Below are 57,671 nucleotides of genomic sequence, written 5' to 3'. Positions count from 1 at the left end.
ACGTCTGGCATACTTGATAACTATAGAAGCCATATGACTAGCAAAGTACAGCATTCTCGTTCCAGTACGATTCAGAAGGTTCAAGAATATGTTTCAAGCCATTTAGAAGACGCTTCACTGCAATCGATTGCTTCCCATGTATTCCTGAATCCGTCCTACTTGTCAAAAATATATAAGCTGGAAACCGGCGAAGGCATAAGCGACTACTTATCCAGATTGAAAATGGAGACGGCAGCGCATATGCTTCGCACGACAACAGACAAAATTTACGAGATAGCAGCTAAAGTCGGTTATTTGAAAACGAGTTATTTCATAAAGGTGTTCAAAGATCGATACGGCATTACCCCGCAGGAATTCCGTGATCGTTAAGCGGTGATCGCAAAATAATTATAAATGCCATCTTTTTCAGTAGAAGAGATTCGAGCTTGACGCTCCAAATATACCAAATGCGCAAGTGTCTCCGACATTGCAAATCTCAGCTGATGCGCATTCCCGTTCAGACGATTGCCGAATAGAGCCTCGCACATGCCATAGGCAGTGCGGGGCTCTTCTTCGAGCATCCGAACCATTTTGTCGAGCCTCCGTATATGATGCTGCTGCAGCTCCAATATCCTGCCATGGAAATCGGTAAAAGGATCCCGATGTCCTGGAAAAGCCAATTGAACCTCATAATGAGCAAGCTCCTGCAAGCTGCCCAGAAATGCTTCCAATGGATCGCCATCCTCACCGGGCACTATGCTCACATTCGGGGTAATATGAGGCATCACCTGATCTCCGCATACCATCCATTTGCGTTCTTTCTGATAGAAACATAGCTGACCATTTGCATGACCAGGCGCGTCAATTAGAAGCCAGCTCATTCCGCCAATTATGATTTGATCTCCCGCTTCGATATAGGTTACCTCTGGCTGAGGGGATACCATCTCCACAAAGGTTTCAAGATTTTGCGCAATAGCCTCTCTATGCTGAATCGGCATACCATGCTTCGCATATAGAGCCTGCAGCTGCTCGCCGAACTCACTTTTTTCTCCCCACAGCCTAATCGCATAGTCATGTGCCCTGCGTGAAATAAATACAGGCGCCCCGCTTCTCTCTTGCACATAACCAGCGAGGCCATAATGATCGGGATGCTGATGCGTCAAAATGATTCTTGTAACATTGCTCCACTCCAGGTTATGATGCTGCAAGACTTTATCCCATACCTGAATGGCTTCGTCCGTTCGCAGTCCCGGATCAATGAGCGTATATCCCTGTTCTTCGGGTATAAGATAGCTATTAACCCACTTGAGGGAAAAGGGAACCGGGACCTTTACCTGCAGCCATCCTTCCTGCCACGAAACCGTATGTAAAGACTCCTGTTCATTTGAAGACGGCATGCTGCTTGAATCCTTGTTTTCAAATATCATCTTTTAGCTCTCCCTGTCATAATCATTCGCGGAGAAGCCTCTGGATCGTATTTCGAACCATCGTAATTGCCGTACAGCTTGTCTATCCTAAGACTGCAAGCATCTAGATTGTTTTCGAACCAGTCTAGGTTGTACAGCCTTACCTGTTCTAAATACTGTCTTGGCTTCTCTTCCTTTTCCGGATTGAAGATTGAAATGCCCTTCTGCACCCAACCATTTGCAATGGATCTTGCCTCTTGTATAAGCAGACCTGTCTCCTCATCGATACGTTCCGATCGGGGCACCAAGGTTTGAGCCACATAAATAGGATTAAGGAAATCGATTAAAAAACAACCGTCTGTACGCAGCACTCTCCGAATATGCCGAAGCACGCTCACATTATCTTCCTCTGCTGTGAAATAGCCAAATGAGGTAAATAAATTGACAGTCGCGTCAAAACGCTCCGCCTCAAACGGCAGCTCCCGCATATCCCCTTTAACCCATTCAACAAGTCCATCTTCATCATGACGATGAGCTTCATCAAGCAATGCAGTCGATAAATCCATACCTGTAACGGTGTAGCCAAGATTTGCTAAAGCGAGTGAATGCCTTCCCATTCCACAGCCTATATCAAGTACATGAGAACCTTCCGCCAGCTCTAGCCAAGCGATCATTTTGGAAGCTTCTTTATTTGCATTTTCCCAATCGCGATGTTTGTAGACAAGCATATAATCGGAGCCGAAGCTCTGTTCGTACCATGGTTTCATATTAATGCTCTCCTTCATCATGGTCATGCGAATTGCTTGCGAATGATGATCACTTTATTGTACTTGAATTCCAACTTACTGGCAAAATCGAATCAAATAAGGATAGTTTTCAAATTATACGTGCAAACTATGGAAGCTTATCCAGATCTTTTTGCAACTCAGCATCATTTGAAGGGAGGAACCGGCATGAATGAACGTATTCGTTTATTATTTGCAGAAGCCATCGATATCAAATTGGAAAATTTGAAAAATAGCGAAATGAGTATCGAAGTCGCCTATATCGAACCGTTATGCGAAGAGAAAAAAATAAGCGATTTCATTATCGTCCCTTTTATAAAAGAGGAATATTCGTTTCAAGCTCAGCTGGATACAAATCCCGATTATGAAATACTGGAAGATGTCGCTATGTGGCAAAGTCTTCTTCTGCGCGGGCATGTCCTGATTCAAGCAAATGAAGTCGTCTATTCATTCAAAGCTGAACGTGTCATCTGTATTGAGAATTCACAAACACAAGTGGAAAGTGCTATTCAGGGCCCTCAGATCGCATTAAGCGAAAATATAAATATATCACTCAATCTGATCCGCGGCATGTACCCTTCCCCCGATCTTTCGGTAGAAGAGCATACAATTGGAACATTGTCCCAAACACCCGTGTTCGCCTTATTTGATCAGAGACGTGTAGATCCTACCGTACTTGATAATGTACGTACAAAGTTAACAACGATTAACGTGGAAATGCTTCAATCCGCTGGTGAGCTTGAGAAGCTGTTAGTCGGCAATCGCAAGCATTTGTTTCCAACTATTCTTATTACAGAACGTCCTGACCGCATTACCAGTGCGATTTCCAAAGGGAAAATAATCATTCTCGTAAAGGGAAACATGTTCGCTCTTATTTTGCCGTCCACTTTTTTTGATTTCATGCACGCCGTAGAGGATGATTACGACTCCTATTGGATGACTCGTTTTCTTATCTTCCTTCGTTACACTTCAACTTTGCTCACAATCACTTTGCCTGCTCTCTATATTTCCGTTGTCTCCTATAATCCAGAGCTGTTTCGCGTGCAGCTTGCTTTCTCCATTGCAGGCAGCCGTTCTGCTGTTCCTTATCCATCGTTCATAGAAGTATTTATTATGCTCTTTATGATCGAAACACTAATCGAGGCAAGCATTCGCTTGCCCAGGTACATCGGCTCCACGGCTACTACCGTTGGAGGACTTATTCTTGGACAAGCCGCTCAGCAAGCCGGTCTCGTAAGCAGCATTATGATTATTGTAACGTCAGTCGTAGCTATTTCGAATTTCGTTATTCCTGTCAATTCGCTGTCATTTGCTGTCCGTTTTTTAAAGTATCCGCTAATCGGAATCTCTATTTTCTTTGGCATCACTGGAGTTGCCGTTGGTTTGTTTATCTATATCACTTATTTATGCAGCCTAAGAAGCTTTGGCAAGCCATATATGCGTATTTTCGGAAAACTAAGGCCGTTAGAAGGCGATGTGGGGCAGGTGAAGATTAAATGAACCGTTATTTCTATTACAACTTTATTCTCGTGAGTTTCATTAATCTATTGCTGTATGTCCCACATATCCTTATTCAATATCGCTATACCGGTGCCGTATCTTCTATTGTGGTCGGGATTGTTATTGGTACGATACTCGTCTATATGTATACAAGTGCAATGGCTCGTTATCCGGGAAAAGGATTGCCTGAGATATTAAAACTGCATTCTCCGCAGTGGCTGGTTACGATTTCTATGTTATTTTTTTCAATTATGTGGTGGTTTGCAACGACTATCGTCGTTGTTGCCTACGCCATTCTTATTAATCGTTTTTTCAATCCAGACGCGGATGCGAATATTATTCTAGCCATGCTCGTCATTGCCTGCGGTTATGCTGCCACACGTTCAACCCTCTCAGTAATGTTCATCGTTGAAATCGGCATGATCGTAAATGCTCCAATCATCATCTTTATATTGTTTAAAGCCGTACGAAGCAATCAGCTTAATTGGGATGCGATTCATGTCGTAGCCAACTACATAACGGAAATGCCTACATTGACCTGCATTGCAGCCTCTACGTTCATTTTTACCGGTTATATTAATCTTTCATTGTTCAATCGGCTATTTCCACCAAATTTCCGTTTTAAATTCCGCTTTATCTATCCGATAGCCGGCGCTGTTATTTTATTGATTACATTTTTTGTGCCCATTGGTTTTCATGGAACGGAAGGCGTAAACCAATACATTTACATATGGAGCCAGACCGCTGATTCCCTACTTATGCAATACGGCTTTATTGAACGTGTGTTGTTTCTTTTTCTAATCGTTTTTTTGAACCTAACTCTCGTTTATACGATGTCCGGCTGGCATCAGGCGATGGAGTTTGTGAAATCTTGTTTTCCAAGCTATAGGCCGGAGTTTGATAGTCTCAAAACACCGATGTCCAACTATGTCATCGTCGGCATTTTTGCATTGCTCTCCATCCTATATCTCATGCTGACGAACGAAAAGATGAACATGATCATTACTACCTATTGGCTCATTGTCCGATTTTTCGTGGAAATATTAATCGTCGTTTGGGTGTTCGTGCTTAGCAAAAGGAGGTCCAAAGCCGTATGAGCATCACCTTTCGAGTCTTTTTGTTAATCCTCTCTCTTGGTTTGCTTGGCGGCTGCGGGTTCAAGGATATCGACAAACGATTCTTCGTGGTCGCTCTTGGCATAGATGCATCAGATAATGAGAAAAAACCGTTTCGTCTTTCCCTGCTGCTTGCTGTTCCGTCTCCAAAGATCGAGCCTGGCGCATCGAAAACACAGATCGAGACCATTGATACAGAAACCGTCGCAGAAGGCATTCGAATGTTGAAATCCTACGTCGACAAGGAGCTGGATTTCGGGCATTGCAAAGTGTTTCTCATTGGTGAGAAGATTGCCCGCCAAAACTATACGGAAATATTGCAATGGATGTCGCGGAGAAGAGATATCCAAAGTGTCGCCGATATTGCTATCGGGAAACCGGACGCGGAATCACTGCTGAAAATAAAGCCTGTGTCCGAGCGTTATCCGGGCAACACGCTTTTTTTAAGCTTTGGAGCTGACGGAACCGAGTCATCCTATACTTACGTAGAAACGTTATCAGACTTCGCAAGGCGTGCTTCCGAGGAAGGACTCGATCCGCTGATGCCTGTTATTACAAAGGATGGTAAAAAGAGCTTCGTCATCAACCGAACAGCGCTGCTGGACAAAACAAAGGTTAAGCTTATGTTGTCTCCAGCTGAATCGCAGCTTTACAATCAACTCGCGGAAGATTTCACCAAATCTTCGATGCATGGCATGTTTGAAGGCTTGGATTTAGTCGTTGCGATTACGGATATGCACTCAAACTTCCGACTTGGGAAGCAAAACGGTCAAGACACGATCACGCTTGATGTGAAGATCAGGGTCGTATTTGAGGAAGCGCCAAAAGGCATATATGAAGATCAGTGGCAGCCGATTGAGCAAAATTTAAATAAGGAATATGCTGAATCTTGCCTCGCGCTTCTCAAAAAAATCCAAAAAGCAAATGTAGACCCTATAGGTTTCGGACTGCGCTATCGGGCTACCCACCCTGGTAAGGAGGCTTGGCAGAAGTGGCAGTCCATCTACCCTAACGTTAAATTTATCGTAAATGCCAATATAAAAATTGAAGGTACAGGCATTATCAAATAGGGTTAGCACCAAAAACAAAAGAGGTGAGCCAGAAGCTTGTTGCTTCTGGCTCACCTCGAATGATATTTAACTATTATTTTAGGATCAATCGGTTTGTTTGACGCAGCTCACTAACCGTACCAACGCCAATGCCAAACATCGCCGTACGCATTTCAAACTCAATCCGTTCGAATTGCTGCAGCAATTGCTCCTGCGAAATTTCCTTGCTGCTGCTAGCCGCTTGCGGCAGCAATACGCGTCCAAAGCCAGCAAGATTTGCGCCTAGCGCAATTGCTTTCGCAGCATCAACACCCGTACGCAAACCTCCACTTGCAATAATATTAGCCTCGGGAAGCGCAGCGCGAATTTCCGTCACACTCTCAGCAGTCGGTATGCCCCAATCCGCGAATGCTTCAGCAGCTTGCTTTCTTAAATCATCGGTGGAGCGAAACTTCTCGACCTGGCTCCATGAAGTTCCACCCGCACCAGCAGCATCAATAAAGGAAACGCCTGCACCCACAAGCGCTGCTGCCGTTTCCGCATCAATGCCCCAGCCCACTTCTTTTACCCCAACGGGCACATTAAGCGACCTGCAAACCTGCTCAATCGAAACCAATAAATTGCGGAAATCGGTATCTCCTTCGGGTTGAAACACCTCTTGCATGCTGTTGAGATGCAGGACTAACGCATCCGCTTCAGCAATGTCTACAGCCCTGCGGCATGATTCTACACCAAAACCATAATTCAACTGAACCGCACCAATGTTAGCAATAACCGGTACGGTAGGTGCATCTTTCCGTATGGAGAACGAAGCTGCGAGCTGTTCGTTTTCTATTGCGGCGCGCATGGAGCCTAGCCCAATCGCCCAGCCCCTCGTTTCTGCCACAACCGCCAATCGACGATTAATAGCCCCTGCTTCATCCGTTCCTCCAGTCATGGAGCTAACGAGCAGTGGGGCTCCAAGCTTTTTGCCGAACCAATCTGTATTTAGGCTTACTTCAGCGAAGGAAAGCTCAGGCAGTGCATTATGCTTAAAGCGGTACCGCCCCAAGCCCGTTTCAATGCCAACGCTGTTTACTTGCTCCTGCAAGCAAATACGTATATGTTCTCCTTTACGCTTTGCAGTTGCTGCTTGCTGATCTACTGACATGCTTGTTCCTCCCAAGCTTAAACGGCCAACGCCTTTTATAGCAGCGCCGCTCACGTTTCGCTTCTCTATCTTCTATTCCTGCGTATACAACTTGTGAATTTCCTCATCAATAAGCTGAACATATATGTATCCATTAGGCCTGCTTGCACTTTACACTTCATAACCTTTTCAGCGTAGTAACTATGTACTAGTTTAGCACATTTTTTTGATTCACGCTCTCAACTCCACGACATTGACACATAAGCTGATCCGTCCATTCTGATGCATGCGCTCTGGCGTCTAGAATAGTTCTTCTAATAAATGTGGCATTATAAAGAGACTAACCCCAATCCTAAAAATATGAGCCTGACCGATGAGTTAGAAGCGACGGCTAGCTCAGTAGATAAATGATTTTTACAATCATTTATCTGAATTTTACAATCATTTTATCTTGTTAAACCGTCGAAATTCATATAAAATATAACTAACAAAAGCCTTATAGGGGGACTAAACATGGAAATGATTATATTTGATACACAACAGGAATTAGATGCTTATGCTGCGGAATTATTTGTAGGTATCGTTAAAGAGAAACCAGATGCAGTACTAGGCCTTGCAACAGGATCGACACCCATCGGAATTTATGACAAAATAGTAGAACTGCATAAACAAAACAACGTTAGCTTTAAAGATGTGACAACGTTCAATTTGGATGAATATGTCGGAATCAAGCCTGATAACGACCAAAGCTACGCCTACTACATGAAGCAGCATCTGTTCTCGCACATCGATATTCCCGAGAACCAAATCCATTTGCCAAATGGCATGGCTTCGGATGTTGAGCTGGAATCGAATGCTTACGATGCAATGCTAGAAGCAAGACCAGTAGATATTCAATTGCTTGGTCTAGGCCACAACGGTCATATTGGATTCAATGAGCCTGATGTTAATCTTTCTGGCGGCACTCACGTTGTTAAATTAAAAGAGGAAACGCGTGAAGCAAATGCTCGTTTCTTCGATTCTATGGATGAAGTACCTGAGTATGCAATTACGATGGGTGTTGGCTCTATTTTAAAAGCTAATACGATCGTGCTGGCTGTTCGTGGTGCTGACAAAGCAGAAATTGTAAAAGAAGCATTGACTGGTCCAATTACGACTAACGTACCGGCTTCATTGCTGCAAACTCATGCGCGCGTCATTGTTCTACTAGACCGCGAGGCGGGAAGGATGTTAAGTTAAATGACCCTAAACTCTGCAAACTGGTTCATCCACAACGTAAATATCGTGCTTGAAGATGGGATAGTTAACGGCAGTGTTTTTGTACAAGATGGGAAAATTGCAAAAATTATTGCCCAAGATGACAACGAGGCAGCAAATGAGGCTTCAGATGCACAGTTGTCTATAGACGGAAAGGGAGGCTGGCTGCTTCCTGGTTTTATTGATGTGCATGTTCACGGTGGATTTGGTGCGGATTTTATGGATGCCAGCCGTGAAAGCTTTGACACCATTACTAAATTCCATGCCTCACAAGGTACGACAGGCATGCTTGCTACAACGATGACTGCTCCTAAGGAAGCAATTGAAGACGTATTGCATGCCGTTGCAGATTACCGCAGCAGTGAAATGCCTTACGCAGCCTTGTATGGCGTACATTTGGAGGGTCCGTTCATAAGCGAGGCATGGCCAGGCGCTCAAAACCCAGCTTATATTAAAACACCTCAGCTGGAATGGATGCAGCAATGGCATGCCAAGTGGCCCGATCTTCTCCGTCAGCTTACACTGGCTCCTGAGAAAAGCGGTGCGATTGAGACCATCGCTTGGCTTGCTGAGCAAGGGATCGTCACAGCCTGCGGGCATACGGATGCTGTCTATGATGAAGTGATCGCTGCTGCTGATGCTGGCCTTACGCAGGCTGTTCATACCTATAATGCAATGCGTGGTCTGCATCACCGTGAACCCGGAACGCTAGGAGCTGTATTGACCGATGACCGTATTGTGGCCGAGCTCATAGCCGATGGAATTCACGTGCATCCAGCTGCAATTCGTTTGGTGCTCGCTGCTAAACCTTCAGATAAGGTTATACTGATCACAGATGCGATGGCAGCAGCAGGCATGCCGGAAGGCGAATATAGTCTCGGAGGCTTAGCCGTCATCGTAAAAAACGGCGAAGCAAGATTAAAAGATGGCAACGCCCTAGCAGGCAGCTGTTTAACGATGATTGGTGCCGTACGCTTTATCCATGAGCATACCAACCTATCGCTTTCTGAAATTAGTCGGTTGGCTAGCGGCAATGCAGCAAAACAGCTTGGCATCAGCGACCGTACAGGTACAATTACGAGCGGCAAACAAGCTGATCTTGTATGGATTGACTCGCAAATGCAGGTTCAACAGACTTGGGCGCAAGGCCGTTCCATATACGAGGCTAAACAAGCGTAAAAAAAGCAAGAGGTTCCGTGCTCAAAGGTTAGAAAACCTTTGAACACGGAACCTCTTTTTATTATTTGTTAATCCGTCACGTATACGGAAATACCGTGCTGCTTCATTTCAGCTGCAAGCTCTTCAGTGAGCGGAACATCCGTAATGACGCCTTTCAGCTCGGATAAGGATGCAATGGAAAATAACGAGGTGCGATCTGTCTTCGTATGATCGAATACGGCATAAGCCGCTTGTGAACGCTTAATGAGTGCTTTAGCAATTTGCGCTTCTTGCTCGGAGTAGGTCGTGATGCCTCCAGCAGCAGATATACCATCAACACCGATAAACATCTTTCCGATATGCAAATGAGCGACCATTCCCTCACCTAGAGGCCCGCAAAGCTCAAAGCTGTTATGGCGCATAATGCCGCCGGTAACGACAACCTGAATATCGCTGCCTGCCAGCTCCATCGCGATATTAACCGCATTGGTTACTACCGTGATGCCCCGCCTCGATTTGATCATCTTAGCAATAAGGAAATTTGTTGTACCGCCAGAGAGACCAATCACATCGCCTTCCAAAATTAAAGAAGCAGCTAATTCCGCGATATGCTCTTTCTCTAGAATCGACAAACCTTCCTTCTCCGCAAAAGGCAAATCCCTAACTGAATTCATTCCATCGTACATCGCACCGCCAATTGTCCGAATAACCGGATAATCAGCTTCCATTTGCTCAAGATCTCTTCGAGCCGTCGCCTCAGAGCAGCCGAAGCGCTCAACCATTTCCAAAATCGTCACCCTGCCCTGCTGCTTCAAAAGCTGCAGAATAGCTTCACGGCGACGCTGGCCCTTGTTACCGATCAATTCAGCCATTGTCAGCGCTCCACCCAAGCCTTGGCGGACATCCGCTGTTGGACGACACTCCATTCCGGCAAAGCTTCCCAGTCGCCACGCATTTGAACGACTAATGATCCATTAATACTTGCAAGGCGTACTGCTTCTACAGGGGATAAGCCCTTCATAATTCCTGCCAAGAAACCAGCGCAAAAGCCGTCACCCGCGCCTACAGTATCAACAACCTGCTCAGCCGGATAAAAAGGCAAGCTTTCTTCCTGCCCTTTGTTTAGAACAATCGTCGTGTCGCCTCTGCCTTTAATGATCGACACCGCTTTTAATTGATTTAGCTGTCCTTTAATATGCTCATAATCGTCTGTTTCGTACAATAGCTTAAGCTCGTCCCATCCTGGCAAAAAGTAATCCGCATCTGCTGCAAGCGGCAGCAGTGCTGCACGAGCTTCTTCGATTGACCACAGCTTAAGCCGCAGGTTCGGGTCAAAGCTGACAAGCACCCCAGCTTCCTTCGCAATATCGATAGCGCGGCGAACCGTCTTGCGGCAAGCCTCGCTAAGCGCAGCTGTGATACCGGTTACATGAAGCAGTTTAGCACCGCGAATATAATTCTCGTCAAGATGCTCAGGCAGCATCCGACTAGCTGCCGAATGCTTTCTGAAATAATGAACGGCTGTTCTACCCGCTACATGCTCACGAAACATCATGCCCGTAGGAGCTTCCGAGCTAAGCTGCGCACGAGATACGTCTACACCTTCGCCCCGCAGCGTCTTCAAAATAATTTTGCCAAACGGATCGTCGCCGAGAGCGCCAAACCATCCAACAGAGGAGCCTAGACGTGCAAGTCCTATTGCGACATTGCTTTCCGCTCCGCCAAAGCTTTGTTCCAGCGTAGCGGCGCGTTCGATTGACTTATGCTCCTCTGGCATAAACAAAGCCATTGATTCGCCAAACGTAACAATTTGCGGCGATGATTCTAACACGTAAAAATCCCCCTATAGCGTTATATAATCGGCGTTATCCATATTAGCTTTAGATCATCGGAAACTTCATGAAGTAGATAATAGCGATATATAGCACCAATACGATGATGCTCATCACGCGTGCTTTGTTAATGTGTGCAGTTGCGCTTTTGCCTTCTTGAATGGAAGCTACTACAAGCTTAAGCGGCTTGGAAATAATTCCGCCTAGTGCCGCAATTGCCAGGAACAGCAAAATAATAATGACCATCCATGCCACCTTGTAATCCGCTTGCGACATCAAATATCCACCTGTTAGCAGCTGCAAAACTAGAAAATATTGCGCAATTCGGTTTGCCGAACGCAGGCCGTCAGCTAATCCGCCTTGTCCAACTCCGGCAAGCTTAGTAGCTCTACCCAGCATGATTGGAAGAACGATATAGAAGCCCATACCTACTGCACCAATCACGTGCAAAAATAACATTACTTTAAACATTTTAACTCCTCCTGTTTTGGTAAAACGTAATCATCCATTCATTGATTCGCAATTGCCAAAATTAATTCTATAAATAGTTTATCAGAAACGAGATTTTTTTCAAATGACTATGCTCCTGAACCGAGGTTTTATACCCTTTTTTGTTGAATTAGCTCCGAAATCGTTCCCTAAATTTTCACACTTTAATTAGAAAGCTCATTTTAATCGATTTTCGGTTGGCTTTAAGCTTTAAAGCCGTATTTACTCATAACCCCATGAATTGCAAAATAAGTAACTTCCTCAGGCAAAGCATCCTTTATGGGACGCAGCTTATCGATTCCTTGCTCGCCAACCGCATGGACGATCAATTGCTCATATTCTGCTGGAATGATTCTGCTCCAATCGATTTCTTCACCTTCATCTGCACACCGTATGATATGTCCTTCAACGGTTACTTTCGTTAATCCGCGTTCCTTCGCTATTTCATCAGGTTCCAGCCCACTTTGAAATAGCTCGAGCGTAGCATAGTGACTTGGCTGCTCATCATTCGTTGCTGCCTTCTTGACGACTGACGGCTCTCTAGCCGCAGTTATTATCATTCCTTCGGCTTGACCTTCGCCTCCGAATGAATGAATAATCGAGAGCAGATCTTCTCCATATTTCTCCGCCTTCGCAGCACCAATCCCCTTCACGCTAAGCAATTGATTCTCGTTTTGCGGACGAGCCATTGCGATTTCTCGCAGCGTTGCATCAAAGAACAACATAAATGGAGGCACACCCTCTGTAGCTGCCTTTTCTTTGCGCCATTGCTTGAGCGCATCGAATAGAGGTGAAGCAGCTGCTGAATCGGAAGAGGCTGCTTGCCGAACCATTGCTCTAACTCTTTGCATAATTGGTTCGCGGCCTTCCAGTACCGGCAGTGCGCTCGCAGTTAGCGAGACGACTGGATATTGCCCTTCACTAAGCTTTAAGTATCCTTCAGCCACGAGCCAATAAAGCCAATCCGCTATCTCTTTCTCGGGCAAATGCCGCATTAAACCGTAAGTAGTCAAACGATCGAGCCCAAATTCAAGCAGCCGTTTATCACGCGATCCCTTTAGTACCTTGGCTGCCATCGTTACACCGAAACGCCCTCTCATTCGACCAACGCAGGAGAGCGCCATCTTCGCTTCCTCCGTCCGGTTAACCGGCTCGCTCTTATCGAGACAGCTGCTGCATTTCCCGCATGCCACAACATCCGTCTCTCCGAAATAATCAACGATAAACTGCTGCAAACAACGCTGTGTCCGGCTATAGTTCATCATGGTATGGAGCTTAGATAGCTGAATCGATTTACGATCTGAATCCCCAGTGCCCTGTTCGATCAGAAAGCGTTGCACCTGCATATCAGCCGGTTCAAACAAGAGAATGCATTCGCTCTCCTCTCCATCACGGCCGGCACGGCCAGCTTCTTGGTAATAGGATTCAATATCGCTAGTCATTTGCCAATGCAGCACATAACGTACGTTTGGTTTATCAATGCCCATTCCAAAAGCGTTCGTTGCAACCATTACACGAATCTCATCGAATCGAAACTTCTCCTGTGTGTCAGCGCGCTCAGCATCCGACAACCCACCGTGGTATTTGCCTGCTTGAATGCCTCTGCGTGTTAATTGCTCATATACATTCTCGACTTCTTTTCTAGTTGCTGCATAGATAATGCCTGATTGATCCTTACGCCCTGATATGAAGCTCTCAAGAAACTTTTTCTTATCCACGCCTGTAACGACGGATAGAGACAAATTCGGTCTCGCAAATCCCGTTACAAAAATGCTAGGTTCACGCAGCTTGAGCATTTCTGAAATATCAAGCGCTACCTCGTTTGTAGCTGTAGCTGTAAACGCCGCAACGAGCGGCCGATCTTTCATTCGAGCAATCCAGCCTGCCAGCTGACGATAGCTGGGACGGAAGTCATGCCCCCACTGCGATACGCAGTGAGCCTCGTCTATCGCAATGAGCGGTATAGTGAGCGTCTCAGATAACGATTGGAACATCGGCGCATCAAGTCGTTCAGGCGCAACATACAGCAGCTTATATTCTCCCATCATCGCGTTTCGCATCACATCTCGATATTCAGCTGCTCCTAGCGAGCTGTTAAGAAACGCTGCAGATACCCCGACTCGCCTCAGCGCATCAACCTGATCCTTCATGAGCGAGATGAGCGGCGAAATAACAAGAGACGTTCCCGGCAAAAGCATGGATGGAATTTGATAACAAATCGATTTTCCGCCGCCGGTCGGCAAAATAGCTAGTGTATCGCGTCCATTCATAATCCCCGATATTATGTCTTCCTGTCCTTTACGGAAAGAATCATAGCCATATACCTGTTTCAAGGCTTGTCTTGCTTGTTCGATCAACCTGTTCCCCTCCCATAGTAAACCTTTTCTTTTGTACCTTGAAAATAAACAAGAGGACCCTGGCAGCATTCTGTCAGGGTCCTCCCAAACGCATTCATTTATAAAAGCAGCAATTGAGCTTGCTTGCTAGCCTGTTACTACTTGGATAACGTTGCGTACGGATTGAGCAGATTTATCAAGTGCAGCCTTCTCTTCAGCAGTCAAATCAAGCTCAAGCACCTTTTCAATGCCGTCACCGCCAATGATTGTTGGCACACCCATGAACAAGTTATTATAACCGTATTCGCCTTCAAGCAAAGCGATAACTGGAATAATACGTTTTTTGTCTTTAAGGATGGCTTCTGTCATTTGAACCAGCGAAGCTGCAGGCGCATAATACGCGCTGCCGTTGCCGAGCAGGTTTACGATTTCGCCGCCGCCAACGCGAGCGCGTTGTACGATTGCTTCAATTCGTTCTGCTGATATAAGCTTCTCGATTGGGATGCCGCCAACATTTGAGTAGCGAACGAGTGGGACCATATCGTCGCCATGCCCGCCAAGCACAAAGCCGCGAACATCTTCAACGGATACGTTAAGCTCTTGCGCAATAAATGTGCAATAACGAGCTGTATCAAGGACGCCTGATTGACCGATTACACGGTTTTTAGGGAATCCAAGCGTTTGGAAGGCTGCATAAGTCATCGCATCCACCGGGTTGCTTAAAATAATAACATAAGCGTTAGGGCTAGTTTCTTTAATGTTTTCGCAAACGGATCTTACGATTCCAGCGTTCGTGCTAACAAGGTCGTCACGGCTCATACCTGGTTTACGAGCGATGCCTGCAGTGATGATCACAACATCAGAATCTTTTGTATCTTCGTAGTTGGCAGTACCGATAATGTTTGCATCTACTCCAAGCACCGGTGTCGCTTCAAGCATATCAAGTGCTTTACCTTTAGTTGGGTTTTCAAGCGGTGCGATATCAACAAGAACAACATCGCCTAGTTCTTTTTGAGCTAGCATAAGTGCAGTAGTAGCGCCAGTGAAGCCCGCTCCTACTACAGTAATTTTTTTACGCTTAATCGCCATCTGGTGTAAACCTCCTGTAACTTTAGTTAAAGGGGAGACCCCTTTGACCCCCTGTTTTCACTTGCAACCTCCCAAGAGATGTCGAACCCACCTAAATCCTCCCTTCCAAGGGAGGACCTAAGGGGCGCTGCGCCCTCTGGACACCTGCCAATTGGACTAACGCAGGAGGGATATCGGCGCTCTTGAGCGACTGTTGAGCATGGATCGCTTTCGTCCCTTTGGGACACGCTTTACGCTTATTCGCGAAGGGAATGTGTCCCTTGCGGGACGCCATTCCCCGTGCGAACTGCTAGGAATGTGTCCCTGCGGGACGCCATTCCCCTGTACGAAAAGCAATAGAATAAAAGATGAGGGGGGCATCTGCCCCCCTACTTTTTATAAAACTACATGTTTTTGATGATTTCGTCTGCGAATGCGGAACATTTTACTTCTGTTGCGCCTTCCATCAAGCGAGCAAAGTCATAAGTTACTGTTTTGTTGTTGATCGAAGCTTCCATACCTTTATAGATAAGGTCAGCCGCTTCTTGCCAGCCTAGGTGCTCAAGAAGCATTACGCCGGAAAGGATTACGGAACCTGGGTTAACTACGTCAAGGTCAGCATATTTCGGAGCTGTACCGTGAGTAGCTTCAAAGATTGCGTGTCCAGTCAAGTAGTTGATGTTCGCGCCCGGAGCAATACCGATACCGCCAACTTGTGCTGCAAGAGCATCGGACAAGTAGTCGCCGTTCAAGTTCAATGTAGCGATAACATCAAAGTCAGTCGGACGAGTAAGTACTTGTTGCAATGCGATATCCGCAATTGCGTCTTTAACGATTAGCTTGCCAGCTGCTTCTGCATCTTTTTGTGCTTTGTTAGCTGCGTCAGTGCCTTCTGCTTCTTTAATGCGATCGTATTGACCCCATGTGAAAGTCTCGTTAGCGAATTCTTCTTCAGCCACTTCGTAGCCCCAGTTTTTGAACGCGCCTTCTGTGTATTTCATGATGTTGCCTTTGTGTACAAGTGTAACTGATTTTTTGCTGTGTTTAATTGCGTACTCGATCGCTGCGCGAACAAGACGTTTGGAACCTTCTTTCGATACTGGCTTGATGCCGATACCGGAAGTTTCTGGGAAGCGGATTTTGTTAGCTCCCATTTCGTTTTGCAAGAACTCGATTACTTTCTTCACTTCTGCAGAACCTTCTTGGTACTCGATGCCCGCATAGATATCTTCTGTATTTTCACGGAAAATAACCATGTCAACAAGCTCAGGACGTTTTACTGGGGAAGGTACACCCGTGAAGTAACGAACAGGACGCAAGCAAGTGTAAAGATCAAGTTCTTGACGAAGTGCAACGTTCAATGAACGAATGCCGCCGCCGATAGGCGTAGTCAATGGTCCTTTAATAGCAACGATATATTCACGAATTGCTGTCAATGTATCAGCAGGCAGCCACTCGCCGTATGCGTTGAAAGCTTTTTCGCCGGCAAATACTTCGTACCAAGCGATTTTTTTCTCGCCGTTATAAGCTTTTTCTACCGCTGCATCAAGCGCGCGTTTCGAAGCTTTCCAAATGTCGCGGCCAGTGCCGTCGCCTTCGATAAAAGGAATAATTGGGTTGTTAGGTACTTGAAGAACACCGTTGTCAATTGTAATTTGTTCGCCTTCAGTTGGAAGCGCGAATTTTTCGAACTTAGCCATGAATAAAATCCTCCTTAGAATTGTACCTGCTTTATAGCAAGTATAAATGAAATATGATGTCTTTTTTTAAAAAACAGAGAGCGTAGAGCTTATCCGCTCTCTCTATTGTAACTTAAATCACGAATTAACGCTTTTCAATCGGAATGTACTTCGCATTAACCGGACCAACATAGTCGGCACGCGGACGGATCAAGCGGTTATCTTGATATTGCTCAAGAATATGCGCGCTCCAACCAGATACCCGGCTGATTGCAAAAATAGGCGTGAACAAGTCGCGTGGAATGTCAAGCGTTGTATAGACAGACGCTGAGTAGAAGTCCACGTTAGGCTTCAAGCCTTTTTGTCCAGTTACCAGCTCTTCAATTTTAACAGACATTTCGTAAAGCTCCATGTTGCCTGTCAGCTTGCCAAGCTCGCGGGACATTTTTTGCAGATGCTTCGCGCGAGGATCGCCGTTTTTGTATACGCGGTGACCAAAGCCCATAATTTTCACTTTGTTTGCAAGCGCGTTGTTAATAAAGCTTTCAACGTTAGCAGTAGAACCGATTTCTTCAAGCATCACCATTACAGCTTCGTTTGCACCGCCATGAAGAGGGCCCTTCAAAGCGCCAATCGCGGACGTTACGCCCGAATAAATGTCCGACAACGTTGCTACGGTTACACGAGCAGCAAATGTCGACGCGTTCAACTCGTGGTCAGCATGAAGAACGAGCGCTTGATCAAGTGCTTTAACAGCAACTTCAGCCGGCTCGCTGCCAGTAAGCATATACAAGAAATTATAGGCGATGGATACGCCTTTCTTTGGAGCTACAGGCTCTTGTCCTAGGCGGATGCGTGAAAAAGCAGCAATAATTGTTGGCAGCTGCGCCTGCAATTTAATTGCTTTCAATTGATTCGCTTCAGGAGACATATCGTTTGCAGATTCATCGTACAATGCTAAGCTGGATACTGCCGTGCGAAGCGCAGCCATAGAATTTGTATTTTTTGGATAAAGCTTGATTTGATCAATTACGCCTTCTGGAAGCGCTGCAAATTGATCCAATTGCTTTTGCAGTCCATCAAGCTCAGAACGATTCGGTAGTTTGCCGTACCATAGCAGGTAGGCAACCTCTTCAAAAGTAGCGTTTTCCGCAAGATCATCAATATCAATACCGCGGTATGTCAATACGCCATCAATAATGGAGCTGATGGAGGACGTCGCTGCGACAATTCCTTCCAGACCTTTAGTTGCTGTCATCGTTCTCTCTCCTTTAACATGGTTATCGTAAACAATAAAAAGGGGTCGTTTTTGTACCATCGCCTTTAATCATAAATGATTTCGGCAATTATGTGAACAAATACAGACATAAAAATGCTTTATCAGCGTCATCAATATTTTTTTCGCTTATTATTTCTCCGCTTCACTTCGTATGCTCAAACTGCATTTTTCCCTATTCGCTCCAATTTTAGCCGCAGCATAAACTATTTTTACAGAAACGGATAAAGTGGTAAAATGTCAAAAAGAGAACTTACAGAGCAAATTTTGCCGTATTGGAGGCGCAACATGACAGGACAACGCATCGGAATTATTGACATAGGCTCCAACTCCGTCCGTCTCGTCGTTTACGAGAAGACAGCAAATGGTGCTCATCGTGTGGCGGATAGCAGTAAACGGCCTGCCAGACTAAGCGAACGTATTGATGAAAACGGATGTCTGCCAAGTGCAGCGATCGATGATCTGATCGACACACTGAATCATTTTACCATGATTTGCACATATAATCATACAAGCCATATTCGAGCAGTCGCTACGGCTGCTATTCGAAATGCAAATAATCGTTCAGAAATCCTTGCTCGTATTCATTCGGCCACAGGCTTATCCATCGAATTGCTTACCGGTGAGGATGAAGCCTCGTACGGCTTTCTCGGGATGATTAACTCACTCAATATTCGTGACGGTCTTCTCATTGATATCGGCGGTGGAAGCACCGAGCTTTCATTATTTCGCAACCGCGTTCTCGTTCATTCTGTATCCTTTCCGTTTGGTTGCGTAAGCTTCAACAAACGTTTCGGCACAAAAGGCACGCTCCAAGATGAAGACCTGAAGGCGCTTGAAGCCATCGTTGCAGAAGCGGCTCGAAACGAGACCTGGATTGGAGAAACATCAGGACTGCCTCTCGTCGGTGTCGGAGGAACGGTGCGTGCATTAGGAAAAATGCATCAAGCCGCATACAAATACCCTTTTCCGCAAACACATAATTATCCGATTACGAGCGAGCACGTTGATGAACTCTTCCATCAAATGCGCAAGCTTCCGCTTGATAAAAGACGTAAACTTCCGGGCTTGTCCAAGGATCGTGCTGATGTAGTTGTACCCGGTGTCGCTATTTTACGCGTATTATTCCGTGCAACCAAAGCAACTTATTACCGAATTTGCGGTGCTGGACTGCGCGATGGCTTGTTCCATGCAACCAGATTTCCAAATCGTCCAAAACTAGATGATGTGCTCAAATATAGCCTAACAAATTTAAGTGCCCTGCATCCGGAAGCACCAAAGCAGCATGTGCTGCAGGTTAACCGAATCTCTCTAGAGATTTATGATGTCCTGAATTATGTTCATCCACTGACACCTCAATCGAGAGTGCTGCTGGACACAGCGTCACAGTTGTTCCGAATCGGTGCATCCATTGATTATTACGAATATGCAAGGCATTCCTTCTATCTTATTGTTAATTCCCAGTTGAATGGGCTAACGCATCGCGAAATGATTATGACAGCAGCTATCGCATCTTACAAAAGCAAAGGCCGGGCTCGTCAGCACATTTCCGAATATAAGGAACTGCTCAACGAATCCGACCTTGAAGTCATTTATAAGCTTGGCTCACTGCTTCAGCTGTCTACAGCGCTTGATCGCGGGGAAACACAAGCCATTGCGCAACTAAATGTCCAATTATCTGGTTATCAGCTGCTGCTTCGCCCAGTTCAGCCGCGAGGAACGCTTGCAGTTGAGCGCCGAGAAGTGGATGAGCTCGCCAGCGAATTCAAGAAAGTTTGGGGATTCACGCCGTGCCTCGACTTTTCGGCTACGCACGTCCCTTCCAAGACGCTATAACCTTTGCCTCGAATTGACTGCGGAACGGCTCTTTATCAGCACTAGTAAGATGCTCATAAGTACCGTTCGGCTGCAATTCACGGGCTTTTACATTATCATCGATATTAAGCTGAAGCATCTTAATTAATATTTGTCTCAAAATTGGATCAAATACGGGACACATAAGCTCGATCCTTCTTGTAAGATTACGAGTCATCCAATCCGCGCTCGACAAATATACCTCTTCTTCCCCGCCATTATGGAAGTACATAATCCGTGCATGCTCCAGAAAACGGTCGACGATACTTATTACCTGAATATTTTCACTGCGCCCAGGAACACCCGGCCGCAAGCAGCAAACGCCGCGAACGATTAATACGATTTTCACTCCCGCTTGAGAAGCTTCATAAAGCTTATCGATCATCTCTTGATTCGATAAAGAATTCATCTTGGCAATAATGCGAGCTGGCTTGCCGGCTGCTGCATTCAATCTTTCCCTATCGATTAACCGATATAGCTTTTCCTTCAAATCAGAAGGCGCAACGCCAAAAGCTTTCCACTCATAAGGTGATGAATAACCCGTAACCTCGTTGAACAAAGCCGAAGCATCGCCGCCGATTATTGGATGTGACGTAAAAAGTCCAATATCCGTATATAATGTTGCCGTACTGTCATTATAATTCCCTGTCCCTACATGAACGTAGCGGTGCAGCGTGCCTTGCTCTCGTCTTACAACTAACAGGATTTTCGCATGTGTCTTCAGACCAACTAGGCCGTAAACGACATGGCAACCAGCCTTCTCCAGCTGGCGCGCCCAAGCGATGTTCCTTTCCTCGTCAAACCTCGCCTTTAGCTCTACAACGACCGTTACTTGCTTACCAGCTTCGCCTGCCTTAGCAAGCGCTTGAACGAGCGCAGACTGGCCGCTCACGCGGTATAACGTCATTTTTATCGCTAGCACGTCGGGATCATATGCAGCCTGCATGACAAAGTCATTAACTGCATCAAATGATTCATAAGGATGATACATCAAAACATCGCGCTGGCGGATGACCTCAAACATATCGTCAGTGTGGTCAAATTCTCTTGGATAAATCGGCTCAAGCTTCTCATACCGCAAATTATCATTGCCCGGTACCGCTCCTGCAAACTTCATCAAAAAGCTTAAATCAAGCGGTCCATCTATTTCAAATAAATTATCTTCGATTTCGAGCTCTTCGGTAAGCATTTCGAGCGCATAAGGGTGCATCCCCTTGGAAACCTCGAGCCTTACAGGAATTCCCCAGCGGCGGCGACGCAGCTCTTTCTCGATCTCCTCAAGCAGATCCTCGGCATCCTCTTCATTCAATGTAATATCCGCATCCCTTGTTAAGCGGAACGGGTTCACTGAGAATGGAATATAGCCGTTGAATAACGTATCGATGAACTTTTCAATTAAATCCTCAAGAAGCACAAACTCCGTTTTCTTGCTGTTAATTCGTCCAGGAACAGGTACAAATCTCGGTAAAATAGAAGGAACCTGGACAATCGCAAACAACGGCTCCTCTTCAGACGGATCACTCTCTTGTCTTAGAAGTACTGCTAAATACAGCTCTTTCGTATGAACAAGCGGGAACGGTCTGCTCTGATCGACAGCCATCGGTGTAAGTACTGGAAATACGATTTCATGAAAATAATCCGAGACTGCTTTCGTTTGCGTTATATTAAGCTCATCCAGCGAACGAATAAAAATGCCCTCACGACTGAGGCTCCGGAACACTTCTCTGTATGTACGATATTGATCATGGACCATTTGGGTTGCTCGCTTAATCAGCCGCTTCCAAAGTCCAGAGGGCGTATAGCCCGTAAAATCAGTTTTGGATAAGCCGGCTCTCATCTGCATCTGGATGCCAGCAACTCGCACGCTCATAAATTCATCCAAATTGCTTGAGACAATTGCCAAAAACTTTGCTCTCTCAAGCAACGGATTGCTGAGATCCTGCGCCTCTTGAAGAACTCTTCGGTTGAATTCGATCCAACTTAAGTCACGATTTACATAGTTGGACAAAAGCTTGGTCATTTCTCACGCCTCCTGAGTAATTTTGCGAAATAAACCTGCTTTTCTAACATACGCTTCTTGCCTCATATCAAGAATGCTAATATAACGACAAGAAACGACTTGTATCTATCTCATTATGAAGCATGACTATTATTGCCATGTTAACCTTTTGTAAATGTCACGTAAATATTAGAATCTTCCGATCTTAAAATTGCCGTTTCGTATTCTTTTCTCTAATTCACGCAGCATGATTAGTCTATAAAAGGTTCTTGTAAAAGGAATAAGCAGCGTAATGCCTATGATGTCAGACAGAAACCCTGGCAGCAGCAGCAAAATACCCCCTGCTAGCACACATAATCCATCTAATAGCGACTGGCCAGGAATTTGTCCAGCTTGCATTTGACGCTGAGCCTCGCCCCATACTTTTCGCCCTTCCATTCGAGCCAAATAAGCGCCTGCCAAACCCATGAGGATCAGTATAAAAAAAGTGTTCCAGCCCCCGATCCAGCCGCTAACTTGAAAAATTCCCCAAAGCTCAACCAATGGAACAACAATTAAAACTGCCAACAGCCATTTATACATGATTGGACCTCCTCCAAAGTTTACGCAGTAAACTTACTTCGTAAGCATAAGCTTGGTTTGCGCAGCAAACTTACTTCGTACGCAGCAGTTCATACAATTCAGGCATGACTTTGTTTAAGCGCGCTGGTTGCCATGACTCGTTGACCCACACATGCTTGGTTCCACCCTCCACGAGCAGTTCTCCAGGCAGTGATTCGCTTTCTGATACTACTGACGCATGGAAATCATCCAGTGATACCTTTCTAACCTGTGATTCAAAGGATACGCGCAGAGGGCTGCAATCCGCAATTCGAGTACAAACGACTACAGTATCGTCATAGCGAGCGGGTTGCACATAGCGGCATTGCAAATCTATAACCGGCAGCAGCAATCCATGCTCTTCAATCGTTTTATAGTCATAACCAGCATTTCTTATCCATTCAGTACGTCCAATTTCGAACCAAGTTACATAATTCCCGTGAAAAACGACACCCATTTGATCGGTTTCCTGATAACGAACGCGCAGCGGGTGCAGAACCCAAGTGGAAGCTGACAGCATAAATGTCCCCCCATTTTTTATCAAATCGAACATGCTTTGACGAATTGATTAGCAAAAAGCGACGGTGAGATCACCATCGCTTTTTGTTTTTGTACTATATTGTTGTTAACAAAGGCACTGTTTTATTACAGTACTTTTGATTGGCCGTGATAGATAACGCCTGTTTCGCCATAGATGGTAACTTCCATGCCATCTTGCAGCAATTCAGTTGCATTTTGAATACCAAGAATAACTGGGATTCCAAGATTCAGGCCAACTACAGCGGCATGGCTAGTAATTCCGCCTTGCTCTGTAATAACTGCGCCAGCTTTTTCAAATGCAGGCATATATTCTTTATCTGTGGAGATCGTTACCAAGATTGAACCTTGAGTTGTTTTTGCAATAGCTTCCTCAGGTGTACGAGCTACTACAATTTTACCGATAGCTGTTTGGCTGCCGATACCTTGTCCTTGTGCCAAAAGCTCACCAATGTGGTGGATTTTGATAAGGTTTGTAGTGCCAGCACGGCCAACTGGAACGCCAGCTGTAATAACAACTGTATCTCCCAAGCTTAGGAATCCAGTGCTCATTCCGCCTTTTACAGCATTTTCGAACATTTCATCCGTTGTATCCGCATCTGGACCAAGCACTGCAAATACGCCCCAAATGAGAGATAGACGACGCAATACCTTCTCATCAGTCGTTACAGCAATGATTGGAGCTTTAGGCTTGTACTTCGATACCATGCGAGCTGTAAAGCCGCTTTGTGTCGATGTGATGATCGCTTTTGCACCAAGGTCAAGAGCCGAGTTAGCAACAGCTTGGCTGATTGCTTCTGTAACGGATACTTGTTGTGCATTGGCTTGTTTTGTGAAAATTTCACGGTATTCCAAAGCGGCTTCCGCACGCTCAGCAATACGAGCCATTGTTTGTACGGATTCAGTTGGATATCTTCCCGCAGCTGTTTCGCCGGAAAGCATGATCGCATCTGTACCGTCAAAAATCGCATTTGCAACGTCACTCGCTTCTGCGCGAGTTGGACGCGGGTTGCGCTGCATGGAATCAAGCATTTGTGTTGCTGTAATGACAGGTTTACCTACACGGTTACCTTTTTTGATCATATTTTTTTGAACGAGCGGCACTTCTTCAGCTGGAATTTCAACGCCGAGGTCGCCACGCGCTACCATAAGTCCGTCAGAAACCTCAAGAATTTCATCAAGGTTGTCTACGCCTTCTTGGTTCTCAATTTTGGAGATGATTTGAATGTGACCTGCATTATGACGCTCAAGCAATTCACGAATTTCAAGCACGTCGCTCGCTTTACGAACAAAAGATGCTGCGATGAAGTCTACGCCTTGCTCGATACCAAATACGATATCGTTAGCATCCTTTTCAGTAATACCAGGCAATGAAATTTTCACGCCAGGAACGTTAACGCCCTTTTTGCTTTTAATTGGACCGCTGTTTACAATACGGCAAACGATCTCAGTGCCTTTAACCTCTTCAACTGTCAATCCGATCAAGCCATCATCAATGAGGATAGTTGAACCAATTGTTACATCGTTTGGAAGGTTGTTGTAAGTAATAGGAACGCGGTTGCGGTCACCCAAAATTTCTTCTGTAGTAAGCGTAACGATTTCACCTTGATTAAGCTCAATAGGCTCTTCTTTAAGCTTGCCAAGACGAATTTCAGGACCTTTCGTATCAAGCAAAACCGCTACCGAAGTACCAAGTTCTGCATTTGCAATGCGGATGTTTTTAATACGGTTGCCGTGCTCTTCAAAATCTCCGTGTGAGAAGTTAAGACGGGCAACGTTCATGCCTGCATTGATTAGCTTTTTAGTGTTTTCCAGTGATTCGCTGGATGGACCGATAGTACAAACAATTTTCGTTTTACGCATGTTAAGTTTCCTCCGTATACTGCCTGATATTCTTTACTATACTGACATGACAACCCACTGCTTGTACAGTGAAATAATCATTTTTACATATTATTCACTATTGAACGGTCGGAGTTGCTTCCGGCGCTTGTTCCTGAGATACATTCACCGCGTCCGCTTTTATACCGATATTTGTATCGGCAACTGCTCCGTCCGCCACATCTCCGGGCTCTTCAACGATCTTGAATTGACCGACTTTACGGAATTTATTATACCTATCTTCGATAAGCTGCTCAGCACTCATTTTCATAAGTTCTTGTAAATGCTGCCACAGCTTTTCCTTAATTTGCTCCGCTTGAAATGCCAAGTCCTTATGTGCGCCGCCCTGCGGCTCTGGAACAATATCCTCAATTACACCAAATTCTAACAAATCTTTGGCTGTAATCTTCATGGCTTCAGCTGCTTGATCTGCCCTGGAAGCATCTTTCCATAAGATGGATGCCGCTCCATTTGGCGAGATTGCACTATAAATCGCATTTTCCAACATTAATACACGGTTTCCGACGCCTAAAGCGAGTGCTCCCCCGCTGCCGCCTTCACCAATAACGATACAAATAATAGGCACGCCGAAGCCGGCCATTTCCCGCAGGTTGCGCGCAATCGCTTCCGATTGACCTCGCTCCTCGGCGGTTTTGCCCGGATAAGCACCCTTCGTATCAATAAACGTGATGATTGGCCGCTTGAATTTGTTCGCTTGCTCCATTAGACGAAGCGCCTTGCGGAAGCCCTCAGGATGAGGACTGCCGAAGAAACGAGCAATATTCTCACGAGTGTCCTTGCCGCGCTGGTGTCCAATAACAGTAACTGGAACACCGTTTATCTTAGCAAGGCCACCAACGATGGCAAGATCATCTGCAAACAGACGATCTCCATGAAGCTCCATATAGTCGGTAAATACCGTTTGAATGAAGTCTAACGATGTCGGACGCTGATGATGACGCGCCATATGCATCTTTTGAGCCGGAGTCAGCTCACTATACAATTCTTCTTCCAGCTGCTTGCACTTAAGCTCAAGACCGCGAATTTCTTCCGTGAAGTCGATACCCTTCTCCACGCTTAAGGTCTTAAGCTCAGTTACCTTCTGCCGCAAGTCGTTCAACGGTTTTTCAAAAGGCAGCTCACCCGCCATAGGATGTTTCCTCCCTTACGCAATGCATATCAAGCAGCTTTGCTAACGTAGGTTTCATATCTTTGCGGTGTACGACTTTATCCAATTGGCCATGCTGCAAGTTAAACTCAGCCGTCTGGAAGTCGTCAGGCAGCTTCTGGCGAATCGTTTGTTCGATAACAATTCGTCCGGCAAAACCGATCAACGCGCCAGGCTCGGCCAAATTGTAATCGCCCAAGCTCGCAAAGCTTGCCGAAACCCCGCCCGTAGTAGGATCGGTAAAAATCGAAATAAACAAACCCCCGGCACCTTGAAACTTTGAAAGTGCCGCGCTCGTTTTGGCCATTTGCATTAAGCTAAGAATACTTTCCTGCATCCGGGCGCCGCCCGATGTTGAGAAAATAAGAAGCGGCAGTTTCTTCTCATGAGCCGCTTCGATCGCTCTTGTAATTTTCTCTCCAACTACGGATCCCATACTGCCAGTGAAAAAATCAAAGCTCATGACTGCTACGACGACAGGAAAACCACCAATCGTACCTTCTCCTGTTACGACAGCTTCGCGAAGACTTGACTTGCTCTTCTGCTGCTCTAGCTTGCTCGCGTAACCTGGGAAATTTAGAGGATCGATGGATTCCATATTGGCATCGTATTCTACTAGATGCCCATCATCAAGCGTTAATGCAATACGCTCCAACGCGCTTAGACGGTAATGATAACCGCAGGATGAGCATACCTTCAAATTCTTTTCCAACTCTTTGCTATACTGAATCGTGCCGCATTTGGAGCACTTATTCATCAAGCCCTCAGGAACTTCACGCTTGCGTGGTTCCGAAGGTATTGTTGCATATTTTTTCTTAGTAAATAAATCTTTTATTTGCACGTGTGACACCTCTCAAGGCGCAATAGTATAGAGCAGTCCATCATAATGGCCGCATAATGGAGTTGAATACTTCTTGAACTTCCTCCAACTCGCCTGACGGAACTAGTATCTCGTATTGCTGTTTGGACAGATTGACGGAGCGGATTTTCACCAGAAACCCTTCATCCGTTAGCCGCTTCTTGATGTTATCTGCAATTTTTGCTGTTGGTGCGATATAAATGACCGTCCACATCATGGTACCTCCTGAAAACTTTGCTTCCACAAAGCTCACTTACTAAGCACAGCTATCCCGGTAACAGGCCATATGATCTCACAATGATACCATAGTTAAGGCGAATCCGGCAAATCATATTGGATCGCTTTCGGGTCCTGATGTGCAATTCGAGCAGACGCGGCAGCGGCTAATCCAGCAACCAGGTCATCTAAAAAAACATGAATTCGTTCACCTTTTATATTTAGTTGACGAATAATACCGGGTTTTACTTTATCTAAATATCCGAAGCTCGTCAATCCAATCATGCCGTAAACATTCGTAATGCCGAGCGCAAGCGTCTCATCCACACCGTAAAGCGACTCATCATTTTCCATAATCGATTGCAAAGGCTCTGGCAATAACTTCCGCTCAGCTAACTCATCAAGGGCCATACCCGTATACATGACATATTGAACCTCTCGTTTGCCAAGTACCGCCCTTACGCTTTCCTCACACTCTTCCATCGTCAAATCACCATTATAGGGACGCTGCAGCGTATAAACGATTTCTGTTACATCATCGATGGATACCCCTCGTTTTAAGAGCCATTTCTCGATTCCTGTCATAGGACTCATCCCTCCCGTAACTGCTTGTACGTTTATCTTGGAAACATAGGCGTGAGCAGATGACATTGTCCTCAGGCGGCGCTCGCACTCTCCGAGCCCCATAGCCATCTTCACATGTATCTCTAAACATATGCACAGATAGGCTCTGATGTGCATACGAAATGCCGTTGCTTGCAAGATAAAACAGGAGGGTAGAAATCCTATTGCATCAATACCAAATATTCATGGCAAAAGAATAATTTTTCTTCTTATTTTTTTGCATAATCTCACTATCGAAATAATTTCAAACCACGGTTTGCTCAGCTCAAACCTATTCTCGCCATTGCATATTTTCAAGCATAAGATCAGCATTTAATTTCTGATTTACCCGAAGCGAGAAATAGATTGCAGATGGTTTCGCATCAGCTCGTTTATGTCGTTGTCATTTTACGATGATCGAGCCTTCACCCAAGAGCTGCTCAACGGCTGAGATAAGCTCAGCAGATGGTTTAACGCGATAACTATCGCTGAGAGCAATCGATTTTTGTCCTTGTACATAAAATAACACGGTAGCGAGCTGTCCGGCATGACCAGCCAAAACACTTTTTAGCTGTTCAAGGACAGCAGGCTGTTCATTTTCAGCCAAAATTTTTATATATACGCGCTGCGGCTTGCGCTCATCGGATGCAGGTGTCGTGCGGTTATTTCCGGACTGAGGGCCGGGTTTAACGCTACTATTATCAGCAGCCTTAGTCTGGAAAGCTGGCCGATTGCTAGGTGACGTCGTTCGGTTAGCTTGGCCTTGCGTTTTCTGAGTACTGCCCTGAGAAGTATAGCTGCTCCCGCCCGTTCTTGCCGCGCGAGCCTTCGCCTGCTTCTGCAGCCGTCCTACGTGATCCGCAAGCTCCATCTCCGCATGTTCAATCGGTACACAATCTTCAACGATGAGCTTATAGTCATCATCCTGCTGCTGAACCGTTGCTTGTATAATGGCTAAGCCGCCCTTTTTGAGCTTGCTTTCGATTCGCTTCCAGATCGTTGGAAATACGACAGCTTCCACACGCATTATGCGATCTTCAAGCTCGAGGAAACCCATGGACAGACCTTTCTTATTCGTGAAAGGTTTGATGGATACGACCATAATGCCTACAATAGCAATCGCCCCGTCCTTTGCATCAGACAGCTCAACCAACCGATCAAGACCTAGCGCTGACAGCTGCTGCTCGGCAGCATCCAGCGGATGGCCGGATAAATAAAGCCCCAGCAGGTCCCTTTCAAAATCAAGCTGTTGCCCTGTCGTGTACGGACGGATTTCGGGCAGCTCGACATCCCAGTTCTGCACCTCATCTAAACCAAACATTTCAATTTGCAGCTCTTCACGGTCTTTGCGCCATTTGATTGCTGTCTCTACCGTCTCCTCCAATGCAGCTAGTAGCTGAGCACGATGTCCTGGCAACGAATCAAAAGCTCCCGCCTGAATGAGCGACTCCAGCACCCGCTTGTTCACAACCCGCAGGTCTACACGTTGGCAAAGATCCAGAAGACTATCGAAGAGCCGATCCTCTCGCTCTTTTAAAATCGCTTCAATGGCTTGTGTGCCGACATTTTTAATCGCTGCCAGCCCGAATCGAACCGCTTTCTCAACAGGTGTAAACGATACGCTGCTTTCATTAACGTCAGGCGGCAGCACAGCAATGCCCATTCGCCGGCATTCATCCACATATTCAGCGGTCTTCCGCTGATTTCCTGTAACTGAAGCGAGCATCGATGCCATAAACGGCACAGGATAGTTAGCTTTAAGCCATGCTGTCTGAAAGGCGAGTACTCCATATGCTGCTGCATGCGCCCGAGGGAACCCATAATCGGCAAATCGAACAATCATGTCGTAGACATGATTGGCATCCGTTTCTGAATACCCTTGTGCAAGACTTCCTTTCACAAAGTGAGCCCGCTCTTCGTCGAGCACCTCACGCTTCTTCTTGGATACTGCTCGGCGCAGCAAATCCGCTTCGCCAAGAGAAAAGCCAGCCATCAAGGAGGCAATTTGCATGATCTGCTCTTGATAAACAATAATGCCGTAAGTGTCAGAGAGAATAGGCTCTAGCGACGGATGCGGATATTCAACCGTTACGAGCCCGTGTTTGCCTTGAATGTATTTAGGAATAAACTCCATCGGGCCGGGACGGTAGAGTGCAAGGACAGAGACGATATCCTCGAATTCCGTTGGCTTCATTTCCTTCAGCACTCGCCGCACACCGGCAGACTCGAGCTGAAAAATTCCGGTCGTGTCGCCGCGGCTCAGCATGGCATACGTTGCCGGATCACTATCGCTAATGGTGTGGAAATCGATCACTCTGCCGTGCTGCTCCTTAACGGCGTGCAGTGCACGCTCTAGAATGGAGAGAGTACGCAAGCCGAGAAAATCCATTTTTAGAAGTCCAATAGCTTCTAAATGCTCCATTGAATATTGCGTGAGCGGAATTCTCTCGCTTCCTGTCTGTATAGGCGTATAGTGTGTAAGCGGCTCTTGTGAAATCACAACACCCGCAGCATGAGTGGAGGCATGCCTTGGCATGCCCTCAACCTTCAAGGCCATCTTCAGCATAGCCGCCGTCTTCGGCTGACGCTCGCTTGCTTCACGCAGCTCGTTGCTCATGCGAAGCGCTTCCTCAATCGTAATGCCCAGTTGGTTTGGAATAAGCTTAGCTGCTCGATCCACCTCTTGAAACGGAACGTTCATAGCTCTGCCTACATCCCGAACTGCTGCCTTGGCCGCCATCGTTCCGAATGTAATGATTTGAGCAACATGCTCTTCGCCGTATTTGGCTGCCACGTAAGCAATGACCTCGTCACGCCGTTCATCATTGAAGTCAATATCAATATCGGGCATGGAAATTCGCTCAGGATTAAGAAATCGCTCGAACAAAAGCTTATATTTCAGCGGATCAACATCCGTTATTCGAAGCGTATACGCAACAAGGCTGCCCGCAGACGAGCCCCGTCCAGGTCCCGTTCTAATGCCTGAATCATGAGCGAAGCGAATAAAATCCCAAACGATCAGAAAATAGTCGCTGAATCCCATCTTCTCGATGACAGACAGCTCATATTCGAGCCGCTGCTCCGCCTTTTGTCTATAATCAGTATCTTGAACCCACTCTGGATTTCCGCCATATCTAGCAACTAATCCGTCGCGGCATAAAGTAATTAAGTAATCGGCTGAGCTCATACCCGATGGTACCGGCCTAAAAATAGGAAGCGCAGCGCGTCCAAGCGTCAGTTCAAGCTCACATTTATCCGCGATCTCAACTGTATTCGCAATCGCTTCAGGCACATGTCTGTACAGCAGCGCCATTTCGTCCGCACTCTTCAGATACATCTGATCCGTCAGCATGCGCAATCGATCAGTATCCTCTGTCGTTTTGCCCGTACCGATGCAAATAAGCACATCCTGCATAGCAGCGTCCTCAGCCTGCAAGTAATGCACATCATTTGTAGCGACCAGCTTAATACCTGTTTCCTCTGCAAGCTTTATCATATCAACAGCTACTTTTTTCTGATCCAGAAGACCATGATCCTGCAGCTCTAAATAAAAGTCATCTCCGAAAATATCTTTATAACGCAAAGCGCTGCTTCGCGCTTGCTCCAAGCGGTCATGCAGCAGATGCTGAGAGATCTCGCTCCCCAAACAAGAGCTTAAACAAATCAGCCCTTCAGAGTACTCACGCAGCATCTCCAAATCAACGCGGGGTTTATAGTGAAAACCTTCTAAATGTGCTATGGAGGAGAGCTTCATTAAGTTTCGATAGCCCGCTTCGTTTTTGGCAAGCACAATCAAATGATAGATTGGATTTTCCTTGCGCGACCCTTTCTCAAAGCGAGAACCAGTCGTCATATATAGCTCGCACCCAATAATCGGTTTTATTCCTTGTGCACGGCATGCCCGGTAAAAAGGAATAGCTCCGTACATGACTCCATGATCGGTGAGCGCAAGTGCCTTCATGCCGAGGTCCGCAGCTTTAGCTGTCAAATCTTTAATTCTGGCGGCGCCGTCGAGCAGGCTATATTCGCTGTGGACGTGCAAATGCACGAAAGATTGTTCATTATGGCCGCTCATCGCATCGGTTCCTTTCCGCTTCGTCCAAAAATAAGATAATTCTATTTTATCATAATAGCGATGGACACGCCCATAGAATGGTAGCAGAGCATACAAGCATGCGGTGTTAATCTACAAGACTATATTTTTGGAGGGATACGGGTGAGCTATTTTTTGTCCAAAGCAGGACTTGATTTCTTTATCGCATTTGGCGTTGTTTTAGGTGGATCTACGCTTGCAGCAGTGGGATCGGTGTTTATGCTGATGCCGCCAGCCCATACAATGCTCGATACAGCCATAAAACTGAAAATATGGGCGATCGTCGCAGCAATCGGGGGGTCGATTGATCCCGTTCGAGTCATTGAAAGCAACATTATGGATGGTCAGTTATCGCCGGCAGCCCAGCAAATCTGCTTTATTATTATCGCTTTTCTGGGTGCACATTTAGGCACAGAGCTAGTGCGGCTTATTTGCAAGGGAGCCACCTAAGCGATGCGCGTGCCGCCGTTTAGCCGTTTCACGAGAGGACTGCAAATGGTAGGAGTATTGACACTCGGGATGATCATTGGCGCAATTGTGTACAATTCGCTTTATTTGGCGCAATTTGAGGCTTTAATCACATTGAAGAGTGAGCTGGAGGTTAAGCTGGAGCAATACGAAACGGATTTAAAACATTTAAATGAATTCAAGAATCAGCATACCGTTATAAAAAGCATCCTGCCCCGTGTAGAGAAAGAAGCCGGCCAAAATACGGGAAGGCCCCATCTTGATCAAGTTACCGAGGCGTTGATTATTAAGCGGATAAAAGGGGATTTGAGCGTCTTCCTTGGGCAAAGCATTTATGAAATTGACTCTGACGCAAAATTCGCACGCAACCTCCTTGAGAAGAAGGTCTATATGGATGTGAACAGCAAGGACTATACCATTGAGGTTAAGACTATTCTTGTCGTTGATAATGTGCTGCATGTCTGGATCAAGGTGCGTGATTATGCAAAGCCTCCTTCTTAAGCATACAGCTGCGATTCGTGATACAATAGAGCCTGTCTATTCACAAGATCGAAGCTGTACATACGTAACTTAAAAGGAGTTGCTTTTCCATGGATCAACTGATGCAATGGCTGCTTGTGCCGGGCATCCTAATTACACTCGTGCTTTCGGCTGTATTCAGCTTTAAATCACGCCGCTCCACTGATGCGAGAACCCGGGGCCTCTTCACAGCTAGAATGAATATTAGCATGGGAGCCATGCTGCTTTTTATCGCTCTCGTTCAGTTGTTCTTGTCCGGAGAATCTACGCTTCGCATCGTAATTGGCGCTATATTCCTTGTGATCGGCGTATTTAATGTATTTGCTGGTCTTCGCAATCTCAGCGCGTACAGCTCGACAAGAAATTAAATGTGCAATTAATACGGATCAATCATTTGGGCCGTCAGCATCGCTTTGGCGGCCAAGCCTTGTTTGTCCTTCACTTCGATTTCAAGCTTCGTAAACTTCCGACTCATCTCAAGCGCTTTAGGTATGATCGTAACCTCACTGTCAATTTGAACCGGCCTTACAAAAAAAGTCGTCATACTCTCCAGCAAATAGTCACGCTTCGCCGTTTCTCGAATCATTCTGCGAGCCGCTTGCGTCATTAGCGTAGAGAGAAGTCCTTCCGACACCATCCCAAGCGCACCTGACATTTGCGGTGTAATGATTCCCTTATAAGCAATGCCCAGCTCGTCCTGACCAATGACATTAACATTTGTTGTAGCCATAAAGCCCGTCCACATTAAGTCTTCGAAAGTCTCTCCCGATTCCGGCTGCTTTCCAGCAAATCGCATCGCATCAAGCACTTCTTGCCTCGTCACAACGCCTAACAGCTTGCGATGCCTGTCAACGATAGGCAACAAATCAATACCTTCCGCAGCCATCGTATGAGCAGCCGAAGTGACCGTTATATTGGGTGCCGCTGTAATCGGATTTTTTGTCATCACTTTATCTACCGCGCTATCCTCAGGCGATCCCACAGCATCCTTAGCCGTCATCATGCCAACAACCTTGCCCCTTACATCGACTACTGGAAATCTGGAATAACCCGTTTCCCGCGATATTTTATGGAAGTCCAAAACCGTTTGCCCGATTCGCATCACATCAGCGGGTCTGCTGAAGGTTACGATGTCTTCGATCAGCATGATCTTCCGCTTAATAAGCCGGTCGTACATCGCACGATTGATCATGGAGGCGACTGTAAACGTATCATGCCGCGATGAGATGATTGGGAGAACGCGCTCGTCAGCAAGCTTGATTACTTCCGCGCTCGGCTCAAATCCGCCTGTAATCAATACGCCTGCTCCCTCCTCAAGCGCGCAGCGATGCGCCCCGATACGGTTGCCGACTATTAGCAAGCTGCCCTCGTCAATGTAGCGCAGCATCGCATCCAGCTCCATTGCACCAATGACAAACTTATGCAGCGTTTTATCAAGGCCGGCTGCTCCGCCGAACAGCTTGCCTTCCACGATTTCGGCAACCTCGCCAAATGTAAGCTGGTCCAGCGCTTCACGCCGTTTCCGATCAATTCGCACCGTTCCGATACGTTCCTTCGTGCTGACAAGGCCAGAGCTTTCCGCTTCTTTAAAAGCTTTATAAGCCGTTCCTTCGCTGACGCCTAATTCCTTGGCAATCGCGCGTACGGATATTTTCGTTCCAATCTTCAAGCTTTGTATATAAATCAATATTTGTTCATGCTTCGTGTTAGTCTCGTTGCCTGGTCCGATTGAAGCCACCTTATATCCTCCGTCCACTTGCCTTTGTTTCTCCCTATTATAGGAGAAAGCGAGGAACAAGTCATGCTCACCCTCAATTCGGGCCTAATCTAGAGCTGCCATTGAAGCAGAACTTGATTCGTACGCAGCCTGCCATCGATCAGCTGGCCCTCCAAGCCTTTAAACCGCCATTTCTTGAACAGCTGCTGTACCGTTTGAACGTTGATGGCATCTTCAGCGCCTGACATGATAAACGCTTGCCAATCATATTCAATCGGAATCGGATATCGCAGTGATTGGATAAGGAATTGATTCATTTCTATCACTTGTGATGGAATTTCATCGTATATGCTAGAGAACAAAAAAGAGCTTTGCTCGCTGTGCGGCCGAGAAATAGGATCAGATTTTAAGTCAAGCACATATTCAACGATTTGGGTATGCGGGTTAACACGACAGCTGAATGAGCCACGTGCAGCCAAAGCCTTATCGACACGGTGAGACAAGCGGTATGTGAACTGAACAAGGAATGGAACATTGTTATAATATGCGCGAACTTTTCTGAAAAATTCGAATTCGTCAACCACTTTGCATCCTCCTCGTGTCCACTGATTTTGCCCTTATATATCCTACCACTTTTATTTAAAATGGTAAATTGATCCTTTAAAGGCAATGATATTATTAGAATGATACTTTTTTACACAATTATAGTAAAGAGACCATCTATTAGTCAATGACTATAGTCACTCTTTTTAATATGCTCTATAGAATKTTGTTGATAGACTAGTAAAGTTTTATCGTTAGGCTGAGGTGAATCAATGAGTGGGATTGCAGGACTTGTAGGAGAGAACATTCGACTGCTGCGCAAAAAAAGAGGGCTTAGTCAAGAACAGCTTGCTCTTCGCGCTGATATAAATGCTTCCTATATGGGACAGGTTGAGCGGGGAGAAAAAAATCCAACGATTGATGTGCTAAGCAAAATCGCGTTTGCCCTTCAAACGCCGCTCGAGAGAATCGTGAACGTTGTTCCAAACCCCGATGCTGCAGATGATACTGACGATGAAGGATATGCCACGAAGGTTGCCCACCAAATGAACGGCTTAAGCTTAAAGGAGCAGGAAGCGGTATATAAATTCGTTAAGCAGCTTGTTCAATTTAAAGAAATCCAATAAGAAGGTTTCGTCAAATATGCTTATTAACAAGAAAAAGATCCGACGGTATAATACCGACGGATCTTTTTTTTGTTGTATGCTAACCTCGGGCTCTGCGGGCAGTTGTCGCCTTCTGAACAAGCTTCTGTTCCCATAACAGCGCCTTCGCTCGCTTAATGCGCGCGAGCTCCTTCCGTCTCTCATCATTCATAACCAGCGCATTGACATGTGACGTTATGATGATTAAAGAGAACAAAATCCATACTAATCCGAATACACTCATCAAGCTCCAAGGCGCATTCAGCTCGAGACGCGGAATCGCATATACAAGCATCGCCAGCGCAATAAGCAAATACAATACATGACGGCCTTTTCCAGCTAACATTCCCTTCAACTCCTTCATACGGTCATAAGCGGCTTATATTCTTGTCCGCATAATCATTCTATGAAGGAGGGACAGGGTATATGTCTCCTATTAGTCTACAATGGACTTCAGCACATCGGACATAATGCGGTTAACATCCTCAAACACGACGGCAAACCGGCGCTCCGCATCCATCAATTTGCCTATCAACGGATTAAGCGTAATCACTTCATAGAGCTTGCTCATCTTCTCCATATCTTCGGCAGAAGGCTCTTCACCAGCCATCATTTTTTGCTGTAAAAAGTTTTGCCGCTCGCGAAAATCATCCAGCATTTCCTTTGCATCTGCATCAGCTTCTGCTTCCAGCTTCGCAGCCTTTAATAGCAATGCCTCTTCGCTTTCCTTAAGCGCCTTCGCTAATTCATAAGCTTTGTCATAAATGTTCATTCGTCTCTCTCCCATTCTTATCGCTCTCATTTGGTATTCAATACGTCCAATCATACCCCTTATTCTATACATGAACCAAATCCTTGATGGAAAAGCATGCTAAAACAACACAAGCTTCAGAACCGTTTCTGATTCACAAAGGAATAGATGTCCTCATATGCTGAAGTAATTCGTGTAAAACACCTATAGGCCGCTAACCTCTTATCGTCATCCTCCTGCTTGGAAGGAGATTTATGATGCTCAAATCGAAAGTAGCCGTACAGGTGATCAGCTCCGGTATGCTTCCGGAGGATACGCTCATGCTTGGCGAAGCACAAGTAAAGCAGTGGAAAATCCCTCAAGGCCAGCACATTCTCGTAAAGTTTGGTGCTTTTCGGCAGCATGTCAAGGTTATTCCTGTCGCAAAGTACGACGGAATGAGGATCAGTCAAAGTTTAGCCAGACAGATGGGATTAACAAATGGCACATCGATCCGACTGCAATACAAAGCCAGCACTGCCACACTCGTTTTTGGGCCTTTAATCGGCGTTCTCATTAGCCGAGATTATCCGCATATGCCGGATAAACCCTTTGGTTCCATTACTATGTTTTGCAGGGAGCTTGTTGAAGCCTGTACAGCGCAAGGCGCGTACGTTTATTTTTTCACACCTAATCAGATCGGCACAAGTATCGACAACATTGATGGCTGGATCTATTCCGACGGCTGGCGGAAGCTCTCGATGCCCGTTCCTGACGTCGTTAATAACCGTCTTACCTCACGAAAATTGGAGAACAGACCCAGCGTACAACATTTCATGAAAGAAGTAAAACAGCACCATCAGACTACCGTTTTCAATGAAAAGTTTTTGGATAAAACCGAGGTTTTCGATGCGCTTAAGAAAGATGAAAGCTTGGTTCGCTATTTGCCTGAGTCGCATCTGCTGCGCAACTATACGATGCTGAAATCAATGTGCTCTCGGTACAGCAGCGTTTTTCTCAAACCTGTTCGCGGCAGCTTAGGAAAAGGAATCATTCGGATCACTCATCTTGATTCGAGCAATTATCAAGTGATGTATGCGACTTCGGCTGGTACTCGAAGACAGCAGTTTACGAGCTTGGTTAAGCTCTTCTCGACGATTTCCGCGAAGATGAAAACCGTGAGATACCAAATTCAACAGGGATTGCAGCTCATTGAAATCCAGAAGCGGCCAGTCGACTTCCGCGCACTCGTCCAAAAAAATTCGAGCGGTAAATGGACGATCACATCCATTGTAGCCCGTACAGCCGGAACTCATCATTTTGTCTCAAACTTAGCGCGCGGCGGCACGCTCAGCACGGTTGGAGAAGCTGTTGCAAAATCAAATCTGCAGGCAGGGGTTAGCAGGCAGGAAGCAGCGAAGCGGCTCCAACAGGCAGCGCTAAATATCGCGCGCGGCGTTGATGCGCAAATACCAGCACATTTCGGTGAGCTCGGCATCGATCTTGCAATGGATACGGCAGGCCGCGTATGGCTGCTGGAAGTCAATTCCAAACCGTCAAAAAATGATAACACACCGCTAAATGACAATAAAATTCGTCCATCCGTCCGCATGATGATTCAATACTCCCGTTTTTTAGCGGGCTTTTAACGGAGGCTTCTATGCAGAATCGAAAGGTCAAACTTGCCATTCTCGTGGCCTCAATCAACGATAATGCCTCAGAGCATGCATCTATTCCGGTAATGCCAGAGCCTTCCTTCTATCGTGCGCTCAGCATTGCCGGCGAGCAGCTTGGCATGGACGTCTATCTATTTACAGCAGAAGACTTTCAGCAGCATACGGAGTCTCTCGTAGGCTATCGATTGGAGAACGAGCATTTTTCTAAACAGACCGTCCCATTTCCTGACATCATCTATGACCGCTGTTTCTTTACTGAAGCCAATCAGCGAATAAACTGCCGCCGCATGCTCAGTTCCCTTGCTCAAGTTAAGCCTTACCAGCTTCTAAACGGAAAACTTCCTGGGAAGCTCGATGTGTATGAAGCACTCAAAGAAGACCATATGCTGAGCAGGCATTTGCCGCTTACTCTTCCCATGCAAACGACACAGCAGCTTCTTGAGCTCGCCGATCGTTTCCGAGGAGGCATCATTCTTAAGCCTTCCTCAGGGATGCAGGGCAGAGGCATCATCCTTGTGAAGCGCTGCCCGTTTGAGCAATCACTGCTCATAAAAGGTCGAAACCGAAGAAACCATCCCTTCTCGGTCTCCTTTAAGGAGGATTTAGCTTTTGAGCGATGGATTCATCGTTTCATAAGTGGAACCTCCTATTTGATTCAGCCCTATCTGGAGCTTAGCGGCAATGACAACAAACCATTTGATTTACGAGTGCTCATTCAAAAGGATGAGAAGAGCAGATGGTCGATCTCTGGAGCCGCTGTGCGCACAGGGCAAGCGGACTCCTTAACATCCAATCTTCATGGCGGGGGCGGCGCCGTCCCGGCGGCAAAGCTGCTGTCAGCCAAATTTGGCGAGTCAAAATCCGAACGTTTGCTAGAGATGATCCATACAATAAGCAAGCAAACGGCAGAACGACTGGAAAGCAAATTCGGCAGATTTGCCGAGCTCGGTTTAGATTATGGCATTGATCAGAGCGGCCGAATATGGCTGCTCGAAGCGAACTCGAAGCCTGGCCGCTCTTCCTTTGGAATCATAAGCGATCATGAGGCCGAGCGGCTTTCCATTGAAAGACCGCTTCTATATGCACGAATGCTGTCTAGGCGACTATCACCGTCCTTTGTAGCCAATGAATTCGCAAATGGCCGTCGTCATCATTCAAGTTCTGACAACCAATTACGGCCTTTCAACGTTCAGGAGGTTCATCGATGAGTTTGACAACTTGTAACGTACATTTCTCACAGCAATCGAATAAAATTGTCTATTTATCCAGCCCACTGCTCAAACATCTCAAGCTCTCAGGCAAAAAATCGGTTCACCTCAAGCTGGGCAAAGAGGTAATCGTAGCTGAAATCAAGCCATTGAAGCGGCCGGGCAATCATCTGTATTTATCAACTGCCATCCGTCAATCGATTAAAGTGCCGAAGTCAGGCAACGTTTACGTGCTTAATTCAGGCGATAATGAGGTTCAGCTCGGACCGCTGGTCGGCATACTGAGCGACAATTCGACACGCTCTGAGAGCAATCCTTTTGGTCCGCGTACCGGATTTATCAAGCAAGTCATTAAAACAGGTGAACATAAAGCTTACCTTTTCGGCTTTACACCAAGCGACATCAACTGGCAGCAAGAAACGGTCAATGGCTATTTCCTTAACCCGCAGGGCGGCTGGTACCGCAAAATCGTTCCGCTCCCGGACGTCGTGTACAATCGTCTTCCGAGCCGCAAAGCGGAGACATCTGCATCCATTAATTCACTGCGCGAACGCTTCGTGCGCCGCAAAATCCCATTTTTTAATTGGAGCTTCTTCAACAAGGCCGATGTCTACAAGCTGCTTGATAATGATCCTGAAGCGCTGACTCATTTGCCTGAATCGGTCTCTGGTCCATCTTCCGAAAAAATTAAGGAAATGCTGGAGAAACATCAATTTCTATATTACAAACCTACGGCAGGCAGCCTTGGAGTAGGAATCTACCGATTGACCTATCACCCGAAGCGCGGGTATTTCGCCCGCTATCGCAAGGGCAGCCAAAATGTGCTGCTTCGATTCACGCAATTCAGCAGCTTAATGCGGATGCTTCAGGCGAAGCATGGCAGCAGCTTGAATCATTATGTCGTTCAGCAAGGCATTCGCTTAGTTGAGATCGACAGCTGCCCGCTCGATTTTCGCTTTCACATGCATAAGAACGGCAGCAACGAGTGGGTTCCTGCTGGAATCGGAGCCAAAAAAGCAGGCCGGGGAAGTGTAACTACGCATGTGAAAAACGGCGGCTCGCTCATGACGCCTGAGCAAGCGCTTGGCAAAACATTCGGCACGCAAGCAGATGCCGTTCTTGAGAAAGCAAAGCTGGCTGCGATTAAACTATCAGAAGCGATCGAACGCAACTACCCTCATAGACTTGGTGAGTTGGGACTGGATCTCGGCATTGATAAGGATGGAGAAGTATGGATGTTCGAAGCGAACGCCAAGCCTGGACGATCAATCTTCAAGCATCCGGCGCTTCGCTCTGAGGGCCGCGCTTCGCTATCTTACATCTTAGAGCATTGCTTGTATCTCAGCCGCTTCAAAGATGAGGGAGGTACCAGCTGATGGATAGCTTACTTCCCGATGATGCAGACGTTAGAGAGCAGCGTGCCGGCCGAACCGTATTGGCGATTTTGACGATCGATGATGATGTTCAGCTCTTTCGCGGCAATCGAAGCAATTTTGTCGATTTGATTAGAACGGGTCAATCGATGGGTTTCATCGTTTATGTCCTCACCGTAAAAAACCTGCTTCTGACCAGAAGCAGCTTAAAGGGATATGTCTTCAATGAAGCTGAGGACAGCTGGCAGCAAAGATTGCTGCCCTTTCCCGACGTGATTTACAACCGAATTCCGCTGCGCGAAGATGAGATCCAACCGGCTGTAAGGCAAAAGATCAACGCCTGCCGCAAGCATCCGCGAGTCACGCTGTTTAATCCGGCTTTTTTCAACAAATGGGATTTATTCGAATGGCTTCGTTTATCAAAACTGACCAAACCTTATATCCCATTAACACGAAAACTCGTTTCGGTTACGAGCCTGGAACGCATGATGCGAAAACATTCCTATCTTTATTTAAAGCCAGAAAGCGGAAAAGCTGGAAAAGGCATAATGACGATCAAGGTTCACGCTGAGAAGCAGCTTCCTTATCGGCTAAGAATTCAAGAAAACAAAAAGAGTACGACTTACAATTGCTCCACCCTTCATAAGCTTTGGAGTCGTATTCAGAAACAAAGCGGCAATGAGGCCTATATCGCTCAACAAGGCATCAAGCTCGCCTCCTTCCAGGACCGAAGATTTGACCTTCGCGCGCTTGTTCAAAAAAACCAACGAGGGCAATGGGATATTACTGGAATAGGTGCCCGAATTGCAGGCGCATCCAGCATTACGACCCATGTTCCTCGCGGCGGTATGATTGAAGACCCAGAGAAGCTGCTCATTAATTCATTTAATGAAGAGCAGGCGCGTAAACTGCTTATAAAAGCAAAAAATGCGGCCGTTCTTATCGCTAAGCAGATTGAACGCGCCTCAGGCCAGCAGCTCGGCGAAATGTCGTTGGATTTAGGCGTCGACAGCGTAGGGAACATGTGGTTTTTCGAAGCTAATTCTAAGCCTATGAAATTCGACGAGCCTCATATTCGTCAAAAATCGTTAGAGCGCGTATTTCATTATGGAGCTTATTTAGCTAGAACAAAATTAGAAAAAGCAGGAGGCGCATAACGTGGATCTAGAGCTGCTTACACCGGAAGCATGGTTAGCGGAACAAAAAAGACTCATTGGCTTTGCCATTCGCTTCGGAGATAAGCGGCTTGCAGTTTCGACTATTCATGCGCTCCGAAAGCTTGATCCTTCATTACTACAAGATGGAGTGAGCCGTCCATGCGGCGCGGTTGCTGCAGTCGTTAAGCAAGGAAACCGCGTCGTCGGCTTCGGTTTTGCAGAGGACGGCGGCGAGGCTGCGTGCATGGTCGTCGTCCATCCCGAAGCTCGAAGCCTCGGGATTGGCAGTTCACTCGTTCAAGCCATGATTCAACGTTTAGGGAAACTCACTTGCAATGTGGCAACGGACAATACGGCAAGCATGGCTTTATGTTTTCGTTTAGGCATGACAGCCGTTTCCATGCATAGAGGGCCAACAGGCAAACCGACGCTTCGCTTTGAAAGGGGAACCACGAATGAAACAGCCCGTCCTAGGCATCCTGACTCTATATCTCAATGAAGCCGGACATCTGGAGGAACGTTCCATCTATCAGAAAATGACTTCCGCTGGACGAAAGCTGGGACTAAGCGTCTTCGTGTTTACGCCAATGGACGTCAATTATRTTAACAACAAAATTCACGCGCAGTTCTACAATCTTGACACACAAACATGGTCACGAAGGTGGACCTCGTTTCCAAATATGATTTATGATCGATGCCGAATCCAACGTACCTACCGCTTTGACCAGCTCAAAAAGTTTCGTGAACGCTATGGACATCTTACGTTCCTTAATCGCCCGCTTCGCAACAAATGGACCATCCATCGCATCCTCTCGAAAGATTCTCGATATAAAAGCTATCTGCCTGCCACGAAGTATGTCACCGATAATCAAGATATTACCGATATGATCCGAAAACATCAGCTTGTTTATCTCAAACCGATTAATGGAACCGGCGGCAGAGGAATTTTGCGAATCGAACGGCGCAAGGATGGTCAGCTTCACATCCAAGGCCGGGATCAATCAAGAAAAATTATACGACCGCAATATATTTCCACTGCAGGTTTAAACAGCTATTTGGCTCCTTGGAATTTGAAAGGCAATCGCTACATCGCCCAGCAGGGCATTCAAATAAAGCTTGCTAGCGGACGTGTGCACGATTATCGGATGCTTGTTCAAAAAAACGGAGAAGGCAATTGGGAAGTTACCGGTTGCGCTGGACGAATCGGGGCATCCGGCAGCATTACCTCTAATTTACACGGCGGCGGCAATGCTGCTACGATGAGCAGCTTGCTCAAGGAATGGCTTCGCGATGATGCGAAGGTCGCGCAGGTTAAGGAAGAGACAGAGAAGCTGGGGGTCGGCATTGCCGCTTACTTAGAGCAAAATTACGGCAGACTTTGTGAGCTTGCTCTCGATTTGGCAATTGATCGAAAAGGCGGGATCTGGCTGCTGGAGGTAAATCCGAAGCCAGCTAGGGAAGTATTTGCACAGGCTGGAGAGAAAGAGGTTTATCGCAATGCGATTATTAGACCTCTGGAATATGCCATCTGGCTATATAACCAGAAGAAGCGAAAGAAAGGTAAAGAGAAGCAGGCTGCCGTATCAGATGCCCGTGTGGATGAGAACTTCATTTCTGATAAGGAGCTGTGATGCGGCTGAGCATTTGAAATCCATAGCAAAAAAACACACCTGTTAGGGCGGCGCCATCTCTCGGCCTCCCTAACAGGTGTGTTTTTATTCAAGCTGCTTATTATTGTTCCAATAAAGGCAGGAGCTCGCGGAAATCATTAATCAGTACATCCGCTCCCTCAATTTCTGAAGCACGACCATATGTAGCATACGCACAGCCGATCGTTTGAAGACCGTTGCCTTTGCCCGCTTCCACATCCGAAGAGCGGTCTCCTACCATCCAAGCCGATTGGATATTGTGATCCTTAAGCAGGCGAGCAACTAAGTCGACTTTGGTTGAAGTCTCATATTCTCCCGCACTGTATAAGCCGTCAAATAGAGGCGCAATGCCTTTGAATTCAGCAACGCCCTTCACATATTCCTCAAGCCCATTGCTGGCTACAAACAGCTTAATCCCACGTGAATGCAGCTCACGCAGCGTTTCCTCCACAAATGGGTACAGCTCGCCTTCGCCTCTTTCCAAGCCTTCGCGCTCGTACTGAAGCAGCAAGACATCAGCCCGCTTCCGAGCAGCCTCTGTACTATCTGGCATAACCTGCCGCCAAATATCCTCCAGCAGCATGCCTAAGCAGCTTAGCAGCCGTTCTACAGGCGGCGTTTCATGCTCGTAAAGCCCTTCTTCCCTTAGCGTCTCAAAAACGCGGTGGTGAACAGGAACCAGCAATTTATCCGTTTCAAACAACGTTCCATCCATATCAAATATGACAGCCTCAGGCTTTCGCAGCTTATGTATGCCCATAGTTGAAACCTCCTTCAAAGTCTGCTCTTATCATAACGGAATATAGGAAATGATCGCAAGGCTTGATGAAGGTTAACCGTTAACCACTTGCTTCGTCAACGACTGAGATTCTTCAGTCAATTTCGCCTATGCATAGCGGAAGACTGCAGCGCTATTCTTGCCAGCGCATAAGGGCCAAGATAAGCGCCGCTTATTAAAAAAACGAAATTTTTGAGTACACGATGCACTTCCGTCATAAACACCGTATCATCCATGAGAGTCTGTGTTATGGCATCCGCTGCGGTTACAAAAAATAAAAAGATGGCCGTAACCGCAAGTCCATCCAAAACTCGACTGACTGTTCCACTCATTCGACTCAACCAGCCCATGAGAACTGCGCCAACAGCTAATGCCGCACCAATTAATATCATCATTTGCCATCACCTCTTGTGATAGGTTCGGTCATTTGATGCATACTTAAACCTCACATTTTTGGATGGAATGAGAATATAGCGAATAAAAGCGACCAAGCTTGTTTACATATGATAAAGAAGTCCAATAAAAGTAACATTTTGGAGGAATGCTGTATGAAAAATCTTATTCGCTGGTTAAATGCTGCCGGTCTCGCCGCCGTGCTTGCAGTTAATGGACTTGCACAGTGGCTTCCTATCAACGGGAAAACGACTGGAGAAATATCCGCTAAGTACCCTGTGCTTATCACTCCTGCGCCATATGCCTTCTCCATTTGGTCTTTTATTTATTTGCTGCTGATTGGTTTCGTCATTTATCAGTTCAAGCCACGTGCTGGCAAAAGCAAAAATGTACAGAACATCGGCCCATGGTTCATCATAAGCTGCCTGTTCAACGTCGCTTGGATTCTCCTGTGGCACTATGAGAAACTAACCAGCAGCGTATTCATTATGTTCGCTCTGCTGATCTCGCTAATCGTTATTTATAGCGCAATTCGAAAGGATAAGCAGCCTCCTGCTCCTATGGAACAATGGCTTGTACGGCTGCCTTTCAGCATTTACTTAGGTTGGATCTGCGTAGCTTCTATTGTTAATGTAGCTGTCGTTTTGTACGCTGCCGAGTGGAATGGCTTTGGTTTATCTGATGCTGCTTGGACCATTATTTTATTGATTGCAGCCAGTTTGCTTGCTGTTGTCATCGGTTTTAGATTTTTGGACCCGGCCTTTGTTCTTGTATTTGTTTGGTCGTTTATAGCTATTGCCGTAAAGCAGGATCAGCAGCCCGAGGTTAGTCTCTCAGCCAGCATCGCTGCTGCTATCTTAATGATTGTAGCCATTGTTATTTGGGTTCAGGCAAGGAAAGGAAAGCAGTTGCATATTGAAAAATAGAACCGGATATGTCACACTGTTTGATGTGTGTGAGGACGAAAGCCTCCTTGCAGGAAAGGACGTGACGGTTCACGTATGATAAAATGGCTGCTTCGTTCCATGACAGAATTAAGCTCGCGCAAATGGATATCTCGCATAACCGGAAAATTCGCTCAATCGGCTGCCAGCCGTCGATTTATTTCCCGTTTTGCTGCGACATATGGCATTAAAACTGAGGAAGCTGAGAAACCTCTAGCCCAATATAAAACGTTAAACGAGTTTTTTACACGGCGATTAAAACCCGGTCTTCGTGATGTGCATGCAGATGAGGACTCGCTTGTCAGTCCTGTTGATGCTCTCATAACCGGAGCTGGGCCAATAAGCAGCGGCACGATTGTTAACGTAAAGGGGCAGGACTATACGATTGAGGAGCTTCTTAATCGGTCTCCGCGAACTTCCAATTATATGAACGGCTATTATTTCGTTCTTTATTTGAGCCCAACCGATTACCATCGTATACATACGCCAGTCAGCGGTCGTGTTGTAGAGCGTGAGCATATTGAAGGAAAAGTTTATCCGGTTAATGACTTTGGTCTTCGCCATATGCGCAGAGTGCTTAGCCGCAACGAGCGGCTGATTACCTATATGCAGCATCATGCAGGGGAAACGGCCGTTGTCAAAGTTGGCGCAATGAACGTAAGCAGTATTCAGTACGTACAGCCCCTTAAGGAAGAAATGTTCAAGGGTGAAGAGCTCGCCTACTTTGAATTCGGTTCTACTGTAGTGCTGCTGCTTGAAGATGGAACCTTTACTCCGCGTGACAACCACATGCTTGGATCTAAGGTGCGTATGGGTGAGAAGCTCGGATCACTCCACGAAAACTAACTGAAGCAGACTTAGCTCAAAACGAAAAACCCCGAATTTCTCAGCGATGAGTGAATTCGGGGTTTTTCGTTTATTAGCCTATCTGATCTCCGAGGGGCTTCGCCCCGTATACTGCTTAAACTGCCTGCTGAAAAAAAAGATGTCCCGATAGCCCAGTGCATCTGCTACCTCGGTCACATTCATCCCGGCGTGCATGAGCAAATGCTGCGCCCGTTCAATTCTTGTGCGAATCATGTAGGTTTGCACCGACATGCCGATCAGTTCTTTGAATTTCATTGAAAAATATCGGGGCGACAGCTGCGCCCGCATCGCTAGATCCTCTACACGGTGCGCAATGCTTGGATTTTGCCGAATAAAGTTTGCTACCTCATGAATGGCCTCCGTCAATTGATTGCTTGCCTTCTTCTCAACTGGCAGCTGCTTGTCCTCTCTAAGCAAATGAATCATCAGCTGCTTAAGAACAAGCTGCGCCTCCTCTTCCGCTGCATACGTTTTTACAAGAAACAGCCTTACATAGCGTGAGAGCATATATTCAAAGTCGACCGTGTCATTCAATTGCCTATACCGGCTCGGCACAGCATCTATCGTTTCATTAATGGCAAAGTGAATATAGGATAATACGAGCGGACGCTGCGGGTTATGAGTGGAGCTTGTGTAGTCGCCCGGACGAAACAAGAAGCAGCTTCCCGGACCAACCTCATAGTGAGTACCGTTGACTTCAACTTCCCCTTCTCCGCTCCAAACATAAAATAAATCAAAATTGGCCATCGGCTTCTCGCGTCTAGCCCATCTCCAACCCGGCTCACATACGATTTTGGCAAACGCAGGTAACAGGATGAACGAATTCGGCGAAATGTGCAGCATAAGGAAACCTCCTGTACAAATCTATGCCGTCATCATACAACAGGGAGAAACTATTGCGCAAGCCACATGAAGTTACGAAAAAATTTGCTTTGTGAATGGTTTCCATCTCAAAAAAAATGTTATAATAGCACCCGACAAGAATAAACGGCTAACGCCTAATTATACTACATTCAAATGAATGATTTCGGAAGGATGGAATAAAGTCCATGAACCCACTTGCTCAGCAATTAAACGAGACGTTACAAGCAGAAAGCCCTAACGTTTATGCGATGTTGTCAGACTTAGGCAAAGCGATTTATTTCCCGAAGGAGGGCATTCTCAGTCAGTCCGCCGAAGCGAAAACGAAAGCAACTAAATTTAATGCTACTATTGGAATTGCAACAGAAGGCGGACAACCGATGCACCTAAAGGTCATCCAAGATACCCTCTCTGCTTACAATCCGAAAGATATATATGAATATGCGCCACCTGCAGGAAAGCCTGAGCTTCGTGCTGCTTGGCGTACAAAAATGATCAAAGACAACCCTTCCCTTGAATCAAAGGGCTTTGGTACGCCAGTCGTTACAAATGCATTGACCCACGGTCTTAGCATCGTAGCTGACCTATTCGCTAATGCGGGTGACGCTGTAATCATCCCTAATAAAAACTGGGAAAACTACGAATTGACATTCGGTATCCGCCGCGGTGCTGAAATTGTAGAATACCCGCTGTATAACGACCAAACTCGCTTCAACAGCGCTGGCCTTCGCGAAGCCTTGCTGGCTCAGAAGGACAAAGGGAAAGCCATCGTTGTGCTGAACTTTCCGAACAACCCTACTGGCTACACGCCTGGTCCACAGGAAGGCGATGAAATCATCGCTGCCATTCACGACGCAGCGGAAGCTGGCATCAATGTGGTTGTTGTAACAGACGATGCTTATTTTGGTTTATTTTTCGAAGATTCCATGCAAGAATCACTGTTCTCCAAGCTTGCTGATCTGCATCCGCGTGTGCTTGCCGTTAAAGTTGACGGTGCGACCAAAGAAGAGTACGTATGGGGCTTCCGCGTAGGCTTCATTACGTATGGTTCAACTTCAGCGGCTACTTTGAATGCATTGGAGCAAAAAACAATTGGTATCATTCGTGCCACGATTTCCAGCGGCCCGCATCCATCACAAACATTCGTATTGCGCGCTTTGACTTCACCTGAATTCGAAGCTCAAAAAGCGGAGAAATACGATATTATGAAACGCCGCGCCAATCGCGTAAAATCGTTGCTCGACAGTGGCCGTTATGGCGATGTATGGGGCTATTACCCATTCAACTCCGGCTACTTTATGTGTCTCACACTTAGCGGCGTTACAGCTGAGTCCGTACGTGCACATCTGTTGAACCAATACGGAATCGGTACGATTGCTCTAGGTGAAACAGATCTTCGCGTTGCTTTCTCTTGTATCGAGGAAGAAAATCTTGAAGAGCTGTTCGATACGATTTTCAAAGCGGTTAACGATTTGATTGCTCAAAAAGTATAATAAACACTCGCCCTTCATTCGCGAATAATTGCAAAGAACCCCTGAGTCAGCATTTCTTTACGAATGCTTCTCTCAGGGGTTCTTTTTTGTATTCCGTCTGCCCTGCTTAGTCTTCATCCTCATCTTTCGCAAGCTTCTTGCGCAAACGCGCTGGACGAATGGCGATATACATGGCGGCAAGTACAATAGCTATGAGCGAAGGGACGTAAACGCCGCCCGCCAAAGCCAGCGGCAAAGCAACAAACAGCCACAGCAGCAGCGTGCACAGCACCATCGCCAAACGATCGATTTTCAAATATTGCTCGATTCGCTGTTTTTCCGGCAACGGGTACACATGCTTCCAAACCGAATAACGATGGATATGACGCAAGCCGCCTAATTGAACTGCAATGAGTCCCATAAAAATAAAAAATACGAGAACACTGCCATAACCAGATAGCGATACGGCTTCAGCAAACCAATAGGTGATGAGGCAGCCGAGAATAAGCAGCCTTAGTATAATTCCGCCCATCTCGGTTCTAAGCATAGATGCCGTATAGAGATAAACGAATGTATTGCGATTCGAATACGGTATCGTGCGCAGAATCCAGCTTAAATACGATCTTCTTGCTATACTCGATGGGAGTGTAGGTACATCGATAAACAATCCAAAAAAAACATAATACCGTTTGCGTGTCCTTGCTTCCTCTTCAATCAGCCTCTCCCAAGGAAAAGGATGTTTTGTTGGAAGACGATAAAGCAGCATAGACAGTATACCGATGAGCAGCGTAAACCCCGCAGCCTGCCAAGCGGTACAAGTAAGCCAAGCAGCCAGCGTCAATGCTGTCATTGCCCAGCGCAGCACACGCATGAGACGTCGCATGCCAGCCCAAGTCATTCGGCGCTCTTTCCATGCTCCCCATACATTGCCCGCCTTCAGAGCGGCAGCCACGACTGCAAGAAGCAATGCGCCGTTAATGGCTGGGCCTTGGTTATAAATCGGCAAATAAAGAAGAAACACAATGGCAGCTAGTATTGAACAAGCAATTGAAGTATGACGGAACGATAAGCGCAAATAACCGGCCATCTCTGCCTCACGCGGCATCATAAAGACGACGTCCCCAGCCGCAAGCCACGTACGAAGCGGGCTCCAACATAACACCAACGTTAATGCAATCACACCAACAGTCGCAAAGGGAAAGCTTACTGGCATATGACGAATTAAATTTATGTATCCAATCGTGGAGGAGATCAAGATTAAAGACATAAAAGCTGGGAAGCCGCTTTGCCCCATATACCGAAAATAAGGCAAGGTTTCCCCGCGGAATGCCTTTGCTCTTTGCTGCCACATCAGCTCCAGCTTGCTAATATTGCTCATCAAACATTGCCCCCAGTAACGAGCTTATAGAAGGCATCCTCCAGAGAACCGCTGCGCATGTCCATGCCTGCTGCTTGTCTAATATCATCGAGCTTGCCGATCGCAACGATTTTGCCGTGGTGCATGACGATAAAACGATCGCAATATGCTTCCACAGTTGAGAGGATATGCGAGCTCATAAGGATGGCCGCTCCCTTTTGTTTTACTTCAACCAGCCGCTCCAGCAAGGAACGAATGCCAAGCGGGTCAAGCCCTAGAAAAGGCTCATCGATGATATACAGCGGCGGCTCAGCGAGCAGCGCGTTCATAATCATGACCTTTTGTTTCATGCCTTTGGATAAGTGAGCTGCAAAGGCTTTACGCTTTGGCGTCATTTGGAACTGCTTCAGCAGCTCGTCCTCACGATCACCATACTGCTTGTCCTTTACGCTATAGGCCATCCCCGTTAAGCGCAAGTGCTCCTCAACGGTCAGCTCATCAAATAGAACCGGCGTCTCCGGCACATAAGCAAATGCGCTTCTGTAACGCTCCGTTTCTTCCTCCAGCGTAACGCCATCAACCTTTACTTCCCCCGCCTGCGGCTTCATTAAACCTAAAATATGCTTAATGGTCGTGCTTTTTCCAGCGCCATTCAGACCGATTAATCCTACCATCTCGCCCGCTTTTACCTCAAAGGAGATATCATGCAGTACTGGTCTTCGTGGGCTGTAACCGCCGATTAAACCATTCACCTGTAAAATAGAATCCATCCTATCACCTTCAACTATGTAAATTAGTTTATCTAGTAAACAGCATACCGAATTATCGGACTAATATCAAAGAAAGCAATGATTTGTGTACAAAAGCAAGAAGCATGCACAAAAACGAAAAAAATGGGCAGCCATTGGCCGCCCATTCTTTAAACACTATAATTTGCGTTCATATCGTATTACTTTGAAAGCAGATTATAAAGCACTTGTGCCACTTGAGCTCTCGTAGAAACATCTTTAGGGCTCAGCTTTGAATTGTTCCCCGTAATGATGCCGCCCTCAACTAGCACCTTGAAAGCGTCGGTTGCATAGCTTGCAATTTGAGCGGAATCACTGAAGCTGGACACCGCAACATTTGTCTCTGCTTTAGGCAATTCACCAAACACTTCAAGTGCACGATACAGAAGTGTAAATAGATCTTGACGTGTAATTTTGCTATTAGGGTCAAACGTATTGCCTTCTACACCTTTCGTAATACCCAGGCGCTTAGCAGCTCCCAAGTAATTCGTATAGTAGGTATTCCCTGCATCATCAAAATTAGCTGTCTCTTTCTCATTTGGCTCGATGCCGTATGCTTTCAATAACAAGACAATGAATTGGCCTCTCGTCACTGTCGCATTCGGGCTGTAATGGTCCTCGTCTGTACCTGTTGTAATGCTTCTTGCCGCAAGGAATAAAGCGGCATCCTTATACCAAGCTGCATCCGAAACATCTTTAAAGCTTACTTTATTGTATCCTACAATGTACTGGGAAAAATGTGTCGTAACAAAGTTTACCGTTCCTGTACCCGCGTTGTATTTCCCGCGGATCGTTTCCAAGCTGCCGAAATCCGTTACATAGTAGACCACTACAGCATTTGGATCTTCTCCGGCTTTTAAAGTATAAGGCACACTAACTTGCACATTGCTGCCGCCAAAGCTTGTAAGCTGGGTAGTTCCTGCGAATACGGAGAAATCATAAACCGGTCTGTCACCCAAAGCTTCCTTGCCCTCGTCAGTCAGCTCTACTTTCGTAATAATAATGCTGATGTCACCCGCTTCAGCCGAATTGCTGATGCTTTCGATTGCTTTTGCATCAAAAACGACAGTGCCAACGCCAAGATTGGCCTTCACACCCGCATTTGTGTTTGAAGCTACTTCATTAAACGATTTTCTAGGAATGCTCAGCTCTACAGATTTAGTTTGAGCTGTAGCTTCAACCTTAAGCTCAACGACAGAGGTTTTGCCTGCTGCTTCCGCTTTCTTTGCAAGCTCAACTAGGCTTGTAATAGAAGCTGCGGTTGCTTTCGCTACGGTTGCACCTGTCGCAGCATCGGTTGTTGCTGTGATCGTTGCTGATGGTGCTGTACCATCATTGTCTCCGCCTGCTGGAGGTGTAGGTGTAGGCGTTGGATTTGGGCCATTGTTTCCACCACTTGGAGGGGATACATAATTAGGTACAATGACATCTAGCACTGCGCCGGCATTATAGCCTTCCTTAGCCGCAAACCTCACGTTGTAAGTGCCTGATGATAAACCAGTAATAGATGGCGCTGTAGCCGCTTGATAGGACTCAGCTCCTGACAGCTTGTATTCAAGTGCTGTCGTTGTTCCTGTAATTTGTCCATCATTATTAGCTGAAGAGGTAGGAGCTACACCCGTCAAGCCTGATGGTTCCGGCTGCTCTTGTAGAGCAAACGCTTTGATAACGATATTAATTGCTGGGCTTGCACTGAATCCAGGTTTAGCTGCAAATCTGATATTGTAGGTGCCTGCTGCGAGACCAGTTATCGCTGGTTCTATTGCCGCTTGATAAGCATCCGTTCCATCTAATCTGTATTCTAGAGCTGCAGTCGTTCCTGTAATTTGTCCATCGTTATTAGCAATCGTTGTCGGTGATACGCCTGTTAAGCCAGTCGGCGCTTCTTGCGCTTCCTCGCCGTAAGCCGGAATAACAACCTCTACTTTAGGGCTTGGGCGATATCCTTCTTTTGCCGCGTAACGAACATCATAAGTACCGTAAACAAGATCTGTAACAGACGGTTCTGTTGCACGAATATAATCGGATAACGAATTAGACAACTTGTATTCAAGCGCTGTCGTCGTTCCTGTAATTTTACCGTCATTGTTAGCTGATGTCGTTGGTGCAACGCCTGCCAGCCCTGTTGGTGCAGCTTGGTCTTGAATATAGGATGGAACCACTACGTTCACAGCTTCGCCCGCTTTGTACGAAACAGCTGCGGGAATTCCTGCTGTATGAGGACCATTGTATCCAAGCTTGGATGCATATCTAACATTGTAAGTGCCTGGCACTAAGTTAGTTATTGCATCACCAGTTACAGCCTTGTAATCCGTTTCACTTTCAAGCTTGTATTCTAGCGCTTTGCCTTTCGTTCCTGTAATTTGACCATCATTTTCATCGGATGAGGTTGGTTTAACCGCTGTCAGCCCTGTAGGTTTGGCCTCAACTCTTGCGAATAGGCTTTTCAAAGCATTCGTATAGTTATTGTAATTCACACCAGTAAGCCCGCTGCTTACATAATCAGGTTGAATATTGGTCCAAGAATACATCAATTCAATATGCCCAAGAATTGGAGCCCTGTTGCCATCAGCATCCTTGTTGTCTTTGTTATATTGAAAGAGGTAAGGAACCTGAGCTTTGCTTGCGATTACTTCTACGCCGTTCTCATTCGTATACTTTACATTGTTGCTTGCTTTTACATATTGTGTTTTGATATCAGGCAAATATTTGTTAATCAAATCTACATACAGATTGGCATTTGGATGATTCGTATCTCTCGTTTGAAAGAATATGCCGTTATGCGGGTCAGCGTTCGGGTCTTTATTAAGATCCAGGATCGAAATTCCCGAATCCAGCTTGGTGTCCCAAAAATAAACTTTATCAATGTTATTTTTTTTCGCATATTCGTTAATAAACTTAATGGCTGCTTGTGTATTCGGGCACCAAGAGCCGCCGAACAAGATCGTATAATTCCCTTCGCTCTCGAGAATCTTCGTCAATTGGTGATAGGTTACATGTTCAAATACGAGATCGCCATCCGATTCGTCAAAAATAACCGTTTCTTTTTTGTTGATGATTGATCCGTTTCTATTGAAAGCTGCTTTGATAGAATTCGAACGGTTAATCGTATCAAATGAAGTGATTCCTTCAAATACTTGACTCACTTTTGCTTTGTAAGCATCTACTTTGCCCGTGTCCAAAACACCATCTGTTAAATAATCGTTCCATACATTCGTTGATGCCAAAGAGGAAACAATTTTCTTTTTGTTATACACAAACAAGAATGGTGCTTCAATTTTTTTCGCTGAGCCTTCTGAAATTACTGTGCCCTTGCTGTCTTTTTTCGTATAGCTAACGATATCTCCTGCTGGAAGTACTTCATCGAGGTTCGTTAAATATTTTTTGACCAGCTCGACATACGCTTCTGCAAAATCAAAAGTGTTGTTGCCGACTTTGATTTCTTTCGTTTGCGTTTCAGCAATCTCTAGTGATTTGCCATCTAACCTCGTATCAAAGTTATAGATGGTTTTTACGCCGTATTGCTTCGCCACCTGATTAATAAAGCCGATATTCGCTTGTGTTTTATCGCTCCAAGCTCCGCCAAACAACACCACATACGTGCCTTCGCTGTCAAAGAGATTAATAATATCTTCATACGTTACCGTTTGAAGAATATGGTTCTCATCATCCAAATGATCATACACATTATTAAAATAGTTATAATGGCTGGCGCCGCTATTTACTAGAGTTTCCGAAGCTGGATTGGCATTAACGATATTGGCAGCCGGCAAAATTAATAACGCAGCCAATATAAGAGCTAACCATCTTTTGGATGTATTAAATTGTAATTTCATGTTCATTCCTCGTTTTCATCAAATTTTGTCGATGTGCCAAGTGTGAAATATGTATTCTCCACTAGTCGCTTCAAGATCTCGTGCAGGGAGCCGGTCATAAGAGGCTGATCTGCCTCTTATGACCACCCCCATTTCATAACTCATGAATACGTATTTCTTGTTTCTAGCAGATTTCTTCTTCCGTCGTCGATGGTGCTGGCTGTTGACCTTCGGAAGACGATGATGATGATGAAGAGGATGAAGCAGGAGCCTCTGAGGATGATGGTGCTTTCGGCTGTACCGTATCTTTTTTCACAAATGAGACCGATTTAGATGGTTTCTTTTCTTCTTTCGCAGCTGGCTCCGCTGGTTTCGATTGTGTTTCTTCTTTCGCAGCAGGTGCTGCTGCTTTTGGCTCTTCTTTCACAACGGCTGCAGCTTTAGGCTGGCTTTCTTCTTTCACTGTCGTTGCTGCTTTAGGCTGGGCAGCTTCTTTCGGCTGTGTTGCTGTTTTTTCAACCGATGTATTTGCTTTAGCCGCAGGCTCTTCCTTTGCTGCTGCCGCTTTAGCTGCAGGCGCCTCTTCCTTCTTATCTACAGCAAGAGTAACTTTGGATTTATCTTCTTGTTTCGCATCTGCTTTTTCTGCTTCAGGTTTATTTGCCTCTATCGTGTCCGCCGTTTTTGTTTGCGGTTGTTTTTCGCCTTCTGCTGCAGCTGTGTTTACTTCTGATTTTTTCTCTGTGTCAGAAACGGTAATGATTTTGGATTGATTCTCTTCCTTTGCTTCGGTAACAATTGCAGCGTTGTCCTTCACCGCAGGCGCACCTTGCGCCTGTTTGGCAGATACGACAACATAGGTTAGGGCTGAGAAGGCTACTGTTGCAGAAATTAATGTTAGTGTTAGTTTTTTCATGATTGTAAACATCCCTTTCGCTTCGCTCTTTGAGCTTTTTTGTTTTTTTGGATAAAAAAAGGAGACCCAACAAGGCGCAGAACTGCGCTCCTATTGAATCTCTGGTGGTCCAGTAGATTATCTTCTTTTGTCATCCTACAAAATGGTTTTTCAACTCACTTTGAATATATTCCTATATTATTCCTCAGAAACGACCCTGTCAACGATTATTTAAATTTTTCCCATCGTTTTTGTCGGAATTAATTATATAGACACTAAAACGTCTGATTTTTATTTATTATTTTAAATTCCACCTTACGATCATCGGTATGAATAAACTTCACAAGCAATGAAATTTTATGATCTGCGTTTATGCTGCTCCAGTAAAATCGAGCCGTTTCATCCATTGAATCAAATAAAGGAACCTCCAGCGGTTCACCTTCAAAAGATCTCAAAATACCATTTTCTTCACCTTTATAAGTGTGAATGCAATGACCTATCCCTTTTGTAAAAGAGTCGTAATGAAAGAAATGACGGATGCAAAATGACGGATCGTTTTGCCTTGTTTTCAAAATGGACAAGCTGTACACAGCTGATTCAGTATCAATAATACCGGAAATACGCGGTGTATAATGGGGAGCATCCGGTTCAAACTTTCTGCTTTTTAATGCATCTTCAAACGTTTCTTTTTTGCCATAAGCTTCATAGATGGTTTCCGTCTGATCTCCATTGGAAATGATGTCCATCCCATTAATACTCTTTATCGGATTATAAATAATCAATGAAGGGTCTTCCATTTTTGCCGCATCATATGCTCTATTTTTTACAAACTGCTCCTTACGCTCAAAGATTCGGTTGCGACTGTTCACGCTTCTGCCCATTATCCAATACACTTGAGCAAAATGTTTTCCTGACGGGCTCATCCCCATGATTATCGTTCTACCAGGATACGGATTATTAAATAACTGATCTTCATAGGACTGCAACATACTCACCTCAACCTTTTTATTTTATCTGAAAATAAAAAAAGCATTTGATCATTGATCAAATACTTTGCCCAGGCGCACGACATATGAAATAGGTGCTCCCTCGTGGTCATCCACGTTTACGCCAGTTGCACCCACCTAAAATTTACATTTATTATAGTTCGATATCGCAATTGAAATCAAGCTCTATTACAGACTAACTATGAAAGTTAACGCGTATATTTTCTAACGAACTGTATCGTGCTTATTATGCAGAAAACTAAGCGCTGCTGGATTCGCAAGCTATATTTTTGATTGTTGAGCAATGAAAAAAGGGCTGTTCCAAAAGTAGAAAAATCTACTTTCAGGACAGCCCTTCACTTATATAAACCTTATTTCACTTCAATTGATTTAACTGTACCATTGTCGCCTTTTACTTGTACATATTGACCAGCCTTCAGCTGCGAGGAGTCACCTGTGATGACTACACTTGGATCAATGCTGAATGTTGTGACAACTGCCTGTGAGTTTTCATATCGAGTAATGAGAGAAACCGTCGTCAATTTCGCCTGATTGTTGAACGTTAATGTATTAATAATTCCGTTCTCCGAGAAAGCTGTACTAACAGGAGCCGACTTCGTTACTTCAATAAATACGATACGATTAAGATACGTACGAACGAGTACCTCATCACCTGCTCGGAGTGAGCTCACTGGCGATTTTTTATCATCTCGGAAAATAAACACATTCGAGTCTAATGCTAGTGAAACCTCCGTGTTATCTCCTTTAACAACCGTCAACTTGCCATCAGCAGGAGCTGCTTTTAGCTTGCCTAAAATGGCTTGTGCATCATGATTAGGCATTTCCGTATCTGTACGATCGAGAAGCGCTGCCAGCTCTGCACGGGTTACTGGTTGATTAGGACGGAACGTTTTTCCATTCTTATCATTGTAGCCGGTAATAATGCCTTTCTTCAAAGCAAGA

At 45.8% G+C, this 57,671-nt stretch carries 52 protein-coding genes and 1 riboswitch (2 of these 53 cut by a window edge); of the genes, 20 read left to right on the top strand and 32 right to left on the bottom strand.

Annotated features, from left to right (window positions below; genetic code table 11):
- Window positions 1-369, top strand: partial view of a response regulator gene (locus AC1DM9_RS23045; protein ID WP_477582413.1) — the 3' end only. Its footprint begins 1,245 nt before the window's first position; only the last 369 of its 1,614 coding nucleotides appear in the window; the start codon falls outside the window, past its left edge; it ends in the stop codon at window positions 367-369.
- Here AC1DM9_RS23045 and AC1DM9_RS23040 read toward each other — a convergent pair.
- Together AC1DM9_RS23040 and AC1DM9_RS23035 are read right to left on the bottom strand one after the other, a co-directional pair.
- Window positions 366-1,406: an MBL fold metallo-hydrolase gene (locus AC1DM9_RS23040; protein ID WP_477582411.1), complete on the bottom strand. Its 1,041-nt coding sequence runs from the start codon at window positions 1,404-1,406 to the stop codon at window positions 366-368. The genes AC1DM9_RS23045 and AC1DM9_RS23040 overlap by 4 nt on opposite strands.
- Entirely contained in the window at window positions 1,403-2,152 is a 750-nt protein-coding gene (locus AC1DM9_RS23035) for a class I SAM-dependent methyltransferase (protein ID WP_441875673.1), read from the bottom strand. The genes AC1DM9_RS23040 and AC1DM9_RS23035 overlap by 4 nt, the downstream gene beginning before the upstream one ends.
- A gap of 186 nt (window positions 2,153-2,338) precedes the next feature.
- Between AC1DM9_RS23035 and AC1DM9_RS23030 the strand changes: the two genes are divergently transcribed.
- Genes AC1DM9_RS23030 through AC1DM9_RS23020 form a run of 3 tightly spaced genes read left to right on the top strand, consistent with a single transcriptional unit; the run spans window position 2,339 to window position 5,855 of the window.
- Entirely contained in the window at window positions 2,339-3,670 is a 1,332-nt protein-coding gene (locus AC1DM9_RS23030; RefSeq protein ID WP_441875670.1) for a spore germination protein, read from the top strand.
- Window positions 3,667-4,767, top strand: a complete 1,101-nt coding sequence (locus tag AC1DM9_RS23025) for a GerAB/ArcD/ProY family transporter (protein ID WP_441875667.1) — start codon at window positions 3,667-3,669, stop codon at window positions 4,765-4,767. The genes AC1DM9_RS23030 and AC1DM9_RS23025 overlap by 4 nt, the downstream gene beginning before the upstream one ends.
- Complete coding sequence (locus AC1DM9_RS23020; RefSeq protein WP_441875664.1) at window positions 4,764-5,855, top strand: Ger(x)C family spore germination protein; 1,092 nt, start codon at window positions 4,764-4,766, stop codon at window positions 5,853-5,855. Before AC1DM9_RS23025 ends, AC1DM9_RS23020 begins: the two co-directional genes overlap by 4 nt.
- Window positions 5,856-5,928: 73 nt before the next feature.
- Here the strand turns inward: AC1DM9_RS23020 and fni are convergent, their stop codons facing one another.
- Window positions 5,929-6,984 carry a type 2 isopentenyl-diphosphate Delta-isomerase gene (fni, locus tag AC1DM9_RS23015; RefSeq protein ID WP_441875661.1) on the bottom strand — a complete coding sequence of 352 codons (1,056 nt, stop codon included), beginning with the start codon at window positions 6,982-6,984 and terminating at the stop codon, window positions 5,929-5,931.
- Window positions 6,985-7,476: 492 nt separating this feature from the next.
- Between fni and nagB the strand changes: the two genes are divergently transcribed.
- Window positions 7,477-8,202, top strand: a complete 726-nt coding sequence (gene nagB / locus AC1DM9_RS23010; RefSeq protein ID WP_076267784.1) for a glucosamine-6-phosphate deaminase — start codon at window positions 7,477-7,479, stop codon at window positions 8,200-8,202.
- Window positions 8,203-9,399, top strand: a complete 1,197-nt coding sequence (gene nagA, locus AC1DM9_RS23005; RefSeq protein WP_477582407.1) for an N-acetylglucosamine-6-phosphate deacetylase — start codon at window positions 8,203-8,205, stop codon at window positions 9,397-9,399. It abuts the gene before it with no gap.
- A gap of 68 nt (window positions 9,400-9,467) precedes the next feature.
- Here the strand turns inward: nagA and AC1DM9_RS23000 are convergent, their stop codons facing one another.
- From AC1DM9_RS23000 to citZ, 7 genes are all read right to left on the bottom strand, one after another.
- Window positions 9,468-10,250: a DeoR/GlpR family DNA-binding transcription regulator gene (locus tag AC1DM9_RS23000; RefSeq protein ID WP_076267786.1), complete on the bottom strand. Its 783-nt coding sequence runs from the start codon at window positions 10,248-10,250 to the stop codon at window positions 9,468-9,470.
- A 2-nt stretch (window positions 10,251-10,252) separates the two neighbouring features.
- On the bottom strand, window positions 10,253-11,209 hold the full coding sequence (locus tag AC1DM9_RS22995; RefSeq protein ID WP_477582405.1) for a sugar kinase: 957 nt from the start codon (window positions 11,207-11,209) through the stop codon (window positions 10,253-10,255).
- 49 nt (window positions 11,210-11,258) lie between these two features.
- Complete coding sequence (locus AC1DM9_RS22990; RefSeq protein WP_076267788.1) at window positions 11,259-11,681, bottom strand: hypothetical protein; 423 nt, start codon at window positions 11,679-11,681, stop codon at window positions 11,259-11,261.
- 221 nt (window positions 11,682-11,902) lie between these two features.
- Entirely contained in the window at window positions 11,903-14,056 is a 2,154-nt protein-coding gene (gene recQ, locus AC1DM9_RS22985; RefSeq protein WP_441875648.1) for a DNA helicase RecQ, read from the bottom strand.
- 126 nt (window positions 14,057-14,182) lie between these two features.
- Entirely contained in the window at window positions 14,183-15,124 is a 942-nt protein-coding gene (gene mdh / locus AC1DM9_RS22980; protein WP_076267790.1) for a malate dehydrogenase, read from the bottom strand.
- 383 nt (window positions 15,125-15,507) lie between these two features.
- Window positions 15,508-16,803: an NADP-dependent isocitrate dehydrogenase gene (icd, locus tag AC1DM9_RS22975; protein WP_054028579.1), complete on the bottom strand. Its 1,296-nt coding sequence runs from the start codon at window positions 16,801-16,803 to the stop codon at window positions 15,508-15,510.
- 124 nt (window positions 16,804-16,927) lie between these two features.
- Complete coding sequence (gene citZ / locus AC1DM9_RS22970) at window positions 16,928-18,040, bottom strand: citrate synthase (RefSeq protein ID WP_477582403.1); 1,113 nt, start codon at window positions 18,038-18,040, stop codon at window positions 16,928-16,930.
- 306 nt (window positions 18,041-18,346) lie between these two features.
- Between citZ and AC1DM9_RS22965 the strand changes: the two genes are divergently transcribed.
- Window positions 18,347-19,894 (top strand): Ppx/GppA phosphatase family protein, encoded by a 1,548-nt coding sequence (locus AC1DM9_RS22965; protein WP_441875641.1) that lies wholly within the window; start codon window positions 18,347-18,349, stop codon window positions 19,892-19,894.
- On the opposite strand, the gene ppk1 is transcribed toward AC1DM9_RS22965, so the two are convergent.
- From ppk1 to AC1DM9_RS22920, 9 genes are all read right to left on the bottom strand, one after another.
- Entirely contained in the window at window positions 19,866-21,932 is a 2,067-nt protein-coding gene (gene ppk1 / locus AC1DM9_RS22960) for a polyphosphate kinase 1 (protein WP_477582400.1), read from the bottom strand. The genes AC1DM9_RS22965 and ppk1 overlap by 29 nt on opposite strands.
- 168 nt (window positions 21,933-22,100) lie before the next feature.
- Entirely contained in the window at window positions 22,101-22,493 is a 393-nt protein-coding gene (locus AC1DM9_RS22955; protein ID WP_076267795.1) for an FxsA family protein, read from the bottom strand.
- A gap of 70 nt (window positions 22,494-22,563) precedes the next feature.
- Window positions 22,564-23,064, bottom strand: coding sequence for an acyl-CoA thioesterase (locus AC1DM9_RS22950; RefSeq protein WP_477582398.1), 501 nt, complete (start codon window positions 23,062-23,064; stop codon window positions 22,564-22,566).
- A gap of 92 nt (window positions 23,065-23,156) precedes the next feature.
- The gene (gene pyk / locus AC1DM9_RS22945) at window positions 23,157-24,911 is read right to left on the bottom strand and encodes a pyruvate kinase (RefSeq protein WP_076267797.1); all 1,755 of its coding nucleotides are present in this window, start codon (window positions 24,909-24,911) and stop codon (window positions 23,157-23,159) included.
- A 97-nt stretch (window positions 24,912-25,008) separates the two neighbouring features.
- Entirely contained in the window at window positions 25,009-26,079 is a 1,071-nt protein-coding gene (locus AC1DM9_RS22940; protein WP_076267798.1) for an acetyl-CoA carboxylase carboxyltransferase subunit alpha, read from the bottom strand.
- Complete coding sequence (accD, locus tag AC1DM9_RS22935) at window positions 26,069-26,938, bottom strand: acetyl-CoA carboxylase, carboxyltransferase subunit beta (protein ID WP_076267799.1); 870 nt, start codon at window positions 26,936-26,938, stop codon at window positions 26,069-26,071. The genes AC1DM9_RS22940 and accD overlap by 11 nt, the downstream gene beginning before the upstream one ends.
- 40 nt (window positions 26,939-26,978) lie before the next feature.
- The gene (locus AC1DM9_RS22930; RefSeq protein ID WP_076267800.1) at window positions 26,979-27,170 is read right to left on the bottom strand and encodes a glutamate decarboxylase; all 192 of its coding nucleotides are present in this window, start codon (window positions 27,168-27,170) and stop codon (window positions 26,979-26,981) included.
- Window positions 27,171-27,265: 95 nt separating this feature from the next.
- A complete protein-coding gene (locus tag AC1DM9_RS22925; protein WP_076267801.1) occupies window positions 27,266-27,757 on the bottom strand; it encodes a phosphatidylglycerophosphatase A family protein in 492 nt (163 codons plus the stop codon).
- Window positions 27,758-28,178: 421 nt separating this feature from the next.
- The gene (locus tag AC1DM9_RS22920; RefSeq protein ID WP_477582396.1) at window positions 28,179-31,850 is read right to left on the bottom strand and encodes a DNA polymerase III subunit alpha; all 3,672 of its coding nucleotides are present in this window, start codon (window positions 31,848-31,850) and stop codon (window positions 28,179-28,181) included.
- A gap of 141 nt (window positions 31,851-31,991) precedes the next feature.
- On the opposite strand from AC1DM9_RS22920, the gene AC1DM9_RS22915 reads away from it, so the two are divergent.
- From AC1DM9_RS22915 to AC1DM9_RS22905, 3 genes are all read left to right on the top strand, one after another.
- Window positions 31,992-32,318: a YtrH family sporulation protein gene (locus AC1DM9_RS22915; RefSeq protein ID WP_076267803.1), complete on the top strand. Its 327-nt coding sequence runs from the start codon at window positions 31,992-31,994 to the stop codon at window positions 32,316-32,318.
- 45 nt (window positions 32,319-32,363) lie between these two features.
- On the top strand, window positions 32,364-32,837 hold the full coding sequence (locus AC1DM9_RS22910) for a sporulation membrane protein YtrI (RefSeq protein WP_441875626.1): 474 nt from the start codon (window positions 32,364-32,366) through the stop codon (window positions 32,835-32,837).
- Between the two features lie 89 nt (window positions 32,838-32,926).
- Complete coding sequence (locus tag AC1DM9_RS22905) at window positions 32,927-33,223, top strand: YtpI family protein (protein ID WP_076267805.1); 297 nt, start codon at window positions 32,927-32,929, stop codon at window positions 33,221-33,223.
- A gap of 8 nt (window positions 33,224-33,231) precedes the next feature.
- On the opposite strand, the gene AC1DM9_RS22900 is transcribed toward AC1DM9_RS22905, so the two are convergent.
- Entirely contained in the window at window positions 33,232-34,584 is a 1,353-nt protein-coding gene (locus AC1DM9_RS22900; RefSeq protein WP_441876186.1) for a DRTGG domain-containing protein, read from the bottom strand.
- Window positions 34,585-34,682: 98 nt separating this feature from the next.
- A complete protein-coding gene (locus tag AC1DM9_RS22895) occupies window positions 34,683-35,156 on the bottom strand; it encodes a hypothetical protein (RefSeq protein WP_076267806.1) in 474 nt (157 codons plus the stop codon).
- Between the two features lie 231 nt (window positions 35,157-35,387).
- Between AC1DM9_RS22895 and AC1DM9_RS22890 the strand changes: the two genes are divergently transcribed.
- On the top strand, window positions 35,388-35,741 hold the full coding sequence (locus tag AC1DM9_RS22890; RefSeq protein WP_441875623.1) for a helix-turn-helix domain-containing protein: 354 nt from the start codon (window positions 35,388-35,390) through the stop codon (window positions 35,739-35,741).
- Window positions 35,742-35,820: 79 nt separating this feature from the next.
- Here AC1DM9_RS22890 and AC1DM9_RS22885 read toward each other — a convergent pair whose 3' ends face one another.
- Together AC1DM9_RS22885 and AC1DM9_RS22880 are read right to left on the bottom strand one after the other, a co-directional pair.
- Window positions 35,821-36,105 carry a hypothetical protein gene (locus AC1DM9_RS22885; RefSeq protein ID WP_339207799.1) on the bottom strand — a complete coding sequence of 95 codons (285 nt, stop codon included), beginning with the start codon at window positions 36,103-36,105 and terminating at the stop codon, window positions 35,821-35,823.
- A 90-nt stretch (window positions 36,106-36,195) separates the two neighbouring features.
- A complete protein-coding gene (locus AC1DM9_RS22880; protein ID WP_441875620.1) occupies window positions 36,196-36,531 on the bottom strand; it encodes a YlbF family regulator in 336 nt (111 codons plus the stop codon).
- Window positions 36,532-36,767: 236 nt separating this feature from the next.
- Between AC1DM9_RS22880 and AC1DM9_RS22875 the strand changes: the two genes are divergently transcribed.
- Genes AC1DM9_RS22875 through AC1DM9_RS22850 form a run of 6 tightly spaced genes read left to right on the top strand, consistent with a single transcriptional unit; the run spans window position 36,768 to window position 43,534 of the window.
- Entirely contained in the window at window positions 36,768-38,138 is a 1,371-nt protein-coding gene (locus AC1DM9_RS22875; protein WP_441875617.1) for a YheC/YheD family endospore coat-associated protein, read from the top strand.
- 11 nt (window positions 38,139-38,149) lie between these two features.
- Window positions 38,150-39,373, top strand: coding sequence for a YheC/YheD family endospore coat-associated protein (locus tag AC1DM9_RS22870; RefSeq protein WP_441875614.1), 1,224 nt, complete (start codon window positions 38,150-38,152; stop codon window positions 39,371-39,373).
- Window positions 39,370-40,749 (top strand): YheC/YheD family endospore coat-associated protein, encoded by a 1,380-nt coding sequence (locus tag AC1DM9_RS22865; protein ID WP_441875610.1) that lies wholly within the window; start codon window positions 39,370-39,372, stop codon window positions 40,747-40,749. Before AC1DM9_RS22870 ends, AC1DM9_RS22865 begins: the two co-directional genes overlap by 4 nt.
- Window positions 40,749-41,903 (top strand): YheC/YheD family endospore coat-associated protein, encoded by a 1,155-nt coding sequence (locus AC1DM9_RS22860; RefSeq protein ID WP_441875607.1) that lies wholly within the window; start codon window positions 40,749-40,751, stop codon window positions 41,901-41,903. Before AC1DM9_RS22865 ends, AC1DM9_RS22860 begins: the two co-directional genes overlap by 1 nt.
- 1 nt (window position 41,904) lies before the next feature.
- Window positions 41,905-42,402 carry a GNAT family N-acetyltransferase gene (locus tag AC1DM9_RS22855; protein ID WP_441875604.1) on the top strand — a complete coding sequence of 166 codons (498 nt, stop codon included), beginning with the start codon at window positions 41,905-41,907 and terminating at the stop codon, window positions 42,400-42,402.
- Window positions 42,359-43,534, top strand: a complete 1,176-nt coding sequence (locus tag AC1DM9_RS22850) for a YheC/YheD family endospore coat-associated protein (RefSeq protein WP_477582392.1) — start codon at window positions 42,359-42,361, stop codon at window positions 43,532-43,534. The genes AC1DM9_RS22855 and AC1DM9_RS22850 overlap by 44 nt, the downstream gene beginning before the upstream one ends.
- 100 nt (window positions 43,535-43,634) lie before the next feature.
- Here AC1DM9_RS22850 and AC1DM9_RS22845 read toward each other — a convergent pair whose 3' ends face one another.
- Both AC1DM9_RS22845 and AC1DM9_RS22840 read right to left on the bottom strand, forming a co-directional pair.
- Entirely contained in the window at window positions 43,635-44,312 is a 678-nt protein-coding gene (locus AC1DM9_RS22845) for an HAD family hydrolase (RefSeq protein WP_339207789.1), read from the bottom strand.
- Between the two features lie 116 nt (window positions 44,313-44,428).
- Complete coding sequence (locus AC1DM9_RS22840; protein WP_441878896.1) at window positions 44,429-44,725, bottom strand: hypothetical protein; 297 nt, start codon at window positions 44,723-44,725, stop codon at window positions 44,429-44,431.
- A 153-nt stretch (window positions 44,726-44,878) separates the two neighbouring features.
- On the opposite strand from AC1DM9_RS22840, the gene AC1DM9_RS22835 reads away from it, so the two are divergent.
- Together AC1DM9_RS22835 and asd are read left to right on the top strand one after the other, a co-directional pair.
- Window positions 44,879-45,649: a tryptophan-rich sensory protein gene (locus AC1DM9_RS22835; RefSeq protein ID WP_477582389.1), complete on the top strand. Its 771-nt coding sequence runs from the start codon at window positions 44,879-44,881 to the stop codon at window positions 45,647-45,649.
- A 75-nt stretch (window positions 45,650-45,724) separates the two neighbouring features.
- The gene (gene asd, locus AC1DM9_RS22830; RefSeq protein ID WP_339207784.1) at window positions 45,725-46,513 is read left to right on the top strand and encodes an archaetidylserine decarboxylase; all 789 of its coding nucleotides are present in this window, start codon (window positions 45,725-45,727) and stop codon (window positions 46,511-46,513) included.
- Between the two features lie 78 nt (window positions 46,514-46,591).
- Here the strand turns inward: asd and AC1DM9_RS22825 are convergent, their stop codons facing one another.
- Window positions 46,592-47,377, bottom strand: a complete 786-nt coding sequence (locus AC1DM9_RS22825; RefSeq protein WP_477582386.1) for a helix-turn-helix domain-containing protein — start codon at window positions 47,375-47,377, stop codon at window positions 46,592-46,594.
- 206 nt (window positions 47,378-47,583) lie between these two features.
- On the opposite strand from AC1DM9_RS22825, the gene AC1DM9_RS22820 reads away from it, so the two are divergent.
- Entirely contained in the window at window positions 47,584-48,888 is a 1,305-nt protein-coding gene (locus AC1DM9_RS22820) for an aminotransferase class I/II-fold pyridoxal phosphate-dependent enzyme (RefSeq protein ID WP_076267820.1), read from the top strand.
- 106 nt (window positions 48,889-48,994) lie between these two features.
- On the opposite strand, the gene AC1DM9_RS22815 is transcribed toward AC1DM9_RS22820, so the two are convergent.
- The 6 genes from AC1DM9_RS22815 to AC1DM9_RS22790 all read right to left on the bottom strand — a co-directional run.
- Window positions 48,995-50,245: an ABC transporter permease gene (locus AC1DM9_RS22815; RefSeq protein WP_477582384.1), complete on the bottom strand. Its 1,251-nt coding sequence runs from the start codon at window positions 50,243-50,245 to the stop codon at window positions 48,995-48,997.
- Window positions 50,245-50,994, bottom strand: a complete 750-nt coding sequence (locus AC1DM9_RS22810) for an ABC transporter ATP-binding protein (protein ID WP_441909028.1) — start codon at window positions 50,992-50,994, stop codon at window positions 50,245-50,247. The genes AC1DM9_RS22815 and AC1DM9_RS22810 overlap by 1 nt, the downstream gene beginning before the upstream one ends.
- Before the next feature lie 179 nt (window positions 50,995-51,173).
- Window positions 51,174-54,848, bottom strand: coding sequence for an S-layer homology domain-containing protein (locus tag AC1DM9_RS22805; protein WP_477582381.1), 3,675 nt, complete (start codon window positions 54,846-54,848; stop codon window positions 51,174-51,176).
- Between the two features lie 163 nt (window positions 54,849-55,011).
- Complete coding sequence (locus AC1DM9_RS22800) at window positions 55,012-55,743, bottom strand: hypothetical protein (RefSeq protein WP_477582379.1); 732 nt, start codon at window positions 55,741-55,743, stop codon at window positions 55,012-55,014.
- A 254-nt stretch (window positions 55,744-55,997) separates the two neighbouring features.
- Window positions 55,998-56,711 (bottom strand): IMP cyclohydrolase, encoded by a 714-nt coding sequence (locus AC1DM9_RS22795; protein ID WP_477511022.1) that lies wholly within the window; start codon window positions 56,709-56,711, stop codon window positions 55,998-56,000.
- Window positions 56,712-56,770: 59 nt separating this feature from the next.
- Window positions 56,771-56,850: riboswitch (ZMP/ZTP riboswitch) on the bottom strand.
- 229 nt (window positions 56,851-57,079) lie between these two features.
- Window positions 57,080-57,671: the 3' end of an S-layer homology domain-containing protein gene (locus AC1DM9_RS22790; RefSeq protein WP_477582537.1), read on the bottom strand. It continues 647 nt past the right edge of the window; only the last 592 of its 1,239 coding nucleotides appear in the window; its start codon lies off the right edge, out of view; the stop codon is at window positions 57,080-57,082.

The organism is Paenibacillus sp. 01T431 (assembly GCF_056398625.1).
This window is presented reverse-complemented; position numbering and strand designations above follow the sequence as displayed.

What these genes read in the sequence shown, in the direction of transcription:
- AC1DM9_RS22840 (WP_441878896.1), bottom strand. Translation starts at nt 44,725, where the DNA reads ATGATGATATTAATTGGTGCGGCATTAGCTGTTGGCGCAGTTCTCATG.
- AC1DM9_RS22865 (WP_441875610.1), top strand. Translation starts at nt 39,370, where the DNA reads ATGAGTTTGACAACTTGTAACGTACATTTCTCACAGCAATCGAATAAA.
- ppk1 (WP_477582400.1), bottom strand. Translation starts at nt 21,932, where the DNA reads ATGACCAAGCTTTTGTCCAACTATGTAAATCGTGACTTAAGTTGGATC.
- AC1DM9_RS22990 (WP_076267788.1), bottom strand. Translation starts at nt 11,681, where the DNA reads ATGTTTAAAGTAATGTTATTTTTGCACGTGATTGGTGCAGTAGGTATG.
- AC1DM9_RS22925 (WP_076267801.1), bottom strand. Translation starts at nt 27,757, where the DNA reads ATGACAGGAATCGAGAAATGGCTCTTAAAACGAGGGGTATCCATCGAT.
- AC1DM9_RS22890 (WP_441875623.1), top strand. Translation starts at nt 35,388, where the DNA reads ATGAGTGGGATTGCAGGACTTGTAGGAGAGAACATTCGACTGCTGCGC.
- AC1DM9_RS22905 (WP_076267805.1), top strand. Translation starts at nt 32,927, where the DNA reads ATGGATCAACTGATGCAATGGCTGCTTGTGCCGGGCATCCTAATTACA.
- AC1DM9_RS22825 (WP_477582386.1), bottom strand. Translation starts at nt 47,377, where the DNA reads ATGCTGCACATTTCGCCGAATTCGTTCATCCTGTTACCTGCGTTTGCC.
- AC1DM9_RS22795 (WP_477511022.1), bottom strand. Translation starts at nt 56,711, where the DNA reads ATGTTGCAGTCCTATGAAGATCAGTTATTTAATAATCCGTATCCTGGT.
- AC1DM9_RS23000 (WP_076267786.1), bottom strand. Translation starts at nt 10,250, where the DNA reads ATGGCTGAATTGATCGGTAACAAGGGCCAGCGTCGCCGTGAAGCTATT.
- citZ (WP_477582403.1), bottom strand. Translation starts at nt 18,040, where the DNA reads ATGACAGCAACTAAAGGTCTGGAAGGAATTGTCGCAGCGACGTCCTCC.
- nagA (WP_477582407.1), top strand. Translation starts at nt 8,203, where the DNA reads ATGACCCTAAACTCTGCAAACTGGTTCATCCACAACGTAAATATCGTG.
- AC1DM9_RS22805 (WP_477582381.1), bottom strand. Translation starts at nt 54,848, where the DNA reads ATGAAATTACAATTTAATACATCCAAAAGATGGTTAGCTCTTATATTG.
- AC1DM9_RS22955 (WP_076267795.1), bottom strand. Translation starts at nt 22,493, where the DNA reads ATGTATAAATGGCTGTTGGCAGTTTTAATTGTTGTTCCATTGGTTGAG.
- AC1DM9_RS22950 (WP_477582398.1), bottom strand. Translation starts at nt 23,064, where the DNA reads ATGTTCGATTTGATAAAAAATGGGGGGACATTTATGCTGTCAGCTTCC.
- AC1DM9_RS22815 (WP_477582384.1), bottom strand. Translation starts at nt 50,245, where the DNA reads ATGAGCAATATTAGCAAGCTGGAGCTGATGTGGCAGCAAAGAGCAAAG.
- AC1DM9_RS23030 (WP_441875670.1), top strand. Translation starts at nt 2,339, where the DNA reads ATGAATGAACGTATTCGTTTATTATTTGCAGAAGCCATCGATATCAAA.
- AC1DM9_RS22800 (WP_477582379.1), bottom strand. Translation starts at nt 55,743, where the DNA reads ATGAAAAAACTAACACTAACATTAATTTCTGCAACAGTAGCCTTCTCA.
- AC1DM9_RS22875 (WP_441875617.1), top strand. Translation starts at nt 36,768, where the DNA reads ATGCTCAAATCGAAAGTAGCCGTACAGGTGATCAGCTCCGGTATGCTT.
- AC1DM9_RS22885 (WP_339207799.1), bottom strand. Translation starts at nt 36,105, where the DNA reads ATGTTAGCTGGAAAAGGCCGTCATGTATTGTATTTGCTTATTGCGCTG.
- asd (WP_339207784.1), top strand. Translation starts at nt 45,725, where the DNA reads ATGATAAAATGGCTGCTTCGTTCCATGACAGAATTAAGCTCGCGCAAA.
- AC1DM9_RS22810 (WP_441909028.1), bottom strand. Translation starts at nt 50,994, where the DNA reads ATGGATTCTATTTTACAGGTGAATGGTTTAATCGGCGGTTACAGCCCA.
- AC1DM9_RS22930 (WP_076267800.1), bottom strand. Translation starts at nt 27,170, where the DNA reads ATGTGGACGGTCATTTATATCGCACCAACAGCAAAAATTGCAGATAAC.
- AC1DM9_RS22965 (WP_441875641.1), top strand. Translation starts at nt 18,347, where the DNA reads ATGACAGGACAACGCATCGGAATTATTGACATAGGCTCCAACTCCGTC.
- AC1DM9_RS22820 (WP_076267820.1), top strand. Translation starts at nt 47,584, where the DNA reads ATGAACCCACTTGCTCAGCAATTAAACGAGACGTTACAAGCAGAAAGC.
- AC1DM9_RS22860 (WP_441875607.1), top strand. Translation starts at nt 40,749, where the DNA reads ATGGATAGCTTACTTCCCGATGATGCAGACGTTAGAGAGCAGCGTGCC.
- mdh (WP_076267790.1), bottom strand. Translation starts at nt 15,124, where the DNA reads ATGGCGATTAAGCGTAAAAAAATTACTGTAGTAGGAGCGGGCTTCACT.
- pyk (WP_076267797.1), bottom strand. Translation starts at nt 24,911, where the DNA reads ATGCGTAAAACGAAAATTGTTTGTACTATCGGTCCATCCAGCGAATCA.
- AC1DM9_RS22845 (WP_339207789.1), bottom strand. Translation starts at nt 44,312, where the DNA reads ATGGGCATACATAAGCTGCGAAAGCCTGAGGCTGTCATATTTGATATG.
- AC1DM9_RS23040 (WP_477582411.1), bottom strand. Translation starts at nt 1,406, where the DNA reads ATGATATTTGAAAACAAGGATTCAAGCAGCATGCCGTCTTCAAATGAA.
- AC1DM9_RS23025 (WP_441875667.1), top strand. Translation starts at nt 3,667, where the DNA reads ATGAACCGTTATTTCTATTACAACTTTATTCTCGTGAGTTTCATTAAT.
- icd (WP_054028579.1), bottom strand. Translation starts at nt 16,803, where the DNA reads ATGGCTAAGTTCGAAAAATTCGCGCTTCCAACTGAAGGCGAACAAATT.
- AC1DM9_RS23020 (WP_441875664.1), top strand. Translation starts at nt 4,764, where the DNA reads ATGAGCATCACCTTTCGAGTCTTTTTGTTAATCCTCTCTCTTGGTTTG.
- AC1DM9_RS22920 (WP_477582396.1), bottom strand. Translation starts at nt 31,850, where the DNA reads ATGAGCGGCCATAATGAACAATCTTTCGTGCATTTGCACGTCCACAGC.
- fni (WP_441875661.1), bottom strand. Translation starts at nt 6,984, where the DNA reads ATGTCAGTAGATCAGCAAGCAGCAACTGCAAAGCGTAAAGGAGAACAT.
- AC1DM9_RS22910 (WP_441875626.1), top strand. Translation starts at nt 32,364, where the DNA reads ATGGTAGGAGTATTGACACTCGGGATGATCATTGGCGCAATTGTGTAC.
- AC1DM9_RS22940 (WP_076267798.1), bottom strand. Translation starts at nt 26,079, where the DNA reads ATGGCGGGTGAGCTGCCTTTTGAAAAACCGTTGAACGACTTGCGGCAG.
- AC1DM9_RS22880 (WP_441875620.1), bottom strand. Translation starts at nt 36,531, where the DNA reads ATGAACATTTATGACAAAGCTTATGAATTAGCGAAGGCGCTTAAGGAA.
- nagB (WP_076267784.1), top strand. Translation starts at nt 7,477, where the DNA reads ATGGAAATGATTATATTTGATACACAACAGGAATTAGATGCTTATGCT.
- AC1DM9_RS22870 (WP_441875614.1), top strand. Translation starts at nt 38,150, where the DNA reads ATGCAGAATCGAAAGGTCAAACTTGCCATTCTCGTGGCCTCAATCAAC.
- AC1DM9_RS23035 (WP_441875673.1), bottom strand. Translation starts at nt 2,152, where the DNA reads ATGAAACCATGGTACGAACAGAGCTTCGGCTCCGATTATATGCTTGTC.
- AC1DM9_RS22835 (WP_477582389.1), top strand. Translation starts at nt 44,879, where the DNA reads ATGAAAAATCTTATTCGCTGGTTAAATGCTGCCGGTCTCGCCGCCGTG.